Genomic DNA, 57510 nt, shown 5'->3' with positions numbered 1-57510 from the left:
GACGCGCTCCGCCCGTTGCTCGACCACTTCCAGCGTGCGGGCGCGACAGTCGTCGCGCTCAGCGAGTACGGCATCACGCCCGCGTCCCGCCCCGTCGACATCAACCGCGCCCTGCGCCGGGCCGGACTGCTGGAGGTGTACACGCAGGACGGCATGGAGTACCTCGACCCATGGACGTCGCGTGCCTTCGCGGTGGCCGACCACCAGATCGCCCACGTCTACGTCCGCGACCCCGCCGACACCGAGCCGGTGGCGAAGATCGTCGCGGAACTGGACGGCGTGGAGCGGGTGTTGGACGCCGAGGGCAAGGCGGCGCACGGTCTGGACCACGAGCGCTCCGGCGAACTCGTCGCCATCGCCGACCCCGACGCCTGGTTCACCTACTACTACTGGCTCGACGACGAGCGCGCCCCCGACTTCGCCCGCCAGGTCGAGATCCACCGCAAGCCCGGCTACGACCCCGCCGAGCTCCTCTACGACGAGACGGTCCCGGCGGTGAAGCTGCGCGCCGTCGGCCAGATCGCCCGCAAGAAGCTCGGGTTCCGCTACCGCCTCAGGACGGTCCCGCTGAACCCGTCCGGCGTCCGCGGCAGCCACGGCCGCCTGCCCACCGACCCCGACCACGGCCCCGTACTGCTGTGCTCGGAGCCGGACCGGGCGAGAGACGCCTACGCGGCCACGGAGGTCAAGTCCCTGCTGCTGGACCTCGCAGGCCCGCACACGGAAGGAACGGACCAATGACGACCCACCCGCCCCTCCCCACGACCCGCCCCCTGCTCGACCCGGCACCCGAATACGCCAAATGGCAGTCCGAGGAGCCGATCCGCCGGGTGACGATCTGGGGCGACAACAGCCCCTGGCTCCTCACCGGACACAAAGACGCCCGTACGGTCCTCGCGGACCCCCGCTTCAGCGCCGACGCCAACCACCCGAACTTCCCCCACACCCGCCCCGGCGCACCGCCGCAGGCCCCCGGCCTCTTCCACCAGATGGACCCGCCGGACCACACCCGGCTGCGCCGCATGCTGATCCCCGAATTCACCTTCCGGCGCGTCGAACAGATGGAGGGCGCGATCCAGCGGATCTGCGACGACCTGCTGGACGCGATGACGGACCGCGGCGCGACGGAGGCGGACCTGGTCGCGTCGTACGCACTGCCGCTCCCCACCCTGGCCATCTGCGAACTGCTCGGCGTCCCGTACGAGGACCACGGCTTCTTCCGCGAGAAGTCCAACGCCCTCACCAGCGTGGCCGGCGACCCGGCCGAGGCGATGGCCGCGCGCATGGCTCTCTACGGCTATCTGCGCGCCCTCATCGAACGGCGCGGGCAGGACCCCGCCGACGACCTGATCTCCCGCCTGGCCACCGACCGCGTGGCGACCGGCGAGGCCACGCTCGACGAGGCCACGGGCATGGTCTCGCTGCTCCTGCTGGCCGGTCACGAGACGACAGCGAACATGTTCCCGCTGGCCGTGATCGCCCTGCTGCACAACCCGGCCCAACTGGACGCACTGCGCGCCGACGACTCCCTGTGGCCGGGGGCGGTGGAGGAACTCCTGCGCCATCTGACGGTCATCCACTCCGGGATACGGCGGGTCGCCACGGAGGACGTCGAGCTGTCCGGGGTCCGTATCGGCGCGGGGGACGGTGTGGTGGTGGCGCTGCAGGCCGCCAACCGTGACCCGTCCGCGTACTCCATCCCCGACGCCCTCGACGTCCACCGCGACGCGTCCGGCCACCTCGCCTTCGGGCACGGCCTGCACCAGTGCCTCGGCCAGTCGCTGGCCCGCACCGAACTCCGCCTGGGCCTGGCCACCCTGTTCCGCAGGCTTCCGGCCCTGCGGATGACGGCCCCTGCGGAGTCGCTGGCTCTCTCCGCGAGCACGGTCCACGGGGTGCGTTCGCTGCCGGTCGCCTGGCGATGACCGGCCCGTGGCGGCCAGGGCTGCTATAGAGGCAGTCATGACCACCATCAGGCTCGTCCAGGGCGACATCACGCGCGAGAGCGCCGACGCGATCGTCAACGCCGCGAACTCCTCCCTCCTCGGCGGGGGAGGAGTCGATGGCGCGATCCACCGCCGCGGCGGCCCCGCGATCCTCGCCGAGTGCCGCAAGCTGCGTGCCTCCCGGTACGGCAAGGGACTGCCGGCGGGGCAGGCGGTCGCCACGACGGCGGGGGAGCTGGACGCGCGGTGGGTGATTCACACGGTGGGCCCGGTCTGGTCGGCCACCGAGGACCGCTCCGAGCTGCTGGCCTCCTGCCACCGGGAGGCACTCCGCGTGGCCGACGAGCTGGGTGCGCGGACGGTCGCGTTCCCGGCTATCTCGACGGGTGTGTACCGGTGGCCGATCGAGGACGCGGCTCGCATCGCGGTGGAGACGGTGCGGAGCGCGCCGACGGACGTCGAAGAGGTGCGGTTCGTGCTCTTCGACGAGCGGGCTTACGACGCGTTCGCCCGGCAACTGGGCTGACGGAGACCACGGTCGGGCTCACCGGGCTGTCCAGACGGGCGATCGAGGTGCCGTCGACGCAGAGTCGCTCAGTTCATGACGGTGCGCGCCGTAGATGTGCGTCCGTGCGCCCCCAGCGGCCGGGAACGGATGGCGGCGCCGACTCGTGGCAATGAGTGGCATACATCGGTCCATGACCGCGAAACCGCCACGGACAGGAGCTGCCTCGATGCCCAAGGTCCACGCCCTGCTGGTCGGTATCGACACCTACCGGCTGCCGCACCTGAACCTGCGCGGCTGCGTGAACGACGTCGAACTCGCCGAGCGGCTGTTGCGCGCCCGGATCGCGCCTGCGGACCTGGTCATCGAGAAGCGCTGCGACGAGCAGGCCACCCGGGCCGGCATCATCGAGGCGTTCCGCGGGCACCTCGGCAGTGTCGGCGCAGACGACATCGCGCTGTTCTGGTACTGCGGTCACGGCTCGACGGGGCCGCTGCCGGAAGAGATCTGGTACGCCGAAAGCGCCGGCATGTGCCAGACGATGGTGTGCCACGACAGCCGCGCCGGCGTCCCGGACCTGTACGACAAGGAGCTCGCCGTCCTGGCCCACGAGGTGGTCAGTACCGGCGCCACCCTCGTGACGATCATGGATGCGTGCCATTCCCGCAGCGCGATGCGTGACGGCCTGCCGGCCGACCTGACCCCGCGGTCAGCCCCCGGTTTGGAGACTCCGCCCGAACTCCGCGACCTGCTGCCCGAGTTGGTTGCCGACGCTACGGACCCATCCGGTCCGGTTCCCGGCGCACAGTTGCCCGGGCATGTGGCGTTCTCCGCGTGCGACGAGTGGCAACAGGCCAACGAGCGTCCGTTCCCCGACGGTTGGCACGGCGTGTTCACCGAGGCACTCGGCCACGCCCTGGCCCGACTCGGCCACGACGCCACCTACCGCCAAGTGCTCAGTTACGCCCGTTGCCGGGTCGAGGGCAGGCTCCTGCGGCAGATACCGAACCTGGAAGCGATCGGGGATCTCGCCGATCGGGAGGTCTTCGGCGGGGCCCTGCGGCCGCGCGCCGCCCGGGTCACCATGCAGTATCTGCGGGACCGGTGGGAGGTGGACGCCGGTGCCATGCACGGCGTCGTCACCGGCTCGCGGTTCGGGGTGCACCGCACCGCGCCGCTCCGCGAGGTTCACGTCGCCGACGTGTACGCCCAGCGCAGCGTCGTCGACCCGATCGACTGGGCACCCGACGAAGAACAGCAGTACGACATGGTCCTGACCGACGTGCCGCTCCCCCCTGTCGCGGTGTCGATCCAGGCGGACCCCGACGTCGTCCGTCGCCTGACCGGGACCGTCCGGACCACCGGTCCCGGCGGCGGCCCGTCACCGCACATCCGCATCGTCCCGACCACCGACGAGTCCGCGTCCCGGCTCGCCATACGGGTACGCCAAGCCGACGGCGGCCGCACGATTCAGGTCACCGGCCTCGACGACAAGCCACTGGCGTCCCCGGTCCCCGTCGACGACCGTGGCATCCAGCAGACCGTCCGCGACCTGGACCACATCGCCCGCTGGCTGCAGGTACGCAACCTGGAGAGCGCGTCCCCGGCGCTCGAGGAGGCGATCCGGCTCGAGCTGGTCCCGGCGCTGCCGGGTCGGCAGCGTCCGCCCCGCGACGGCGCGCCCGCACCGGTGAAAGACCTCGACTTCGCCTACACCTGGACCGGCGCGGCATGGGAACCGCCGACGGTCTTCGTCCGGCTGCGCAACACCACGGACCGGAAGCTGTTCTGTGTCCTGCTCGACCTGACCGACCGGCACCGCATGCATGCGGACCTGTTCCCCGGGGCGTATGTGGCGGGACGCTGGACGGCGGAGGCCGGCAACGGTGCGGCCGTCACTCTGGCCCTGCCCCCCGACCAGCCGGTCGAGCCGGGCGCCTCCGTCACGGACTGGCTGGTGCTGCTGGTCGCGGAGGAGCCGTTCAGCTCGGCCCCCTTCGCGTTGCCCCGGCTGCGGGAGATGCCCCGGTCGTCCACCCGAGGCGCGCGGCGCGGCGTCACCGGCGTCCTGGACCGGCTCGGCCTGCTCGCGGTGGAGCGCGATCTCGGGGCGGCGCCGCATGTCGCGTTGGACTGGGCGGTCAAGACCGTCGAGGTCACCACGCGGGTACCGGGCGGCCCTGACGATTCCGGCCGGAACCCCTGTACTCAGCCGGTGCGTGGGTAGCGTGGGGCGGGTGCCGAGCGGCGAGCGCATCGGGCGGTGGCGGTGGCCCGGTCGCCGATTCGCCGGCGCAGAGCGCCGTGGCGCTCGTGGTACTCATCGTCCAAGCGGCTGCCGGGGGTCGACCCGTTGGTGCACGCTCTCCTGGGCGTCGGCTCGGCGCTGCACCGACGCCGCAACCGGCCCGGGATCTTCTCCGCCCTCGGCCATGGCGCGCCCGCATCGCATGGGTGACACCCCGTGACCCGACCGCCGGCGTCACGGACATCGGCGCGGCAGCTCCTCAGCGACAGACGGGAGATCACGTGAACCACGAGCCTTTCGAGCGGTGTGCGTGGGCATTCGTGCGACGCGACTACCCCACCGCCGCCACGGTCGCGGGGCACGTCCTGCAAACCGGCGTCAGTCTGGGGATGGCGCAGATCTTCCTCATCAGCATGCGCCGGATGGGGATGTCGCCCGACGACGCGCTCGGGCGGACGCTGCACGAGACCGTAGGCGGCCCGTGGGAGTCCGCCCTCCTCGACGTCACGCTGGGCCGACGGGAGCCGGCGTCGGTCATCGCCGAAGCGGACGACGCCCTTCGGCGCTGCCAGGCGCTGTGCTACGTCGGCACGCACCTGATCACCACCGGCGACCTGGACGCCGGGCGCCGGCACCTGCGCGAGTGCATAGACCTGGGCGTCGAGTGCATGGAGACCCAGGTCGCGTTGATGGACACCGAGCTGCTCGACCGGTGGAGCCAGGCGGCGCCGGAGGTGGACGAGGAGGTCAAGCGCCTCCGGGGCGCCTACCACGCGCTCCGGTCCGACGGGCACCACGAGCAGTCGATCCACATCGCAGACCTCGTGCTGGCCCTCGTCGTCGGCCGGTACGGCGAGTTCCATCCCGAGACGGGCCACAGCCTGAACGACCTGGCCATGGCCTGTGCCGCGACCGGCGACTGGCAGCGGGCCGAGCCGCTCCTGGCCCACGCTCTTCAGCTGGCGCTGCTGTTCGACGGGGCGTCAAGCGAGTTCTACGCGGTCGTTCTCGACAACCTCGCCCAGGCGAAACACGCTCAGGGTCAGCTCGACGTAGCCGAGGAGGCGCACCGCCAGGCGCTGGAATCCTTCGCCCGGGTGGTCGGAACCGACCACCCGTCGTACGCGACGTCCCTCGGCAATCTGGCCCTGGTGTGCGCCAAGCTCGGCAAGCACACCGAGGCCGAGCGGCTCTATCGCGAGGCCGTCGATCTCAGGCGCCGCCTCTTCGGCACCGACGACTTGCGGTACATCGGCATGGCCGACGGCCTCACTCTGGTCCACCTCGACATGGGAAAGCTCAGTGCGGCCGAAGCTCAGGTGACGGAGATCGTCGACATCGCCGGCCGTATGAAGGGCATCGAATCACCGGAGTACGCGTCGCGGCTCAAGCAACTCGGCGACCTGTACCACCAGATGGGCCGGTACTCCGACAGCGCCGACCGGTACGGCCGGGCCTTCAGGATCGATCACGCGAACCTGGGCCTCGACCACCCCACCACCGTCGAAACGGGGGCCAGGATGGCGCTCTCCCAGAAGCTCGCAGGCCAATTCAAGGAAGCGGTGCTCGGTTACCAGTACGTCATGGCCCACCAGTCGGGCGCTGACCTCGCGGTTACCACGCACAACCTCGCCGTGCTCCATCTCGACGCCGGGGACGGGTACGCCGCCCGCCGCTACGCGGAGGAGGCGATCGAACTGCACCGCTCGGCCGGCCTCGAGGACTCCGTCGACCACGCGATGCTGCTCGTCGGCAAAGCCGCGGTCGACTCGGCCGAGGGCCGGCATGACGACGCGGAGAGCACCCTCCGCCGGGCGATGGACCTCATCGAACGGCACGCCGGTCGCGAGAACGAGTACTACGCGAACGCCTGCAGCGGGCTGGCGAAGTGTCGCATCGCTCAGCAACGCTACGACGAGGCTGACGAACTTCTGCAGACCAGCCTCCGGCTGACGGAGGAGGCGGTGGGCGACGATGCTCCGGCCGTCGCGGTCACCGTCGGCCTGCGCGGAACGGTTCAGCTCGCGAAGGGCCGGTGGGCCGACGCCGAGCAACTGTTCCGACGCGCGGTCGAGCTGCTGGGCCGGGACACCGACGCGGAACGGAAGCCGCTCTACATCGAGCTGTTGCGGGAACTCGGTCGGGCTCTCGTCGGGATGGGACGTGAACGCGAGGCGATCGACGTAGTTCTGACGGCCGAGCGGTACCAGGACGGTCTCATCCAGGAGAAGTCCACGGTGGCGGGAATCTCCTCCCTCTCCGTCGATCAGCCGGTCGCGCTGCTGAACATCCTCGGCCGGCCCCGGTTCCAGACACCCGGGCTGGTGTCGCAGCTGCTGGAGGTCGTCTGGCGGCGCAAGGGAATCGTGGCCGAGGCCGACTTCGTCCGCAGGCGCGAGGAGATCCACAGCCGAGAGCACGACGGCGGTGACGTGCAGAGCAAGTTCGCCGAGGTCCAGCAGGCCATCGAAACCGGCGAGATCCCACCCATGGCCGATCTTGAGGTTATGTTCCAGGACATTCTCGACACCTATGCGCGGAACCTCCGGTACGGGATGTATCCGGACGTCGAGGCGGCCCATCGAGACCTGCACGCCCACATCATGGAGGGGTGGCCCGAGCAGGGCGACCTGAGCCGGGAGGAGTGGCTGGAACGGCTTTCCGAGTACGCCGGGAAGGCGGGGTCCCTGATGGGAAACCGCGACCGCCTCGAGTCCGAGCTCCGGATCCTCTTCGGCCGTGAGGGATGGCTGGGCGAGGTTCTGCCGCGGGTCACCCTGGAGGCCGTCCGGTCGCGGCTTCCCGAGGGGTCGGCGCTCGTCGAGTTCCTGTGCGTTCCGACGCTCGACGAGTCGGCCGTCCCGGCCGAGGGCGGGTCGCGGTGGGGACCCGACCGGTACTACGCGTTCGTCGTCACGTCCGATCGCGACGACGACGTCCGCCTGATCGACCTGGGTACGGCCGAGAGCGTCGACGCGAACATCGCCCTGCTGCGCCGCGACATCACCCGCGGCGGCCGGGCGCGCGACATCGACCCTGCCGCTCCGGAAGACGTCGCGCGGGCGTCCGGCCAGGCCGCCGTCGAACTGCGCAGGGCCCTTCTGGACCCGCTGCGGATCGACGACCGGACGCGCTTGTTCCTCGCTCCCGACGCCCAGCTGTACACGCTGCCCTTCGAGATCCTGCCCCTCGACGACGGCCGCCTCGTCATCGATGCCCATGAGATCGCCTACCTGACGACCGGCCGCGAGCTGATCCCCGCCCACCGAACCGCCCTCGAGTCGGCCAACCCCCCGGTCGTCATCGCCGACCCCGACTACGACCTCGCCCTCGACACGACCACCGAACCGGCTCCCCCGGAAGGTGAACCGGACGCGCGACGTGCCGCCGGCCTCCACTTCTCCCGGCTGCCGGGAACGCGCGACGAGGGGCGGCACATCGCCGACCTGCTCGGTGTCAAGGCATGGCTCGGCGCCGACGCCGTCGAGGGGCCGCTCAAGCAGCAACGGTCGCCTGTCATCCTCCACATCGCCTCACACGGCTACTTCCTCGACGACGACCGGCCGACGGACAGCCACAGCCGGCAGGCCGACCGACGCGCGTTCAGCGCCTTCCCCGCTCCCTTGCTCAACTCCGGGCTCGCCCTCGCCGGTGCCAACACCTGGCTGCGCCGCGGACATCTGCCAGATCCGGCGGAAGACGGGCTCCTGACCGCTGCCGACCTCGCCACCATGGACCTTTCCGGCACCGAACTCGTCGTGCTCTCGGCCTGCGACACAGGGCGCGGCCTGGTCGCCGTCGGGCAGGGCGTGTACGGGCTCCGGCGGTCGGTGGGAATCGCCGGCGCGCGGACCCTGGTGATGAGCCTGTGGCAGGTCCCTGACCGGGAGACGCAGGAGCTGATGGAAGATTTCTACGGTCGTCTCAAGCGTGGCGAACCGTGCGGTTCCGCGTTCCGCGCGGCCCAGTTGTCGATGCGCGCCCGCAGGCCCGATCCTTACTACTGGGGCGCGTTCATCTGCCAGGGCGACCCCGGGCCGATGTCCGCGGGCTTCCTCAACGACGTCGATCGGTAGGGCGTCGCGGTGCGGCTGTCCCACCTGGTGGTCGCGGCGGTCGTCCTTGCCTCTCCTGGCTTTCTTCTTCCTGGTTCGCAGCGCAGCGCTCGGACCGGTTACGTCAGTGGCATGGCGCTCTGACAGTCCTGACGGAGGCTCATGACGCACTTCCGGTCTCCTCAGATCCCCGGCATCCCGCCGTGACTTCCTGAGATCCGTCGGTGCGGCGGGTGGCGCCGGAGTGCTGTACTCGGCGTTCGGCGCACTTTGCCTTGCCCCGGAGGCGAAGGACCGCCCCGGGGGCCGCAACTGGACGGTCCGCGGCGGCACGACGCTGACCGACCTCGACGGGCGTACGCAGACGGCGTCGTTCACCAAGGGCCAGTACATGAACGCTGGGAGCTTCAGGAACTCATCGCGGCTCGGTCGGACTCGCTGCGCAGCACGCAGAACTCGTTGCCTTCGGGGTCGGCGAGGACTGCCCAGCCGGAGCCGTCCGGATTCCGGTGATCGGCGACAAAGGTGGCACCCAGGCCCAGCGGCGTTCCACCTCCTGCTCACGCGAGGTCTCCGGGCGCAGGCACAGATGGATCCGGTTCTTGATCTCCTTGGGCTCGGGCACCTGGTTGAAGTGCAGTACCGGGCCCTCCGCCAGCAGCACCTGGGTCTCAGGCTCGCCCGGTCTGTCCTCCGGATGCAGTGGACGGCCGGTCACACGGCTCCAGAACCGGGCCAGTTCATAGGCATCCGCACAGTCGATCGCCACGTTCTGCACTATCGAAACCATGCGCGCGAGCCTGCCCGACTTCGACTTCGGATGCCACCGGGTTCATGGCCGAGGCTGCTGCGTCCCCTGCGGCTTCGGCCCGTCCGCAGTGACGGTCTCGCCCCGGAGCACCCGGGGCACGGCCGGATCGTCCTCGTCCTTCATCGCCCTGGCCTCGGCCTTGAGGATGCGTGTCGACTTGCCCGCCGAACGGGCCAGATCGGGGAGCTTCTTCGCGCAGAGGACGGCTATGACGACAAGGAGGATGATCGCGAGTTCGCTCAGTCCGAACACGAGGGTCACGTCCCTTCGGGGTGTGCAGGGTGATGAGCCGGCTGCCGGCGCAGGTAGAGCAGCATGTCACGGTCGGGCAAGCGCATGCTGCCCAGCCCATGCCAGGCATCGGCCGGTGGGGTTGTACGAGGGTGGAGGCCTGTGGCTAGGGTGCTGGCAATGTTCCGCGCTGACGCCACACCGGTAACTGTCGCCACCGCCGTAACGGAACGACGGCGGCAGCCGCTGCCGTCCGGAGGGGCGGGAGCCAGACGCGTCGAGCCGCGGGACCCCTACCTCGACAACGCCAAGTACCTGGCGATCCTGCTGGTGGCGACGGGACACGCATGGGAGCCGTTGCGCGAGGGCAGCCGGGCCGTCACCACCCTGTACACGCTCGTCTACGCCTTCCACATGCCGTTGTTCATCACGCTCTCCGGCTACTTCTCGCGCGGCTACGACGGGCGCCCGGAGCGGGTCAGGCGCCTGGTGACGGGGCTCGTTGTCCCGTATGTCGTCTTCGAGGTGGCGTACACCTGTTTCACTCGATGGACCTCGCAGGATCCGGACCGGCCGATCAGCCTGCTGGAACCGCTGTACCTGACGTGGTACCTGGCGGCGCTGTTCGTCTGGCGGCTGACCTCCCCGGTCTGGAAACTCCTGCGGTGGCCGATGCCGGTCGCACTCGGCCTCGCCATACTGGCGACCGTCTCGCCGTCCATCGGCGACGACCTCGACCTTCAGCGGGTGCTGCAGTTCCTGCCGTACTTCGTGCTGGGCCTCTGCCTGAAGCCGGAGCACTTAGAGCTGGTGCGCCGCCGCGAGGTGCGCCTGCTCGCCGTGCCGGTCCTCGGCTGCGCGCTCGCCGTGGCCTACTGGGCGGTCCCGCGGATGAACTACGCCTGGTTCTTCCACAGCGACAGCGCGCGGGAACTCGGCGCCCCGGCCTGGTGCGGGCCCGTGATGACCCTGGCCACCTTCGGCTGTTCCATCGTGCTCGTGGCCTGCTTCCTCGCCTGGGTGCCGGGGCGCCGGACATGGTTCACCGTGCTGGGTGCGGGAACGCTGGGCGGCTATCTGCTGCACGGCTTCGTCGCCCAGGTCGCCGAATTCCGGGGCTGGTACGACGGCGGCTGGGTCCGGCAGCCGGTCGGCGAGGTGACCGTGACGCTGGTGGCGGCGGCGGTCATGACCGCGCTGTGCGCCCCGGCCGTACAGCGGGTCTTCCGCCGCGTGACGGCGCCACGGTCGGCGTACGCCTTCCTGGGGCGGCGGCCGATCCGTCGCACCGCGTGTCGTTCACTCGACGGATGAGACCCGCCTGAACGCCTGACCCGCCGACGTGCCTACCGTGGACCCATGACCGCACCGCTGGACGTACTGGTGGTCGGCGCGGGGCCGACCGGGCTCGCGCTCGCCGCGCAACTGCGCGCCTTCGGGACGGGGTTCCGTATCGTCGACCGCTCCCTGGACCGTGTGCGCGAGTCCCGGGCGCTCGGCATCCAGCCCCGCACCCTGGAGGCGCTGGCCGGCTTCGGCGTGACCGATCTGCTGGTGGCCCGCGGGAACCCCGCGATGCGGCTGCGTCTGCACCTGACCCGGCGCACGGTGTCGATACCGCTCTTCGACATCGGGCTGCCTGACACCCCGTACCCCTTCCTGCTGTTCCTCGCGCAGTCCGAGACGGAGAACGTCCTCGGCGAGCACCTGGCCGCGCGGGACGTGACGATCGAGCGCGGCACCGAGCTGATCGGGCTGGAGCAGCGGGGCCCGCACGTCGTCTGCCGGCTGCGCGGCCGTGACGGCACGGAGGAGACCGTGGCGGCGCGCTACGTCGTCGGCTGCGACGGCGCCCACAGCACCGTGCGCGCCCAGGCGGGCATCGACTTCGAGGGCTACGCATATCCACAGACGTACCTCCTCGCCGACCTCCACGTCGACGGGCTGGAGCCGGGCGCCGTGCACTCCTACATGAGCGGGGGCGGGATGCTGTTCTTCTTCCCGCTCGGATCGCCGGCGCCCTGGCGGATGCTCGCCATACGGCCGTCCGACGCCCCGGACGGCAAGGTGACGCTGCCCCTTCTGCAGGGGATCGCCGACCGGTACGGCGAGCACGGCCTGGTCCTGCGGGATCCGGTCTGGATGACCGACTTCCGGCTCCACAACCGCGGTGCCGCCCGCTACCGGTCCGGATCGTGCTTCCTCGCCGGCGACGCCGCCCACATCCACAGCCCGGCCGGGGCCCAGGGCATGAACACCGGCATCCAGGACGCCCTCAACCTGGGCTGGAAGCTCGCCCTCGTGTGCCGGGGCGCGGCACCGCCGGAGCTGCTGGAGACGTACGGGATGGAACGTGCCCCGGTCGGCCGCGACGTACGGCGCTTCACCGACCGCGCCTTCGTCATCGGTACCAGTCCGCACCCCGTCCTCCGCTTCGCGCGCTCCCAACTCGTCCCGCGCCTCACCCCGTTGGCGATGCGGGCGACGGCGCTGCGCGCGTGGGTCTTCCGCACCGCCTCCGAACTCGGCATCCACTACCGCCGCAGCCCCGCCTCGACGACCGGCCCGCGCCCGCCCCGCCGCGGCCCGCGAGCCGGCGACCGGCTGCCCGACCGGCCCGCAGGCCTCCACGCCCGGATCGCCGCCCCCGGCTGCTGGCACCTCCTCCTGACCGGACCGCCGCACCTCTGGCCGGACCAGCGGCTCGCCCCGGTCCTGGCCGGCAGGGAGGACCTGATCACCGTGCACCGCCTCGGCGATCGCAGCCCCTGGCCGGGCGTCGCCCAGGGACTCGTACGGCCCGACGGCCACCTCGGCTACGTCGCGCGCGGCGCCGAGCCGGCGGGGCTGCGGGCCTACGTCGAACGCTGGCTGCCGATCGAGCCGCATCGACCGGCGGGGTGAACCGCTCGGGGCGTTGATCCGTACCACTCGTCGTGCAGTCACACCGAGGAAGCAGCGGCCGCGTCGCGACGGCCGGAAGTCTGGTTCTCCTGCTCCTGTCGTCCACCGCGTGCGCCGGGGGTGCGGACAAGGAGTCCGCGGCGAAGAGCAGCCCCCCGAACGTCGCCGCCACCGTGGCGGGCGTCGTGGCGCCGGCGAAGGTCGAGGTCATCGCCGGTCTGACGGGCTGCAAGGTCAAGATCCGGACCGAGGCGGACGAACTGCGCGAGGGCGTCTGCCACACGGAGATGGGCGACTACCTCATCACGACGTTCCCCGCCGAGAAGTACAAGCTGACCTGGCTGGACGCGGCTTCGGTCTACGGCGGCGAGTATCTGGTCGGCCCCCGCTGGGTGGTCAGCGCGAAACCGCAGCTGCTGGAGCAGCTCCGCCCACGGCTGGGCGGAACCGTCCAGCAGCTGCGGGGAACGTCGTAGCGCCCGGCACCGCCGAGCGACGGCCCGTCAGCCGCCGAGCACGACCTCCGTGGCCAGCGCCGCCGTCACCGGATGTTCCGGAGCCGTGAACAGCCGTGCCGTGGGCCCGGACTCGACGACCCGCCCCTCGGCCATGACCACGAGCGTGTCCGTGCGGTCGGCGACGAGCCGCAGGTCATGGCTGACCAGGACCAGCGACAGGCCCCGCCGTTCCCGCAGGTCCGCCAGCAGGTCCATGACGGCCACGGCCGTCTCGGCGTCGAGTGCCGAGGTCACCTCGTCGCAGAACAGCACATCGGGGTCGGCCGCGAGGGCCCGGGCGATGGCGGCGCGCTGGCGCTGCCCGCCGGACAGCTCGTGCGGGTAGCGGTCCGCGAAGGCGGCGGGCAGGCCGACGCTGTCCAGAAGCTCCAGGACGCGGTCGGGCGCCTGCGCCCGCTCGCACCGCCCGTGCAGGAGCAGCGGGCGCCGCAGCGCCGCACCGATCGTGCGGTTGGGATTGAGCGTGCCCAGCGGGTCCTGCGGCACGAGCTGCAGCCGGCGCCGCTGTTCCCGGGAGCGGCCGTGCGCGGTGGGACCGAGCCGGGTCCCGTCGAGGCCGACCGTGCCCGCGGTGGGGCGGTGGAGGCCGACCAGGGTGCGCAACAGGGTCGTCTTGCCGGAGCCGGAGGCACCGACGATCCCCAGGCCGCCGCCGGCGGCGACGGTGAGATCCACGTCGTGCAGGACGGGCGTACGGCGGCCCCGGTGGACGTACGCCGCGTGCAGTCCCGAGACGGCGAGCGTGACCGGTCCGGGGGAAGGGGCGCGGGACGAGGGCTCGCGCACCACGGGCGTACGACGCTCGCGGCTCAGGTCGACGACGTCGTCCGCGAGGCGCTCCACCAGGTCCGGGTCGTGGCAGGAGAGCGCGACGGCGAGCCGGTGGCTGTCGGCGAGGTGCCGCAGCAGATCGGCGATCTCGTCGCGCAGCGCCGGATCGAGCCCGGCGGTCGGCTCGTCGAGCAGGAGGACGGCCGGACGGCGGGCCAGCGCCCGGGCGAGCCCCACCCGTCGCTGCTGGCCGCCCGACAGCCCGCCGATCCGGCGCTCCGCCAGCCCGTCGTCCACGGGCAGCCGTACCTCGGTGAGCAGCGCCCTGATCGCCTCGGCGCCGCGGTCGACGGCCACTTCGGCGAGCAGCCGCCGTACCTTCATCCGCGGGTTGAGGCCGGAACCGGGGTCCTGGCCGACGTATGCGAGACGGTGCCGGCGCAGGGCGCGCAGTTCGGCCGGGGGCAGGGAGAGCGGATCCTGCCCGAGGACCGTGACGGTGCCGTTCGTGCGGCCGGCCCCCGACGGCAGGGCGCCCGCCACGGCCCGCAGGAGCGTCGTCTTGCCGCAGCCGGACGGTCCGGTCACCGCCGTGACGCGGCCGGGGCGTATCGCGAGGTCGGCGCCGTCCAGCAGGAGGCGGCCGTCCGGGGCGGCGATGGTCAGGCCCGAGACCAGGACGGCGTGATCGTCGTCCGCGGTCCGGCCCTCGGGATACCGGTCGGGCATGTGGTTCACAGCGCGGGCACCGCCTTCCGGCCGGTTGCGGGGACGAGGGCGGCGGCCGCCAGGTTGACGCTCATGGCGAGCAGGCCGATGCCGATGCTGGGCGCGAGCACGGCCCAGGGGTTGAGCAGGATGCCCGCGGAGTTCTCGCGGATCATCAACGCCCAGTCGGCAGCGGGCGGTTGCGGTCCGACCTGGAGGAACCCGGCGGTCGCGACCAGGTACACGGCGGCGACGAACCGCAGCCCGAACAGCGCCAGCAGCGTCGCCCGCAGGTTCGGCAGCACCTCCCGTACGACGAGGTACCACAGCCGTTCGCCACCGACGGCCGCCGCCTCCACATATCCGGAAGCGGCCACCGGCGCGGCCGCGCCCGCGACCAGCCGCACCGCGTACGGCACCCCGAGGACGACCGCCGCGGTGACGACGGCGAGCCGTCCGCCGTCGGGCCAGGACAGGGTGACGAGCAGGATGCCGAGGACGGCCGGCAGCAGCATGAGGACGTCGGCGGCCCGTTCGACGAACCGTCCGACGGCCGGGCGCAGCGCGCCGACCGCCCCGAGCAGGGCCGCGACGCCGGTGACGAGGACGGCCACGAGCAGGGAGGTGACGACGAGTTCGCGCCCGCCCGCGAGGACGCGGCTGAGCACGTCACGGCCCAACTGGTCGCCGCCCAGCGGGGCGTCGCCCCCGGGCTCGGCGTACGGGGCGGTGACCGGGGCGTCGATGGCGTGCGGGACGAGCCAGGGGCCGGCCAGGGCGAGCGCGGTGAGCAGCAGGGCGGGCAGCACGCGCAGGACGGTCCCGCGCCGGGTGCTCAGAGCGGCGGCGACGGTCATGAGCGGCCTCCCGAGGCCCAGGCGCGTACGAGGTCGGCGAGGAGCAGGACTCCGGTGATGACGGCCCCGGTCACGGCGACGACCCCGGCGATGAGCGGGCTGTCCCGGTCGGTGACCGCTCCGGCGAGCACCGAGCCGATGCCGGGGTAGTTGAAGATGGTCTCCACCACGACCGCGCCGCCCAGCAGCATGCCCGTCGAGGTGGCGAGCCCCGCCGCGATGGTCGGCAGGGCGCCGGGCAGCAGATGATGGGTGAAGATCCGGTGCCGGGGGAGCCCGTCGAGCACGGCGGTCTCGATGTGCGGCGCCTTGGCCTCGTCGGCGAGCGCGGCCCGGACGATCCGCACGTTCCAGCCGATCTGCGGGATCGCCAGCGCGAGCACGGGCAGGACGAGCATCTCCCAGGAGGCGGGCGAGCCGTCGGCGTCGGTGAGGGTGACGGCGGGCAGCCAGTCCGTCCACAGGGCGAAGACCAGCACCAGCGCCACCGCGACGACGAACTCGGGCAGCGCGAGCACCCCGGTCGCACTCGCGGAGACCGCCCGGTCGGTCCTGCCGCCGGGCCGGACCGCGGCCCAGCAGCCGAGCGCGACGGAGGCGACCAGGGTCACCAGCAGCGCGAGACCGCCGAGCAGCAGGGTGTTGGGGAAGGGACGGTCCAGCAGGCCGGCCACGGACTCGCCGCGCGCGGACGTGCCGAGATCGCCGGTGGGCAGGCCGGTCATCCACTCCCAGAAGCGTGTCTGCACCGGCCGGTCCAGGCCCAGCAGATGCCGCCGCTCGGCCAGGTCGGCCGCGCTCTCCCCGCGCTCGGACGTCGCGGTGGCCGCGTCGCCGGGCAGCAGCTCCACGGCGGCGAAGACGAACGCGAGGAGGACGGCGAGCAACAACGCCCGGCGCGCGACCACACCGGCCACGCGCAACAGGAGGCGTACGACCGCCGGGGCCGGCCGGGGCTCGCTGCCCCCGGCCGGCCCCCGCCGCACCGCCTCGGTCAGCGAGCCAGCCATGCCGTCTCGAGCTGGACGCGTCCATAGCCCGGCAGGGTCGGCAGGTCGCGCACGGCCGCGCCGGCGAGATCGATGCCGTCGGCCATGCCCCACAGCAGATAGCCGGACTCGTCGTACTCGATCTGCTGGAGCTCGTGCAGCACCTTCGCGCGCTCCGCCGCGTCCTTGGTCGCCATCGCCTTCTTGTACGCGGCGTCGAACTCCGGGTTCTTCCAGCCGGCCTCGTTCTGGCCGGAGTCGGACACCATGGTCTTGCTGGCGAAGAACGCCACGGAGTCGTTGGTGCCCCAGTAGGTGGTGTAGAGGTCGCCCTTGAGCCAGGTCTTCTCCCAGAAGGTGGCCGACTCCTGCTTGACCACCTCGACCTTCACCCCGGCCTCGCGGACCTGCGAGGTGAACAGGGTGGCCGCCTCGGCGAGACCCGGGATGTCCTCCGTGGTCAGCAGCTTGTACGTCTTCGACAGGTCGAAACCGGCCTCCTTCAGCAGCGACTTGGCCTTCGCCAGATCGCGCGTGCGCTGCGGGATGTCCTTGGCGTAGGCGGGGTCGCCGGTGCCGAGGATGTCGTTGGCGACCGTGCCGTACCCGGACAGCACCTGCTTGACCATGGCCTCACGGTCCACGGCCAGCCGCAAGGCCTCGCGCACCTTCGGGTCCGCGAACGGTCCGTCGGTGGTGCGCATGACGATGGGCATCGCCATGTCGTTGGGCCGCCGCACGATCTGGACGTCCCCGCGCTTCTCGGCGGTACGGGCCGCCACCGCGCCGACGTTGGAGGCGACGTCGATCTGCCCGGCGAGCAGCGCGTTGGCCATCGCCTGCGGGCTCTCGAAGATCTTGACCTCGATGGCGTCGAGGTACACGTCACCGCCGTACCAGTCCTCGTTGCGCACCAGGCGGGCGTTGCCGGAACGGAACCAGTCCAGCTTGAACGGGCCCGTGCCGGGCGCCTTGCCGAGGTCCTTCTCCGCCGTGTCCTTCTTCAGTACGAACGTCGTCAGGCGCAGCAGCAGCGGCAGTTCGGCGTTGGCGTAGTCGGACACCAGGACCACGGCGCCGTCGCCCTCGGCCTTGATGTTCTCCGGCTTGATGCCCGGCAGCCGGGACGCGCCCGCGGGGGTGCTGCGCAGCCGCTTCAGCGACCAGACGACGTCCTCGGCGGTGACCGGGGTGCCGTCGTGGAACTTCGCCCCCTCGGCAAGGGTGAACGTCCAGGTCTTCAGATCGTCGGACGCCTTCCAGGAAGCCGCCAGCCGGGGCAGGGTGTTGGGCTTGGTCCCCGGCACCGTGAGGGTGTCGTGGACGAGGGAGATGATGAGGTAGTCGCTCTCGTTGGCCTGAGTGCCGTGCGGATCACGGGTGATGGCCGAGGCGCGGCCCAGCGCGCCCACCCGCAGAGTGCCGCCGCGGCGGGGCTTCTCGCTCTCCTTCGCCGGGGACTTCGACGAGGCCTCGTCGCTGTCACCGCAAGCGGCGAGCAGCGCGGCCGCGCCTATGCCACCGCCGACCCACAGCACTTGACGCCTGTTCAGGTACACATCGACCTCGTTCCACTGGAGTGGGGCATTCTGCTTAGGTGTGCCTACCCTAAGGAGATCCCTCTGTGCAAGCTGTGGCCCGCCCTTTGTTGATCGCGCTTGGGGCGTCAAGTGGCGTACGGAAGCACGGGAGTGACATGCGTGATGGTTTACGGGCCGACCGGAGCACGAGGCGTAGTAAGCATTGCCTTACCTAACTTTGCTTGTTAGGTTGGATCACCACCGCACAGCAGAATCACAGCTTTGAGTCTCTAGAGCCCGTCGTTTGCTTGGCGCATATGCCCCCACCCGCATCCCCGCACTCGAAATGGACGACTCAGCCATGCCCTTGGGAGCCGCTCCCGTCCGACAGCTCGATGCCCCCGCCGTGACCGAGCTGACCGAGATCGCCCGCAAGATCGTCGCCGACTTCGGCGGATCGGTCTCGCGGCCCGAACTGCTCAGCCGTGTCGCCGAAGCCGCGGCCGATCTTGACAAATCGTTTCAGCGAAAGCATTGCCGCCCGGTCGACACCGACGACGGCCTCTTCGTCCTGCGCGGCCTGACCGTCGACGACACCGACATCGGCCCCACACCCGCCAGTTGGGCCACCGCCGGCGACAGCGCGGCGGTGTGGGACGTACTCCTCCTGCTGCTCGCCACCACCATGGGCCGCCCCATCGCCTGGGACGGCCAGCAGGACGGCAGGTTCGTGCACAACATCGTTCCCTCGCCCGGCCACGAGCAGGAGCAGACCGGCGCCAGCAGCACGGTGCTGCTCAGCCCGCACACCGAGGACGCCTTCCACCCCGAACGCGCCCACCTGCTGATGCTCGGCTGCCTGCGCAACCATGACTCGGTCGCGACCACCGCCGCGAGCATCCGCAAGGTCCGCCTCAGCGAGGACGACCTGGCCCTGCTGTCCAGGCCCGAACTGCCGATCCTCCCCGACGACGCCTACGCCGAGGCCCAGGCCTTCGCAGGCCCGCCGCCGCACGTCCCCGCCCTGTGGCAGTCCGAGGACGGCCCGACCCTGCGCTACGACCCCGCCTACACGCCCCTCGACCAGGCGTCCCCCGAATACCGCGCCGCCTACGACCGGTTGACGGCCGAGCTGGAGCGGGTCTCGGTCGCCGTCAGCCTGGAACCCGGCGATGTCCTCGTCGTCGACAACGACCTCGTGGTCCACGGCCGTGTGCCCTTCAAGGCGCGCTACGACGGCACCGACCGCTGGCTCAAGCGCGCCTCGGTCCGCGTCCCCGGCCGCCGCACCCGCCCGCCGGCCGAGGCGGACGAGCACGGCTACGGACAGGCCGCGCTCGTGGCCCACGTCTGAGTCCCGTCACGACGTCAACACGACCGCCCACGAAGGGAATCGCCATGACCGACACACCCTCCGACGACAAAGCCCTGCGCATCCTGAGCACCAGCGACCTCGCGGGCATCGACATCTCCCTGGCCGACGTCGTGGAGGTCGTCGAGCAGGCGTACCGCACCCTCGCCGACGGAAAGTCCGCCAACCCGCGCAAGCTCACCGTCAAGCCCGAGGACGGCCACTCGGTCTCCTACGCCATGCTCGGCCGCGACGGCGTCCGCGAGGTCGTCGCCGTCAAGACGTCGTACAAGCACGGCCTCGACAAGTCCCGTGACCAGCAGCACTACTACACGACCCTCACCATCTACGACGACACCACCGGCCTGCCCGTCGCGATGATGGACTGCGGCCGCATCGGCTCCCTGCGCACCCCCGCCGTCTCCGCACTCCTCGCCCGCGAGTGCGCGGCCCCCGGCAGCCGCAGCGCCCTCGTGATCGGCACCGGAACCCAGGGCCGGCTGGCCCTGCCCTTCCTGCTGACCACCCTGCCGGACCTGGACCGCCTCATGGTCTACGGCACCCACCCCGACGGCCTCGCCGCCGTCCGCGAGCGGCTCCACCACTACTTCCCGGACCGCGAGTTGGAGGTCGTCGACGACGTACGGGCCGCCGCGGCCGACGCCGACGTGGTGGTCGCCACCGCAGGACAGCACACCCCGGCCGCCGTGGAGTCCGACGACCTCAAACCCGGCGCCCTGTCGATCCTGGTCGGCCACGGCATCGCGCCCTCCACGCTCCAGCGGGCGGACCGTGTCATCGCCACCAGCGAGGCCCAGATGAAGGTCACCGGCACGGACATGGCCGACGCGGACGGCAACTTCCCCGCTGTCGACGCCGAGTTCCCGGAGGTCGTGGCGGGGCGTGCGCAGGGCCGGCGGACGCCGGACGAGCGGATCTTCGCGTACAACAGCGGGCTCGTCGTCACCGACATCGCGCTGGGACACCGGTTCGCGCAGCTCGCCATCGAGCAGGGTCTGGGAACGCGGGTGTCGCTGTGGCAGTGAGCGAGACGGGGGCAGCCCCACCGCTGCCGGCCCACCCGGATCCGCAGCTCGACGCGATTCTGGTCGGCTCGCTTCCGCACGAGCTGTCGTACGCGATCGGCGGCCCCTTCCATCTGCTGCTGCCCGACCGCTTCGACGCCAACGCCGCCGCGTTCCAGGCGGTGCTCGGCGAGTTCGGCGTCGAGGGGCGCGTGTACTACGCGAAGAAGGCCAACAAGGCCGCCGCGTGGATCGAGCGGTGCGCCCTGTCCGGTACGGGCGTCGACGTGGCCAGTGCCGGCGAGCTGCGGGACGCGCTGGGGTGCGGGGTCCGGGGCGAGGACATCGTGGTGACCGGTCCGGCGAAGGCCGACGGACTGCTGCGTGTCGCCGTGCTCCAAGGGTGTCTGATCGCGGTGGACGCCCTCGACGAGCTGGAACGCGTCATCGACGTCGGGCGCCCCGCGCGCGTACTGCTGCGACGGCTCCCGCCCGCCCAGCCGCACAGCCGATTCGGCCTGGACGACGGGGAGTTGGCGACGGCCCTCGTGCGGTGCCGGGAGGCCGGACTGGAGATGGAGGGCTTCTCCTTCCACCTCTCGGGGTACGACCCCCTGATGCGTGCCGAACTGGCCGCCGAACTGGTCGACTTGTGCCTCAAGGCGAGGGCCATGGGCCTGCGCCCCGACCGGATCAGCATCGGCGGCGGGTTCGCCGTCGACTACACGGACGCCGAGCACTGGGAACGCTTCCTGCGCGACCAGCGGCCCGAGCACTATCACGCCGGCAAGTCCTTCACCCCGGCCGACTTCTACCCGTACCACTCCCCGGTGGCGGGCCCCGACGCCCTGCGCGCGGTCCTCACCGCGGACGGTCTGGCCGCGCGCCTGCGTGAGGCGGGCGTGCAGCTGCTCCTCGAACCCGGCCGGGCGCTGCTGGACCGGGCCGGTTGCACGGTGTTCCGCGTGCAGGGCGTCAAGGACCGGCCCGGGTACGGGATCGTCACCGTGGACGGGAGCAGTCTGAGCCTGTCCGAGCAGTGGTTCAACAGCGAGTACCTGCCGGATCCGGCGCTGCTGCCCGCCCAGGCTTCCCCGGGTGAGCCGTACGCCGCCTGCGTCGGCGGAGCCACCTGCCTGGAGTCCGACATGGTCACGTGGCGCAAGGTGCGGTTCCCCACCCGCCCGGCCCCCGGTGACCTGCTGGTCTACCCCAACACCGCCGGCTACCAGATGGACTCCAACGAGTCCCCGTTCCACGAGCTTGCGCTCCCGCCGAAGATCGTCCTCGACACCGCCGACGGCATGACCCGCTGGCGGCTCGACCGCCCTCCACTCGCCTGACTCTCTCCCCCTCGAACTCCCCTCGAAACTGGAGCCATCCGATGGACAAGGCGCTCTCGCGTCCCGCTGTGGTCAGCCGGGTCTCCGACCTCATCGGCCACACCCCGCTCTTCGAGCTGTGCCGCACCGACACCGGCAGCCGGCTGCTGCTCAAACTGGAGCAGTTCAACCCCACCGGCACGGCGAAGATCCGCATGGCCCGGCAGATGGTCCTCGACGCCGAGGACCGCGGCCTGCTGCGCCCGGGCGGCCGTATCGTCGAGTCGACCTCGGGCAACACCGGCCTGGGCCTCGCCGTCATTGCCGCCGAGCGCGGCTACACCTTCACCGCGGTCGTCGACCATCACGCCGCCGCCGACAAGCTGCGCGGCATGAAGGCGCTCGGCGCCGAACTCGTCTACGTCGCCGAGGAGGGGGACGAGGAGCTGGCCACCGCCGCCCGTGAGGAGTTCGCCGAGAAGCTGGCGGCGCAGAGCGACAACGCCTTCTTCACCGAGCAGCACAACAACCCGGCCAACGGGGACGGGTACCGGCCCGTGGCGCACGAACTCGACGCCGCGCTGGACGGTCGTATCGACATATTGATAGGCGCCGTGGGGACCGGCGGCGGGCTCTTCGGGACCGGTGGGGAACTGCGCAAGGCCGTGCCGGGTGTGCGGATCGTCGGAGTCGAGCCGAAGGGGTCGATCGCCTTCGGGCCGCCCGCCCACGACTACTACCAGTCCGGCACGGGCACACCCGAGGGCGCGACCATCGGCGCCATGGTCGACTACGACCTGCTGGACGAGGGCGCCAAGGTCGGCGACATCGAGGCGTTCGCCACCGCGCGCGTGCTGGCCCGCCGGCTCGGACTCCTCATCGGCGGCTCCGCGGGCGGGGTGGTGTACGAGGCCCTGACCCGGATGAGTTCGCTCGAGCCGGGCACGACTATGGTCGCTCTGATCAACGACGGTGGTGAGAAGTACATGGACACCGTCTTCAACGACGACTGGATGACCGCCCGCAACCTCATCGATCCCGACGCCGAACGCGAGGTCGACGAGCTGCTGACCAAACTCCGCGAGAACTGACACCGATGCCGACACCGCTCACCACACTCCTGCGCGACAGCCGCGCCCTGGCCGCCCTGGCCGTACCGCTCGCCCTGACCCAGCTCGCCCAGGTCGCGCTCACCACCACCGACACGGTGATGATGGGCCTGATGGGCGCCGAGGCCCTCGCGGGCGGCGGCCTGGCGCTGGTCATCTTCAACCAGCTGCGCACCATGGGCGTCGGCATGGTCACCGCCGTCGGCAACCAGGTCTCCGCCGCCTCCGCGCACGCCGAGGACGAGCAGCTGACCGAAGAGGCCGCGGAAGAGGTACGGGACGTCGTCCGTGCCGCGCTCGCGCTGGCCACCCTGTCCGGCATCGTCGGCGCGGTCGTCATCCTGCTGATCGGGCAGGCCGTCGCCTTCCTCGGCCAGGACCCGGACGTCGTCGACACGGCCTGGCCGGTGCTGCTCGCCCTCGCGCCCGGCCTGGTCCCCTGCCTGTGGTTCCAGGCGATCCGCCAGTTCACGGTGGGCATGCGCCGACCGCAGGCCCTGCTCCAGATCACCATCGCCTCGGTCGCCGTCAACGCGGCCCTCAACTGGGGTCTGATCCACGGCTCTTGGATCCTGCCGGAGCTGGGCCTGCCGGGCATCGGCCTCGCGACCACCCTCGTCTACGCCCTGACCTGCGTGGCCCTGTACGTCTCGGCCCGCCGCGACCCCCAGCTCGGCCCGCTCCTCGACATCCGTATGTGGAAGACCCGCCGGGCCACCCTGCGCCGCCTGACCGGCCTGGGCCTGCCGATCGCGGCCACCTACGGATCCGAGGCCGGCTTCTTCTCCGTCGTCGCCCTGCTGATCGGCACCTTCGGCAGCGCCGCGCTCGCCGCGCACACCGCGGTCAACCAGCTCATCTACATCGTCTTCCAGATCGCCGTCGGCCTCTCCCACGCCGCGTCCATCAACGTCAGCCGGGAACTCGCCCTCGACCGCGTCGCCGCCGCGCAGCGCATCAAGAACACGGCGCTGGCCTGCGCGGCGGCGGTGATGGCGGTGGTCGGCGTCGTGTATCTGACCGTCCCCGAGCTGGTCCTGCGTCCGTTCCTGGACCCGTCGTCGGCCGCCGAGCACACGGCGACGGACATCGCGACCAACCTCCTCCTGGTCGCCGCCGTCCTGCAGTTCTTCGACTGCGCGCAGAACATCGGCGTCGGGCTGCTGCGCGGACTGGACGACACCAGGAGCGGCTTCCGCATCACGCTCGTCGGCTACTGGCTGATCGGCCTCCCCGCGGCCTGGCTCTTCGGCCGGCTCGCGGGCTGGGACACGGTCGGCGTCTGGCTCGGCCTGCTCACCGGCCTCGCCGCCACGGCCGTACTGCTGCTGCGGCGGTACAACAGGGCGCTGTCGCTGCGGGGCGGCGCCGAGCAGCCGGTGGTGGCCTGAGGCGGGCGGACCAGGGTGGCGGCGTGCGCCGACGATCAGGCGTCACGCGCCGACGATCATTCGGCCGCGTCGCTGATGCCCAGCCGCAGATGCTCCACGTGGTACACGGCCTGGTCGAGCAGCTCGGCGACATGGTGGTCGTGCAGCGCGTACACGACCGAACGGCCGCGCCGCTCACCGACCACCAGGCCGAGATTGCGCAGCAGCCGCAGCTGATGCGAGCAGGCGGACTGCTCCATGCCCACCTCGGCCGCCAACTCCGTGGCCGGCAGCGGCCCTTCGCGCAGCCGCGCCAGGATCAGCAGGCGGGAGGGGGTGGAGAGGGCCTGGAGGGTGGTGGCCACTTTGGCGACATTGGCCGCGTCCAGACGTACGCGCTCCGGGGTGTCCTGCGCGGTGGTGACGGCTCCATGACCCATGACCGGTATCTTACCCGTCACCCCGTCGAACCTATGAACGATTCTTCATGTGCCGGTGTCGACGAGACGGCCCAGCCATGTGCCGGGCGATCCGGCACCTCCCAGCGCAGCCGAGGTTGATGTCGGATTCTCGCCAGCCTCGTCGCCCACCGTGGCCGATGCTGGACGCATGCAGAAGGGGATGCACACCGAAACGGAGCGCTGCGTGCGCGCCGTCCAGTCCAAGGACGCCCGCTTCGACGGATGGTTCTTCACGGCGGTCGTGACGACCGGGATCTACTGCCGGCCCAGTTGTCCGGTGGTCCCGCCCAAGCCGGAGAACATGCGGTTCTTCCCGAGCGCGGCCGCCTGCCAGCAGGCCGGGTTCCGGGCCTGCAAGCGCTGCCGCCCCGACACCAGCCCCGGTTCCCCGGAGTGGAACCAGCGCGCCGACCTCGTGGCCCGCGCGATGCGCCTGATCGCCGACGGAGTCGTGGACCGCGAGGGCGTGCCCGGCCTCGCCGCCCGGCTCGGCTACAGCACCCGGCAGATCGAACGCCAGCTCCTCGCCGAACTCGGCGCGGGCCCGCTCGCCCTGGCCCGCGCCCAGCGCGCCCAGGCCGCCCGCCTCCTCATCGAGACGACACCCCTGCCCATGGCGGACATCGCCTTCGCGGCCGGCTTCGCCTCCATCCGCAGCTTCAACGACACCGTGCGCGAGGTCTTCGCCCTCGCCCCGACCGACCTGCGCGCCCGCGCACCCCACAGCACCCCGGGCAACACCGCCGGCGCCCTGACCCTGCGCCTGCCGTTCCGCGCCCCGCTCAACCCCGACAACCTCTTCGGCCACCTCGCGGCCACCGCCGTCCCGGGGGTCGAGGAGTGGCGGGACGGCGCGTACCGGCGCACGCTCAGGCTGCCGTACGGCCACGGCATCGTGTCCCTGTCACCCCAGCCCGACCACATCGCCTGCCGCCTCACCCTCAGCGACCTGCGCGATCTGACCGTCGCGATCAGCCGGTGCCGCAGGATGCTCGACCTCGACGCCGATCCGGTCGCGATCGACGACCAGTTGCGCACGGACCCACTGCTCGCGCCGCTGATCGACAAGGCGCCCGGGCGGCGGGTCCCGCGTACGGTCGACGAGGCGGAGTTCGCCGTACGGGCCGTCCTCGGCCAGCAGGTCTCCACGGCCGCCGCCCGCACCCACGCGGCCCGCCTGGTCACCGCCCACGGCGAGCCGGTCGACGACCCCGAGGGCGGCCTCGCCCACCTTTTCCCGGCCGCCGAGGCGCTGGCCTCGGTGGACCCGGAGTCACTGGCCATGCCCCGCACCCGCCGGACGACGTTCACGACACTGGTGCGCGGGCTCGCCGACGGCCAGGTGCGCCTGGGCCCGGACAGCGACTGGCCGGAGACCCGGGCCAAGCTGCTGGAGTTGCCGGGCTTCGGCCCCTGGACGGTCGACGTCATCGCGATGCGCGCCCTCGGCGACCCCGACGCCTTCCTCCCCACCGACCTCGGAATCCGCCGCGCCGCCCAGGAGCTGGGCCTGCCGTCCACTCCGGCGGCCCTCACGGCCCGGGCGGCGGCCTGGCGCCCCTGGAGGGCGTACGCCGTCCAGTACCTGTGGGCGACGGACAGCCACCCGATCAACTTCCTCCCCGTGTAAGGAAAGCCAGTGAAACAGCACACCGTGATCGACAGCCCGTACGGCCCGCTCACCCTCGTCGCCGAGGACGGCCTCCTGTGCGGCCTCTACATGACCGACCAACGCCACCGCCCACCCGAGGAAACCTTCGGCATCCGTGACGAGTCCCCTTTCGCGGAGGCCGAGGAACAGCTGGAGGCCTATTTCGCGGGCGGGTTGACGGAGTTCACCGTCGAACTGCGGCTGAACGGCACCGAGTTCCAGCGCAGGGTCTGGGACCAGCTGCGCCGGATCCCCTACGGCGAGACCCGCTCGTACGGCGACCTCGCCGACGCCCTCGGCAACCCCGGCGCCTCCCGCGCGGTCGGCCTCGCCAACGGCAAGAACCCGATCGGCATCATCGTCCCTTGCCACCGCGTCGTCGGCGCGAACGGCAGCCTCACCGGATACGGCGGCGGCCTGGACCGCAAGCAGCGACTCCTGGACTTCGAGAGCGCGGCGGCGTTGTTCCAGACCGCCTCCGAGGATGGGACAGAAGGCGTTCGGCCGTACGAATGGTTGGTTCGGTGAGCGGTTTTTCAGAAGAAATGCCGGGGAACTGTGGCGGCGACCTGTTGTCCTAAACGAGGCGGAAGTCATGCGTGCACATAGAGCCCTGGCCATCGCTGTCACCACCCCTGTCCTGCTCGCCGCAATCGGAACGACCGGTGCGTCCGCGGCCACTCCGCAAGAGCCGACCGTCGACGGCCCAAGCGCCCAGGCCGCGCCCACCACCGGGGGCATGCGCGGCGAGGCCGGGGAATTCGGCGAAGACGAAATCAGGCCGGAAGAAGGCCTCATCTACAGATTCGCAAGCCAACTCGTGGGCCGCTTCGCTCCCATGAAAGCCGACAAGACGGACGCCGGGGCGAAAGAGAAGTTCTGAGAGCACAGTCCGAGAGCGCAGTCAGAGAGCACAAGAGGTCCCGGCGAGCCCGCATACTCGCCGGGACCTTCTCTAGTCGCCCAGCCCCCGCAGCAGTTTCGGCAGCGCGGTGCCGATCGGTTCGCGGATCACCTCATCGGCGCGGTCGTCGTACGGCGTCGGCTCGGCGTTGACGATGATCAACCGGGCGCCGTGGTCGGCGGCGACACCCGCGAGCCCCGCGGCGGGCTGCACCTGCAGACTCGTGCCGACCGCGATGAACACCTGGCACGCCTTGGTGATCGCGACGGCCTCACCGAGGACCACCGGATCGAGCCGTTCGCCGAACATCACCGTCGCCGACTTCAGGACCCCACCGCAGTCCAGACACGGCGGATCCTCCTCACCGGCCTCGACCCGCGCGAGGGCGTCCTCCATCGGCCCGCGCGCATGGCACTTCGTGCAGACCACACTCCGCGCGCTGCCGTGCAGTTCGAGCACCTTGCGGGCGGGCATCCCGGCGAGCTGGTGCAGCCCGTCCACGTTCTGCGTGATCACCCGCACCGGCACCCCGGACCGCTCCAGCTCGGCCACCGCGAGGTGCGCCGCGTTCGGTTCGGCCTTCAGGGTCCGATTCTTCCGCCGCATCTGCCACGAGCGCCGCCGGATCTCCGGATCGCCCATGTAGTACTCGTACGTCACGAGCTTCTCGGCCTCCGGATCCCGCCGCCACAGTCCGTTCGGCCCGCGGTAGTCGGGGATACCGGAGTCGGTGGAGATACCGGCGCCGCTCAGGAGGGCGACGAGGGGCTTGGTCATAGGGCCGAGGGTAGGACGGGTGCCTGGACTGCGGCGAACGGATATCCGAGGGGCCGGAGCGGTGCTAGGACTTGTCCGGTCGATCACGGTCTCGAAACTGCCCCGGGACCTGAGTTGCCCGGTCCAGAGGTTGGCTGCTGACCAGGTGCTGGCAGCTCTTACGATCAGTCCGTGACTGATACTCCGGCGCATTGGACCGTGCGCCATTTCTCGCAGGCCAACCCGGCTGGCCCTGGCTGTGACAGCGTTCCGGCCCTCTTGCGACGGCTGGCCGACGCCATCGAGGCGTTGGGGCCGGCGGAGATCCAGCACGTGGTGATCGAATCAGAGACGACCGAGCACGGACCTTGGCGGTCGGGCACCGTCTACTTTCACCTGCCGGAAGACGAATGAGGACCGTCGTCCGCGACTACATCGAACGCGGCCACCGCACCGAGGCGCGGGTCGCCGAACGCGACGAGGCCACGCGGTGACCGTTCTCCAGCTCCACCGTCCCCGCCCCGTCCGCCGGCACCGCCGGCGCGGCACCGTGCGAGAGCCGGTGTAGCGAGCCTGGAACCAGCCGTTCAGGGTGCTGACCAAAACAGACGACGCCACGCGGGACGATGAGAGCACCGCACGGTGAAGAGTCCAGGAGTGCAGTACACCGTGGCATATGACGGGACCCAGCACGGGCCGCATCGGGCGGGAGGTCGACGCGGCCGAGGTCGCCGCCCTTCGGGCAGGGCGCTCCGACGAGCCGTGGTACGGCTCCGCCGCCGAGGCCGCGGAACTGCCGGCCACAGGGGTGTCAGGCGCCGAGGCCGAAGAAGCGCAGCGGCGAGTGGCCCCCTTTCTCTACGGCAGGTGGACGGATGAGACGCGCGCTCACCATGAGGCCGACCGCGTCCGTCCTCCTTCCTGGTTGTACGAGGCGTTCTACCGAGGGAACCCCGCCGAGCACGAGGCAGCGCAGCGGCTGCGGTTCCTGCGGTCGCTGTCAGTTCCGGTGCTGGCGCTGGCGGGCGCCGAGGACTGCGTCGCCGGTACCCGGCCGGCCGTGCTGACCTCGTCGCTCTACCGGGACGGCCGACTTGAAACCATTCCGAGAGCCGGCCACCATCCGTGGCTCGACGAGCCGGAGTACTTCCGGGACCTGATCGAGAGCTTTCTCAGGGACTGACTCCGTGCCCGGTGACGTCCGCCTCCGCCAGCCGCACCGTCCGCTCCGCCAGCTCGCTGATCCGTGCCCCGTCGAAACCGAACACCGCACTGCGCACGGTGTCGTCCAGCGGCCCGGTCCACTGGTCCGGGATCGCCGCCGCACCGGTCAGTACTCCCGCCACCGAACCGGCCGTCGCCCCGTTGGAGTCGGTGTCCAGGCCGCCGCGGACGGTCAGCGTGATGGTGCGGGTGAAGTCGCCGTCGCCGTACAGGAGCCCGGCGGTGAGCACGGCGGCGTTCGGGATGGTGTGGATCCAGCCGAGCCCCACGGTCTCCTCGGTGAGGGTGGTGAGGGTGTCCTCCCAGGCCATCCGGGTGTCATGGAGCGAGACGACCCGGCGTACGGTGCGGGCGAGGCGGCTGCTGGCCGGGATGACGGTGAGCGCCTCGTCGACGGCGTGGCGGACCGTGGGCGCCGTGAACGCCGCCGCGATCAGCGCCGCCGCCCACATCGCGCCGTACACGCCGTTGCCGGTGTGCGACAGCACCGCGTCCCGGCGGGCAAGGGAGGCGGCGCGGCGCGGGGCGCCCGGGGAGGTCCAGCCGTAGATGTCGGCGCGGATGAGGGCGCCGATCCACTCCTGGTACGGGTTGTCGTACGTGGCGGTGAGCGGCGGCTTCAGACCGTTCGCGAGGTTGCGGTACGCCGCCCGCTCCGCCGTGAAGGTCTGCAGATACGGCAGCCGCAGCAGCCACAGGTCCCCCACCTGCTCGGTGCTGAAGCCGAAGCCGTGGGTCTCCAGCAGGTCGAGGCCGAGGATGGCGTAGTCGACGTCGTCGTCACGGCAGCTGCCGTGGATCCGGCCGCGCACGCAACTCCGCCACTCGGGGCGCAGCTCGAAGCCGTCGTCCTCGGCGATCGGCTCGGGGAGATAGTCGGTGAGGGGCAGGGCTGCGGCCTGCCGCAGATAGCGGTCGATACGGTCCCGCGTCCACAGGTCGCCCTGCTCGACCGGCTTGCCGAGCATGTTGCCCGCGATCCGGCCGAGCCAGCCCCCGAGGATGCGGTCGGCGAGCTCTGGCTCAGTGCCCACAGGGGTCATAGGACCGGTTTACCCAATTCCGGGGGCGTCCGCGCGGGGTTCGGCCTTCTGCGCAGGGGGCGCGCAGGACGTCCGTGGGGTGCTCGTGCGGCGTTCTCAGGGTCCGGTCAGCGCATGACGTCAGAGGTGTCCTCCGGTTAAGGTCACAGCGGCGCGACTGGCCTTGACATGCGCGAGGCCCGGAGAGCAAGGGGAAAACAGGTGACACAGCGCGTGCTCATCGCCGCGGACAAGTTCAAGGGCTCGCTCACGGCCGTGCAGGTCGCCGAGCGGGTGACGGCCGGTCTGCGCCGGGTCGTGCCCGGCCTCGAGGTCGAGGCCATGCCCGTGGCCGACGGTGGCGACGGGACGGTGGACGCGGCGGTCGCGGCCGGCTTCGAGCGGCGCGAGGTACAGGTCGCCGGGCCCCTCGGGCACGAGGTGACGGCGGCGTTCGCGCTGCGCGGCGACACGGCGGTCGTGGAGATGGCGGAGGCGAGCGGCCTGCAACGGCTGCCCGCGGGCGTCTTCGCGCCGCTCACGGCGTCCACCTACGGCTCCGGGGAGCTGCTGCGGGCCGCGCTGGACGCCGGTGCCCGCACGATCGTCTTCGGCGTCGGCGGCAGCGCCACGACCGACGGCGGCGCCGGGATGCTGACCGCGCTGGGCGCGCGCTTCCTGGACGCGGACGGGGAGCCGGTGGCCCCGGGCGGCGGCAGTCTGAGCGACCTGGCCGACGCCGATCTGTCCGGCCTGGACCCGCGCCTCGACTCCGTCGAGCTGGTGCTCGCCAGCGACGTCGACAACCCGCTCACCGGCCCGAAGGGCGCCCCGGCGGTGTACGGCCCGCAGAAGGGCGCCTCGCCGGACGACGTGGAGACGCTGGACGTGGCGCTCGCGCACTACGCGAAGGTGCTGGAGGAGTCGGTCGGCCCCCGGGCCGCCGAGCACGCCGCCGCGCCCGGCGCCGGAGCCGCGGGCGGCATCGGATACGGCGCCCTCCTCCTCGGCGCGCGCTTCCGACCCGGCATCGAGGTCATGCTGGACGTCCTGGGCTTCGCACCCGCGCTGGAGCGGGCGACGCTGGTCATCACCGGCGAGGGCTCCCTGGATGAGCAGACCCTGCACGGCAAGGCACCGGCGGGTGTCGCGGCCGCCGCCCGCGCGGCGGACAAGGAGGTCGTCGCGGTCTGCGGCCGCCTCGCGCTGGCGCCGGAGGCGCTGGGCCGGGCCGGGATCCGGCGGGCGTACCCGCTGACGGAACTCGAGCCGGACGTCGCGAAGTGCATCGCGGACGCGGGGCCGATCCTGGAGCGGGTGGCGGAACGGATCGCTGAGGACTTCCTGGGCTGAGGCCGGGTTCTTCCCGCCTCGCCGCCCGAGAACGACAACGCGACCCGAGACCGACAACGCAACCCGAGACCGACAACACGTAAGGGGCCCCGAGCCGATCAGCTCGGGGCCCCTTCACCGTCGTAGAACCGCTACGGCAACTGCGCCGCCCGCGCCTCGCGCCGGTTGTCGCGGAAGTTGTTCACCCGGCGGGCCGTGGCGAACAGCGGGATCACCGCGCCCATCACCAGCTGCAGCGCGCAGCCCGTCTGGAGGAGCAGCTGGCCGCTGGGGGCGCCGAAGGCCCAGGCGGCCAGGAGACCCATCGCCAGGACGATCCAGGAGAGCATCGCCACCGCGAGGCGGCCCCGCGGCTTCGGGTACTCCACCCGGCTCACCATGAGCCACGCCGTCCCCAGGATCGCCAGCAGCGTCGCCACGAAGGGCAGCTCGAGGAGCACGATCGCGACGACCGTCAGTGCGCCGAACGGCGACGGCATCCCCTGGAACATGCCGTTCGGCGGTGTCACGCAGGAGAATCTCGCGAGGCGCAACACCACCGCGAGCAGCACCACGATCGCGCCGACCGCCGCCACCCGCTGGTGCGCGTCGTCGGCGACCATGCCGTAGACCAGGACGAAGTACGCCGGCGCCAGGCCGAAGCTGATCAGGTCCGAGAGGTTGTCCAGCTCCGCGCCCATGGGGGAGGAGCGCAGCTTGCGGGCCACCAGGCCGTCGAACAGGTCGAAGACCGCCGCGCACAGCATCAGGATGACCGCAGTAGCCGCGCTGTGGCGGGCCATGCCCGACTCCTGGCTTCCGGTGAGGGCCGGGATCAGGATGCCGGTGGTGGTGAAGTACACCGCCATGAAGCCGCACGTGGCGTTGCCGAGGGTGAGGGTGTCCGCTATCGACAGGCGGAGAGAAAGAGGCATCTCCTCCTCTTCGTCGACCTCGTCGGCCTCGGGCACCCAGCCCGGCTGGGTCTCAGGATCAATCACGGTCAATGCGAGTCACCCCTGCCACGGTCTTCTGCCCGACCTCGACCGCGACCTCCACGCCCTCGGGCAGGTAGATGTCGACACGGGAGCCGAAGCGGATCAGACCGATACGGTCACCCTGCTCGACCTTCGTGCCCTGCGGGATGTAGGGGACGATGCGGCGGGCCACCGCGCCGGCGATCTGGATCATCTCGATGTCGCCGAGCTCGGTGTCGAAGTGCCAGACGACGCGCTCGTTGTTCTCGCTCTCCTTGTTGAACGCCGGAACGAAGCCGCCCGGGATGTGCTCCACGGACGTGACCGTGCCGGAGAGCGGCGCACGGTTGACGTGGACGTTCAGCGGGCTCATGAAGATCGCGACGCGGGTGCGGCCGTCCTTCCACGGCATGATGCTCTGCACCACACCGTCGGCGGGCGAGATGACCCGGCCCTGGGCGATCTCGCGCTCGGGGTCGCGGAAGAACCACAGCATGCCCGCCGCGAGAGCGGTGGCGGGCACGGCGACGGCCTTGGCGACGCCGGAGCGGCGAGCGCGCAGCAGGCTGACGGCTGCGGTGGCGACGGTCGGGAGAAGCCACGGCGATGCTCCGCGCGCGAGGCGTACGCCGCCGACCTGGCTGTCGCGTGGTGCAGAGGTTTGGCTGTGGGGCATGGATGACCTTCGTAGCGGATGATGCCGCGCGGTATCAGGGGACGGCGGCTTTCCCGGGATCGTACCGGTCGCGGGCCACAACTGGGCAAGCCAGGAAGCCGAGTCGGCTACTGAAGAGTGTTGACGGGGTGTGATCTTCTTCTCCAAGAAAACACCCCGTACCCGGACAATCAGCCCTGGAATCGATACTCTTCGAGCAGCCTGCGACCGATGATCATTTTTTGGATCTCGGCAGTACCTTCACCGATCAGCAGCATCGGGGCCTCACGGTAGAGGCGCTCGATCTCGTACTCCTTGGAGAAGCCGTAGCCGCCGTGGATCCGGAAGGCGTCCTCGACGACCTCCTTGCAGTACTCGGAGGCGAGGTACTTCGCCATCCCTGCTTCGAGGTCGTTTCGTTCCCCGGAGTCCTTTTTGCGTGCCGCGTTCACCATCATGGCATGCGCGGCCTCGACCTTGGTAGCCATCTCGGCCAGCTTGAACTGGATGGCCTGGTGCTGGGCGATCGGCTTGCCGAAGGTGTGCCGCTGCTGGGCGTACTGGACGCCGAGTTCGAACGCACGCTGAGCGACGCCACAGCCACGCGCCGCCACGTTGACACGGCCGACCTCGACGCCGTCCATCATCTGGTAAAAACCTCGGCCGGTGACGCCGCCGAGCACGCGATTGGCCGGAATTCGCAGGCCGTCCATGATGAGCTCGGTCGTGTCGACGCCCTTGTAGCCCATCTTGTCGATCTTGCCGGGGATGGTGAGGCCGGGGCGGACCTCTCCGAAGCCGGGCTCCTTCTCGACGAGGAAGGTCGTCATCGACTTGTGGGGCGCGGTGCCCTCGGGGTGTCCTTCGTCACTTCGGACCAGGACGGCCACCAGAGAGGACGTTCCGCCGTTCGTCAGCCACATCTTCTGGCCGTTCAGGACGTACTCCTCGCCGTCCTTCACCGCCTTCGACGTGATGGCCGACACATCGGAGCCGAGGCCCGGCTCCGACATCGAGAAGGCGCCGCGGATGTCGCCGGCCGCCATGCGCGGCAGGAAGTGGTCCTTCTGCTCCTGCGTGCCGTGCTGCTTGAGCATGTACGCCACGATGAAGTGCGTGTTGATGATGCCGGACACCGACATCCAGCCGCGGGCGATCTCCTCGACGCACAGGGCGTAGGTCAGGAGCGACTCGCCCAGACCGCCGTACTCCTCGGGGATCATCAGGCCGAACAGGCCCAGTTCCTTGAGGCCGTCGACGATCTGCTGCGGGTACTCGTCGCGGTGCTCCAGCTCGGTCGCGACCGGGATGATCTCCTTGTCCACGAAGTCGCGGACGGTGGAGAGGATCTCCTGCTGGATGTCGGTCAGACCGGCGGTCTGGGCGAGTCGCGCCATGGCTACTTCTCCTGCTGCTTCAGCTCCGGGCGGCCGGGCTGCTCGCCGCCGCGCTCCTTGATGTACGTCTCGGTGGGCACCATCACCTTGCGGCGGAACACGCAGACCAGCGTGCCGTCCTGCTTGTAGCCCTTGGTCTCGACGTAGACGATGCCACGGTCGTTCTTCGACTTCGACGGCCACTTGTCGAGGACGGTCGTCTCGCCGTAGATCGTGTCGCCGTGGAAGGTCGGCGCCACGTGCTTGAGCGACTCGATCTCCAGGTTGGCGATCGCCTTGCCGGAGATGTCCGGCACGCTCATGCCGAGCAGCAGCGAGTAGATGTAGTTGCCGACGACGACGTTCTTGCCGAAGTCCGTCGTCTTCTCCGCATAGTTGGTGTCCATGTGGAGCGGGTGGTGGTTCATGGTGAGGAGACAGAACAGGTGGTCGTCGTACTCCGTGACCGTCTTGCCCGGCCAGTGCTTGTACGTCGCCCCGACCTCGAACTCCTCGTAGGTGCGTCCGAACTGCATCGCGCTCAGGCCTCCGGGATCTCGAACTTGCTGGTGCGCTGCATGCCGGCGGCACGACCCTTGCCGGAGATGACCAGAGCCATCTTGCGGGAGGCCTCGTCGATCATCTCGTCGCCGAGCATCGCGGAGCCCTTCTTGCCGCCCGCCTCGGACGTGTAGTAGTCGTACGCGTCCAGGATCAGCTCGGCGTGGTCGTAGTCCTCCTGCGAGGGCGAGAAGATCTCGTTGGACGCCTCGACCTGGCCGGGGTGCAGCACCCACTTGCCGTCGAAGCCGAGCGCGGCGGCGCGCTGGGCGACCTCGCGGTAGCCGTCGATGTTGCGGATCTGCAGGTAGGGGCCGTCGATCGCCTGGAGGTTGTTGGCGCGGGCGGCCATCAGGATCTTCATCAGGATGTAGTGGTAGGCGTCCGCCGGGTAGCCGGGCGGCTGCTCGCCCACGACCAGCGACTTCATGTTGATCGACGCCATGAAGTCGGCCGGGCCGAAGATGATCGTCTCGACGCGCTGGGACGCCGTCGCGATCTCGTTGACGTTGTTGAGGCCCTGGGCGTTCTCGATCTGCGCCTCGATGCCGATCTTGCCGACCTCGAAGCCCATCGTCTTCTCGATCTGGGTGAGGAGGAGGTCGAGCGCGACGATCTGCTCGGCCGTCTGCACCTTCGGCAGCATGATGCAGTCGAGATTTTGGCCGGCGCCCTCGACGACCGTGACGACGTCGCGGTACGTCCACTCGGTCGTCCAGTCGTTGACGCGCACGACCCTCGTCTTGCCGGTCCAGTCGCCCTCGTTGAGGAACTTGACGATGGTGTGCCGCGCCTCGGGCTTGGCGAGCGGGGCGCAGGCGTCCTCCAGGTCGAGGAAGACCTGGTCGGCGGGCAGACCCTGGGCCTTCTCCAGGAAGCGGGGGTTCGAGCCCGGCACGGCCAGGCAGGAGCGCCGCGGGCGGAGACGGTTGACGGTCATGCGGGGACCTCCAGGGGGTCGAGCTTGTTCGCTTTCCGGATCTCGTCGACGATGCGGCCGATGATTCCGGTGATGTCGAAGTCCTTCGGGGTGAAGACGGCGGCCACTCCGGCGGCCCTGAGCTGCTCGGCGTCACCATTCGGGATGATGCCACCGGCGATCACCGGTATATCTGTGGCACCGGCCACACGGAGCCGCTCCAGGACGTCCGGCACCAGCTGGGCGTGCGAACCGGACAGGATCGACAGGCCGACCGCGTGCACGTCCTCCGCGAGGGCCGCGTCCACGATCTGTTCCGGCGTCAGCCTGATGCCCTGGTAGACCACCTCGAACCCGGCATCCCGCGCGCGGACGGCGATCTGCTCGGCGCCGTTGGAGTGGCCGTCCAGGCCGGGCTTGCCGACCAGGAAGCGGAGCTTGCCGACGTTGAGGTCCTTGGCCGTGAGGTCGACCTTGCGGCGGACCTCGGACAGTGCCGAGCCCTCCTCGACCGGGACGGCCACCGGCGCCGACGACACACCGGTCGGCGCCCGGAACTCGCCGAACACCTCGCGCAGGGCCCCGGCCCACTCGCCGGTCGTGACCCCGGCGCGGGCGCACTCCAGGGTGGCCTCCATGAGGTTGTCGGTGCCCTTCGCGGCCTCCTTCAGCCGCTCCAGCGCCTTGCACGGGCGCGGGTGGTTGAAGGGCGGCTGGTAGCGGGTGTCGCGCCAGTGCTGGAGGCCCGCGATCACCCGGGCCTCGACGGCCGGGTCCACCGTCTGGATCGCGGTGTCCAGGTCGGCGGTCAGCGGGTTGGGCTCGGTGCCCTCGAAGGCGTTGACACCGATGATCTTCTCCTGGCCGGACTCGATCCGGCCCCGGCGCTCGGCGTGCGAGGCGACCAACTGCGACTTGAGGTAGCCGGACTCGACGGCGGCCATCGCGCCGCCCATCTCCTGGATGCGGTCGATCTCCGCGAGCGAAGCCTCGACCAGCTCGTCCACCTTGGCCTCGATCACCTTCGAGCCCTCGAAGATGTCCTCGTACTCCAGCAGATCGCTCTCGTACGCCAGCACCTGCTGGATGCGCAGCGACCACTGCTGGTCCCAGGGCCGGGGCAGACCCAGCGCCTCGTTCCAGGCGGGCAGCTGCACGGCACGCGCGCGTGCGTCCTTGGAGAGGGTCACGGCCAGCATCTCGAGCACGATGCGCTGGACGTTGTTCTCCGGCTGCGCCTCGGTCAGACCGAGGGAGTTGACCTGGACGCCGTACCGGAAGCGGCGCTGCTTGGGGTTCTCGATGCCGTATCGCTCGCGCGTGATCTGGTCCCAGATCCGCCCGAACGCCCGCATCTTGCACATCTCCTCGATGAAGCGGACGCCCGCGTTCACGAAGAAGGAGATACGGGCCACGACGTCCCCGAACTTCTGGGCGGGGACCTGCCCTGAATCGCGCACGGCATCGAGAACCGCTATCGCGGTGGACATCGCGTACGCGATCTCCTGGACCGGCGTGGCGCCCGCCTCCTGCAGGTGGTAGCTGCAGATGTTGATCGGGTTCCACTTCGGGATGTGGGAGACCGTGTACGCGATCATGTCCGTCGTCAGCCGGAGTGAGGGTCCCGGCGGGAAGACATGGGTCCCCCGCGACAGGTACTCCTTGACGATGTCGTTCTGGGTCGTGCCCTGGAGCTTGGTGATGTCCGCGCCCTGCTCCTCCGCGACGACCTGGTAGAGCGCCAGCAGCCACATGGCGGTGGCGTTGATCGTCATCGAGGTGTTCATCTGCTCCAGGGGGATGTCCTGGAACAGCCGGCGCATGTCACCGAGGTGCGCGACCGGCACACCGACCCGGCCGACCTCGCCGCGGGCGAGGATGTGGTCGGAGTCGTAGCCGGTCTGCGTCGGCAGGTCGAACGCCACCGACAGGCCGGTCTGGCCCTTGGCGAGGTTGCGCCGGTACAGCTCGTTGGACGCCTCGGCCGTGGAGTGACCGGCATAGGTCCGCATGAGCCACGGCCGGTCCTTCTCCCGCTTGCCTTCGGCGGGCTGACGCTCAGTCATTGATGACCTCGACTGCTCTCAGATGTTCCGGAAGCGGTTGATGGCGTCGATGTGCTTGGCGCGCATCTCCTCGTCGCGCACGCCCAGGCCCTCCTCGGGGGCCAGGCACAGCACGCCGACCTTGCCCTGGTGGAGGTTGCGGTGCACGTCGAACGCGGCCTGGCCGGTCTCCTCCAGGGAGTAGACCTTCGACAGGGTGGGGTGGATCTTGCCCTTCGCGATGAGCCGGTTGGCCTCCCAGGCCTCGCGGTAGTTGGCGAAGTGCGAGCCGATGATCCGCTTCAGGGACATCCACAGGTAGCGGTTGTCGTACTCGTGCATGTAGCCCGAGGTCGAGGCGCAGGTGGTGATGGTGCCGCCCTTGCGGGTGACGAACACGGAGGCGCCGAAGGTCTCGCGGCCGGGGTGCTCGAAGACGATGTCGATGTCCTCGCCGCCGGTCAGCTCGCGGATGCGCTTGCCGAAGCGCTTCCACTCCTTCGGGTCCTGGGTGTTCTCGTCCTTCCAGAACTTGTAGCCCTCGGCGTTGCGGTCGATGATCGCCTCGGCGCCCATCGCCCGGCAGATGTCCGCCTTCTGCGGCGAGGAGACGACACAGATCGGGTTGGCACCACCGGCCAGCGCGAACTGCGTGGCGTAACTGCCGAGTCCGCCGCTCGCGCCCCAGATCAGGACGTTGTCGCCCTGCTTCATGCCGGCGCCGTTGCGGGAGACCAGCTGCCGGTACGCGGTGGAGTTCACCAGACCCGGTGCGGCGGCCTCCTCCCAGCTCAGGTGACCGGGCTTCGGCATCAGCTGGTTGGACTTGACGAGCGCGATCTCGGCGAGGCCGCCGAAGTTGGTCTCGAAGCCCCAGATGCGCTGCTCGGGGTCGAGCATGGTGTCGTTGTGGCCGTCGCTGGACTCCAGCTCGACGGACAGACAGTGCGCGACGACCTCGTCACCGGGCTTCCAGGAGTTGACTCCCGGGCCGGTGCGCAGGACGACGCCCGCGAGGTCGGAGCCGATGATGTGGTACGGCAGGTCGTGGCGCTTGGCCAGCTCGCTGGTGCGGCCGTAGCGCTCCAGGAACCCGAAGGTGGACAGCGGCTCGAAGATCGAGGTCCACACCGAGTTGTAGTTGACCGAGGAGGCCATGACGGCCACCAGGGCCTCGCCCGGGCCGAGCTCGGGCAGCGGAACCTCGTCGAGGTGGATCGACTTGCGCGGGTCCTTGTCGCGGGTCTGAAGGCCCGCGAACATCTCCGTCTCGTCCTTGTGCACGGTGATCGCGCGGTACGACTCGGGGAGCGGCAGGGCGGCGAAGTCGTCCGGCGTCGAGTCGGGCGACTGGATCGCGTCCAGGATGTCCTTCACGGTCACGGTGTTGCCTCCGGCGATGCGCACCCTGAGGGAGGGGTGCTGAGGGTTACGTCGGTGCTGCTGAGGGTTTTTGGTGATTGCCGTCGGTTCGGCTGTTGTGCTGTTCGGCAGCGCTTTGTGGCGCGGGAGGTTGCCTGTGACGCAGGCGCCGGGCGCGCAGGCCCCGGGGAGGGCTTGCGGGGACAGCCGGCGTACGAAAGGTCTCTGCACGCCGGCCGCCCGGACTCCTTCAACGTATGGCACCGCGTGTCACCTGACAAGGCACTGGGTGCCAGAACTTGCCCTCAGATGAAATCTTTACGTAACAAATGAGCGATGATCGATCAAAGCTACCGGCGAGTAGGTGCTAATCGGGTGCTATCGGTCACCTGGAGGGCATCTGCCAGACACGCCAGGTACATGGCCATCACCATCCGCGGCTTCCGCACGCGCAAGGGCGTTGTCCATGACCTGGAGGGAGCTTTGGTGAGCCCGTAGAACATGCTGGGCCCGGCCGGCGCCGGGGTCAGGGGTTGTCCGGCGGATCAGGCCGGCGCCACGGGGTCACCGGGGTTGGGCGGGGGAGCCGTATCGATCAGCCCGCACGGCGGTGGGGCGAGGCGGCGCGGCCTCGGGCCACCCGGACCGCTACGCCCCCAGACCGAGCAGCGCGATCTGCAGCGGCAGTGCGGGCTCTTCCGGCAGAGCCGGGGGTTCCTCGCCGCGGCCCGTGTGGGTGGGCGCGACGGTGCGCAGGCCCTGGATGCCGTCGGCGGCCCACTTGGCGTCCGTCGAGGGAAGGGACAGGGTCATGCGCCGCCCGTCGGCCAGCGTGGCTTCGAGCTTGGTCGGGTCGTTCGCCTGCATGGCAACTCACTTCCGTCGCGCACCATGAAGATCCTGTCGACCTGGAGGACGGACAGGCATACGAAATGGTTCCCGTGCGGGAGCCACCGGGGAGATGCTCGGCGACTCCCTAGACCCGCTCCTTCAGCGCCTGTTCGATCGTCCGCATCACTTCGTCGAGCGGAGCGTCGGTCCTGGCCACCGCCACCAGTACCTCCCCCTCCGAGGCCACGGAGGCCTGCGTCGTACGTGGCGCGGTGTCCCGGCCGGCCCCGATGCCCGTCCCGAACGTCCTGCGTACGATCGCGAAGGCGTGGTCGAGCTGCGCCTCCACGTCACCCTGGCCGCCCGCGCGCAGCCAGCGCCGCAGGACGTGGTTGTGCGCGGTGACCACCGCGGACGCGGCGACCTCGGCCAGCAGCGGGTCGTCGTTGGCGTCGTCGTCGTGGGCGTGCTCGTCGAAGTGGCCGAGGAGATAGCGGGTGAAGAGGCGCTCGTAGCGGGCCACCGACGCGATCTCCGCCTCACGCAGGGTGGGCACCTCGCGCGTGAGCTTGTAGCGGGCGACGGAGATCTCCGGCCGGGCGGCGTACATCTTCATGACTTCCTTGATGCCACGGCACACGGTGTCGAGCGGGTGCTCGTGCGCGGGGGCCGCGTTGAGCACCGCCTCCGCACGGATCAGCGTGTCGTCGTGGTCCGGGAAGATGGCCTCTTCCTTGGAGCGGAAGTGGCGGAAGAACGTGCGGCGGGCGACCCCGGCCGCGGCCGCGATCTCGTCGACGGTGGTCGCCTCGTACCCCTTGGTCGCGAACAGCTCCATCGCCGCGGCCGCCAGTTCACGGCGCATCTTGAGCCGCTGGGCCGCCGCGCGACTGCCTGCGGCACTTTCCGGCGTGTCGGGCGTAGCTGGTGTACGTGAGGACTTGGCGGGCTGGGACATGACCCGAACGTACTGCATGTGCGCAGCTTGATGCGCATGTACGGGGTTTCCCCCGCCCTCGCCGGGCGGGGGCCCTCCGGCCGGGTCGAGCAGTCCGCCCCAGTCCCGGTCGCCTCTGAACCAGTCGCCGATGCCGTCAGCGGCGGGCATATTCACGGAAGCCGCGGCCCGTCTTGCGGCCGAGGCAGCCCGCGGCCACCAGGTGCTCCAGGAGCGGCGCGGGAGCGAGGCCGGGGTCGCGGAACTCGCGGTGCAGGACCTTCTCGATCGCGAGGGAGACGTCGAGTCCGACGACGTCCAGCAGCTCGAACGGGCCCATCGGGTAGCCGCCGCCCAGCTTCATCGCCGCGTCGATGTCGTCGAGCGACGCGTAGTGCTCCTGCACCATCTTGATCGCATTGTTCAGGTACGGGAACAGCAGCGCGTTGACGATGAATCCGGCCCGGTCACCGCAGTCCACGGCGTGCTTCCTGATCTTGCCGCAGACCTCGCGGACCGTCGCGTGGACGTCGTCGGCGGTCAGCACCGTACGGACGACCTCGACCAGCTTCATCGCCGGCGCCGGGTTGAAGAAGTGCATGCCGATCACGTCCTGCGGACGCGAGGTGGCCCGGGCGCAGGCGACGACGGGCAGTGACGAGGTGGTGGTGGCCAGCACCGCGCCCGGCTTGCAGACCTTGTCCAGCGTCGCGAACAGCTGCCGCTTGATCTCCAGGTCCTCGGCGACGGCCTCGACGGCCAGGTCGACGTCGGCGAAGGCGTCGTAGGAACCCGCCGCGGTGATCAGGTCCAGGGTCCGCGCGGCCGCCTCGGCGGTCATCCGCCCCTTGTCGACGGAGCGGGAGAGCGACTTGCCGATACGGGCCTTGGCGGCCTGCGCCTTCTCCTCGCTGCGGGCGGCCAGCACGACCTCGTATCCCGCCTTCGCGAAGACCTCGGCGATCCCGGAGGCCATGGTGCCGGAGCCCGCGACACCGACGGAGCGGACCGTACGGCCGGCGGTGAGGGCGGTGCCCTCCAGCGGCGTCAGCGCGTCCCGCACGACGGTGGCGCTGCCCGGCGCCTCGTAGGTGTAGAAGCCACGGCCCGACTTACGGCCCGTCAGGCCCGCCTCGCTGAGCTGCTTGAGGATCGGGGCGGGGGCGTGCAGCCGGTCGCGGGACTCGGCGTACATGGCCTCCAGGACCGTGCGCGCGGTGTCGACGCCGATCAGGTCGAGCAGCGCCAGCGGCCCCATCGGGAGCCCGCAGCCCAGCCGCATCGCGGCGTCGATGTCCTCGCGGGAGGCGTACTTGGCCTCGTACATCGCGGCGGCCTGGTTGAGGTACCCGAACAGCAGCCCGTCGGCGACGAATCCGGGCCGGTCGCCGACCGCGACGGGCTCCTTGCCGAGGTCCAGGGCGAGGTTGGTGACCGCGGAGACGGCCTGCGGCGCGGTCAGCACGCAGGAGACGACCTCGACCAGCCGCATCGCCGGCGCCGGGTTGAAGAAGTGCAGACCCAGCACCCGCTCGGGGCGGGCGGAGTCGGCGGCCAGGCGCGTGACCGAGAGGGCGTTGGTGCCGGTCGCCAGGATCGTCTCGGGGCGCACGATCCCGTCCAGCTCGCGGAAGATCTGCTGCTTGATCTCGTACGACTCCGGAGCCACCTCGATGACCAGGTCCGCGTCGGCCGCGGCCCGCAGATCGGTGGAGGTACGGACGCGCGCGAGGGCCTCGGCGCGGTCCTCCTCGGTCAGCCGGCCGCGCTCCACGGCGCGGGCGGTCGAGGCCTCCAGGGCGGCGACGGACCGGGCGGCCGCGGCCTCGCTGATGTCGATACCGACCACCTCGCGCCCGGCCTTGGCCAGGACTTCGGCGATACCGGTGCCCATGGTGCCGAGGCCGACGACGGCAACGGTCTTGAGCGGGGACAGAGGGGTGTCGGACAGGGGAGTGGCCATCGCGGGACTCCAGGAATGAGGGTGACGACGGGAAATGCGCCCGGGTGCGCCGTGGGGGCCCGACCTGAGTCGGAGCCGAACCATGAGCGCACCGGGTGCGGAAGAAGTGCGGGTGTTGCCGGGCTGCGAGCGCACACGCCCGGTGCCGTCGCTGCGGACGTGCACACGTCCGAGGAGCGGTGATGACCGACCGGCCCTGTCCCGTGGCCGAGTCGTACTGCGGTACTCGATGTACCGAACCGACTGCTTCTCCCGGCGGCTGCGTCACCAGGCCGCCGTGAGGTGTTCGCGAGTGGGTGACTCGCTCGTATGAGCTTAACCAGCGGGTAACGAGCGCGCTAGTCCCCGAGTTTGTGATGTAGGTCCCGATTGCCGACGGACCCCTCTACGCTCGCCTTCATGGACGAAGAGTTGCGATCACTCACGGAGCGCTTACGGCAGGAGTCCGGAGCGTCGGCCGCGTACGACCGCCTCGTCGCGACCGAGGACCCCGATGAACTGGCGGACCTGCTCACCGCCCCCGGGCAGCCGCTGTGGGCCAGGGAGCTGGCCGCGTTCCGGCTGGGCCTGGCCGGGGACCGCCGGGCCTTCGAGTCCCTCGTCCTGCTGCTGAACCACCGCGACCCACAGCGCTGTGCCTCCGCCGCCCACGCCCTCGCCCGCCTCGGCGACCCGCGCACGGCCCGCGCGGCCGCCGCCCTCGCCACCAACGAACTCCGCGTCGCCTACGCCCTGCACCCGGTCCGGCTCCTCATCGAGCTGCGCGCCCCCGAGGCCGTGCCCGCCCTGATCACCACCCTGGAGCGCAGGCTCCGCCCGCACGACCCCTACCGCCGCGTGGCCCTCGCCTGCGTGGAGGGCCTCGGCACGCTCGGCGACACCCGGGCCAGACGCGTCCTGAACGAGGCGCTGGCCCACCCGGCCCTCGCGGAGGCGGCGGTACGGGCGCTGGCGCGGATTCCTAGGCCTCGTTGAGTGTGCGCACGTACCGCACCTCGGGAACCGGGACGCCGTCCACCTCGAACGGCTCCTCGGCGCCGTCGGCCTCGAAGCCCGCCCGTTCGTAGAAGCGGCGGGCACGAGCGTTGCCCTCGAGGACCCACAGGTACATGCGCTCGTGGCCGCAGGCCGTGCGGTTCCACAGGGCCTCCAGCAGCAGGGCGTGCCCGATGCCGGTGCCGTACCGCCGGGGGTCCACGTAGAGGGCGTACAACTCGGCGTCGTCGGTACGGACTTCACCGTCCCGGTACGGCCCGTGACAAGCCCAGCCCGCGACCTCGCCGTCCCACTCCGCGACCAGGTTCACGACGCTGCCGTCTCCTTGCGCGAAGCGGGCGCGATGCCGCTCGGCGTCTCGCGCCACGCTCATCGCGTCGAGGTACGACCGCGGAATCAGACCCTGGTAGGCGCTCTGCCAGCCGCGCACACGGATCTCGGCCACGCGTTCGCAGTCGGCGAGGGCCATGGGGCGGATGAGAAGGCGATCGTCGTCCATGGTGGCACCCTAGGCACCGCCCGCCCGCACAGCCTCCGAATTATGTGCCGACCACCGCGAACGCCTCCACCTCCATCAGGAACTCCGGCCGCACCAGCCCCGCGACCTGCACCGCCGACGCGGCCGGCAGCCGGTCGTCGGGTATGTGCTCGGCGCGGGCCGCGCGGACGGCCGGCATGTGCGCCATGTCCGTGACGAAGTAGGTGAGTTTGACGACGTTGTCGAAGGTCGCCCCGGCCGCGGCAAGGCAGCGTCGCAGGTTCTCGAAGACCTGGCGGGCCTGGGCCGCCGGATCGCCCTCGCCGACGAGCCTGCCGTCCTCGTCCAGGGCGAGCTGGCCGGAGACGGCGACGAAACAGCCCGTGCCGAGCACGACATGCGTGTACTGGGCGGAGGGGGCGACCCCGTCGGGGGCGGGGATCCTGGTCAGCTCACTCATGCGTCCATGGTGGACCATGGGTCTGACAACGCCCCCGACGGACCGTCAACCGCTCAGGGCCGGAAGCCGAGCAGCTCGTGCAGCTCAGCGCCCCGTGACGTCATCGACGTGACCTTGGAGTTCAGCGGCTTCGGATCGGGCAGAGCCTTGCACACCGCGTCCACCTCGCCCGCGCCGCGCGGCACCGTGCCGTCGGTCAGGTAGGCCGCGAGGTGCTTGTCCAGGCAGCTGTTCCCGCCCAGCGTGATGGCATGGTTGCCGCCGCCCCGCTCGACCACCAGGCTGGAGCGGGCCAGCTTCCGGTGCACCGTGACGCCTCCCTCGTACGGGGTGGCCGCGTCGTCGGTCGCCTGGAACAGCAGCATCGGCGGCACCTCGCCGTTGTCGATGGTCACCGACGGGAGCGAGGCCGTCGGCCAGAAGGCGCACGGCGCGTTGTACCAGGCGTTGCTCCAGGTCATGAAGGGCGCCTTCGCGTACGTGGCCCAGTTGTCCGCCCGCCACCGCCGCCAGTCGCGCGACCAGGCGGCGTCCCGGCACTGCACCGAGGTGTAGATGCTGTAGCCGTTGTCGTCGGACGCGTCGGTGGCGGCGAACTTCTCGTACGCCTCGACCAGCGGGTCGGCGTCCTTGTCGTTCACGTACGCCGCGAACGCCTCGGCGAGGTAGGGCCAGTAGCCGTTGTAGTAGCCGCCGGGGATGAACGTGTCCTCCAGCTCGGAGGCGCCCACCTTGCCGCCGGCCGGCTTCTTGGCCAGGGCCGCCCGCATCGCGTACCACTTGGCCTCGATCTTCGCGGGATCGGTGCCGAGCTTGTATGTGCCGTCGTACCTCGCGACCCACGCCATGAAGGCGCGGTGGCGGTCGTTGAAGGCGTGGTCCTGCGCGAGGTTGACCTCGTACCAGACGCCGGTCGGGTCGACGACCGAGTCCAGGACCGCGCGCCGCACCCGCTGCGGGAAGAGCTTGGCGTAGACCGCGCCGAGGTAGGTGCCGTACGAGTAGCCGAAGTAGTTGATCTGCTTCGCGCCGAGTGCCGCACGGATCCGGTCCATGTCGCGCACGGCGCTGATCGTGTTGATGTGCGGCAGCACGTCCGCGTACTTCTCGCCGCAGGCCAGCGCGAAGGACTTGGCTCGCTGGAGGTTGGCCCGCTCGATCCGCGGTGTCCTCGGCACCGAGTCCGGGCGCACCGCGTCGAAGTGGCCGGGCCTGCAGTCGAGGGTGGGGCTGCTCTTGCCGACGCCGCGCGGGTCGAAGCCGATGACGTCGTACTGTGCCGCCACCGCCTTGGGCAGTCCCGCGGCGACGAAACCGGCGAGGGTGAGACCACTGCCGCCGGGCCCGCCGGGGTTGACCAGCAGGGGGCCCTGGTACTTCTTCGCGGTGTGCGGGACGCGCGACAAGGCGAGCGTGATCTGCCGACCGTGCGGGCGGGCGTGGTCGAGCGGCACCTCGAGGGACGCGCACTGGAGCGTCGGGTAGTTCTTGGTGCCGCACTTCTTCCAGCTGAGCGGCGCGGTGTGAGCGGCTGCGGCGGTGTGCGGCGCGCGTGCCTCGGCGGGGACGGCCGTCACGGTCCCGGCCACGAGGGCGGCGGCCCCGCACAGCACGGCTGCGCGTTTGCGCATGGGGTCCTCCCAGGACGGCGGGTCGTGGACCGCGAGTGTCACGGTCCTGGCCGCATCGTCCCGGCGCGGGCACCCGGAAGAACCCGTTCTGTAAAGACTTGACCCGATTGGGTCGAGAGATGCGCTCGAATGCTCTCAAATAAGCGTAAGTTGGGTCGGTTCGGTCGTCGCGTGCTCGGTCGGCTCGGGCTCGCGGGTCCGCCGGGGCATGCCCGCGCGCGTGGGGCCGATGCCGTACTCCTGCGCCAGGTCGTGCACCTGACGGGTGATACGGCGCTGGTACCACTTCGGCGCGTAGGCGCCGTCCGCGTACAGCCGCTCGTAGCGGCGCACGAGATGCGGGTGACGGCGGCCGAGCCAGGCCATGAACCACTCGCGGGCACCGGGTCGCAGATGCAGCACCAGCGGAGTGACGGAGGTCGCTCCGGAGGCGGCGATCGCCCGCACGGTGGCCCGCAGTTGGGCCGGATGGTCGCTCAGGAACGGAATCACCGGCGCCATCAGCACCCCGCACCCGAGCCCGTGCTCGGTCAGGGTCCGTACGACGTCCAGGCGCCGCTCGGGCGCGGGCGTGCCCGGCTCCACGGTGCGCCACAGCTCGGGATCGACGAAGCCGACCGAGACCGAGACGCCGACGTCCGTCACCTCGGACGACTGCTTCAGCAGGTCGAGGTCGCGCAGGATCAGCGTGCCCTTGGTCAGGATCGAGTAGGGGTTGGCATGGTCGCGCAGGGCGGCGAGGATGCCCGGCATCAGGCGGTAGCGGCCCTCGGCGCGCTGGTAGCAGTCGACGTTCGTGCCCATCGCTATGTGATCGCCCAGCCAGCGGCGTGAGGACAGCTGGCGGCGCAGCAGCTCCGGCGCGTTCACCTTGACCACGATCTGGGAGTCGAAGCCGAGGCCCGTGTCCAGGTCCAGATAGCTGTGGGTCTTGCGGGCGAAGCAGTACACGCACGCGTGCGTGCAGCCCCGATAGGGGTTGACCGTCCACTCGAAGGGCATGCGCGAGGCGCCCGGCACCCGGTTGATGATCGAGCGGGCCCGGATCTCGTGGAACGTGATGCCGGCGAACTCGGGCGTGTCGAAGGTGCGGGTGACCACGGCGTCCGCGCCGAACAGCGCGGCGTCGGCCCGGCTGTGGTCGGATTCCAGGGTGAGGTTCTCCCAGCGCATGGTGCCTCCTCGGTAGCACTGCCCCAAGAATAGAACAGATGTTCCCTTGATCGTGCGACCTACGTCCCAGTTCCGATTTCGATCACTGTGCGATCGCTTCGGGGAGCTGACCGGGACCCCGATTTGGGCGGTCCGGGAGCGGGGTGGTTGGCTTGCTCCAACCCCCGAGAAATCAGGTCCTGGAGGAAGTCAATGGCGCAGGTCGAGGCCACTACGGAGCGGGTCGTCGCGGCGGACGCGGAGAAGGTGTTCGACGCCCTCGCCGACTACAGCGGCACCCGGCGGAAGGTGCTGCCCGAGCACTTCAGCGAGTACGAGGTGCGCGAGGGCGGCGACGGCGAGGGCACCCTCGTCCACTGGAAGCTCCAGGCCACCAGCAAGCGGGTCCGTGACTGCCTCCTGGAGGTCAGCGAGCCCACCGACGGCGAGCTCGTCGAGAAGGACCGCAACTCCTCCATGGTCACCACCTGGCGGGTCACCCCGGCCGGCGAGGGCAAGTCCCGGGTCGTCGTCACCTCCACCTGGCAGGGCGCCGGCGGCATCGGCGGCTTCTTCGAGAAGACCTTCGCGCCCAAGGGCCTCGGCCGGATCTACGACGCGCTGCTCGAGAAGCTCGCCGCCGAGGTCGAGAGTTAAGTCCCCGGTGCGCGGGGGCCCTTGGCCTCCTCACCGGATCGAGTGGATCCCCGTCGTGTCCGGGATGGCGCCGTAACTTGCCGTGCTTGCTCGTAGTTGTCGCCTATTGCGGGAAATGTGAGCAGGTACGGTGAGGGGAGCGGTACGTGGGCGGCACGACTCTGGTGCAGGACGAGACCGTCACCGCACCTCCTCCACCGGTTCCGCCCCAAGGCGCCGAGGCCCCACTGAGCCCGCGCCGGGTGCGGCTGGTCTTCTTCGGGCTGATGCTCGCGCTGCTGCTGGCCGCGCTGGAGCAGATGATCGTCGCCACGGCGCTGCCGAAGATCGTCGGTGAACTGCACGGCCTGGACAGGATGTCCTGGGCGATCACCGCCTACCTGCTCACGGCCACCATCGGCCTGCCGATCTACGGCAAGCTCGGCGATCTCCTCGGCCGCAAGGGCGTCTTCCAGTTCGCGATCGTCGTCTTCGTCGCCGGCTCCGCGCTCGCCGGACGGGCCGAGACCATGGACCAGCTGATCGCCTACCGCGCCGTCCAGGGCGTCGGCGCGGGCGGACTCATGATCGGTGTCCAGGCGATCATCGCGGACATCGTGCCGGCCCGCGAGCGTGGCCGGTACATGGGCCTGATCGGCGCCGCGTTCGGCCTCGCCTCGGTCGCCGGGCCCCTGCTGGGCGGCTACTTCACGGACCACCTCTCCTGGCGGTGGTGCTTCTACATCAACATCCCCTTCGGTCTCGTCACCCTGGCCGTCGTCGCCGTCGTACTGAAGCTGCCGAAGCCGCGGGTCCGGCGCCGGCTCGACCTCCTCGGCTCCTTGCTGCTCGCCGCCGCCTCCACCTGCCTGGTCCTGCTGACCAGTTGGGGCGGCACCGAGTACGCCTGGAACTCCCGCGTCATCCTCGGCCTCGGCGCGGGAGCCCTCCTCTCCACCGTGCTGTTCCTCGTCGTCGAGCACTTCGCCGTCGAACCCCTCATCCCACTGCGGCTGTTCAGGGACTCCGTCTTCAACGTCACGAGCCTGGTCGGCCTCGTCATCGGCGTCGCCCTGTTCGGCGCCGCCAGCTATCTGCCGACCTTCCTGCAGATGGTCGACGGCGCCACGGCCACCGAGTCCGGCCTGCTCATGCTGCCGATGATGGGCGGCATCGTCGGCGCCTCGATCATCTCCGGCCAGCTCATCAGCCGCACCGGCCGCTACAAGCTCCACCCCGTGCTCGGCAGCGCCCTCTCGGTCGCCGGCATGTGGCTGCTGTCCCGCCTCGAAGCGGACACGCCCCGGCTGCACTACAGCATCTGGATGGCCGTGCTCGGCGCCGGCATCGGCATGGTGATGCCCGTCCTGATCCTCGCCGTGCAGAACTCCGTGCGCCCCGCCGACCTCGGCACCGCCACCAGCGCCAACAACTACTTCCGGCAGATCGGCGGCAGCGTCGGCGCCGCGATCTTCGGCACCCTCTTCGCCGACCGGCTCGCCGACGCCCTGGCCGAACACCTGCCCACGCGCGCGGGTGCCGGGCTGCCGGACCCCGAGTCCATCACCCCGCAGCTCGTCCACGCCATGCCGCCGGACCTGCGCGACGGCTACATCCGGGCCTACGCCGAGGCCATGCCGCGCATCTTCCTCTACCTGGTGCCGGTACTCGTCCTCGGCCTGCTGATCGCCTTCTTCCTCAAGGAGAAACCCCTGGTGTCCCATGACGTCCCGGCCCTGGAGACGGAACCGGCACCGGTGAACGCCCCGATCCCCCAGAGCCGTTCACCCCACACCGCCGGCGTTCCCGTGCGCGGCACGGTGCAGCACCCCGACGGCACCGTCGTACCCCGCGCGGCGATCACCCTCATCGACATCGCCGGGCAGCAGATCGGACGCGGCGCGAGCGGCGAGAACGGGCGGTACGCGCTCGCGACGCCGGGCCCCGGGGCGTACGTGCTGATCGCCGCCGCGGGCGGACACCAGCCGCAGGCCGTCTCCGTGACCGTCGGCGAGCGCCCCGTCGACGTGGACATCGTCCTCGGCGGCGCCGGACGCCTCGCCGGGCGGGTGCTCACCCCGGACGGCACGCCCGTGGACGCCACCGTGACACTCACCGACGTCCATGGCGAGGTCGTCGCCACCACCCGCAGCGACCGTGAAGGCGGCTACGTCATCACCGAGTTGGTCGCCGGCGAGTACACCCTCGCCGCGAGTTCGCCCGCCTTCCGCCCGGCCGCCGTCCCCGCCACCGTGAAGGCGGCTCGCGAGACCCGCCAGGACATCGAACTCGCCGGCGGCGCCCTCCTGCGCGGCACCGTACGGGCGAGCGGCGGGCGGCCCGTCGAGGACGCGCGCGTGACACTGCTCGACGCGGCCGGCAACGTCATGGCCACCCTCACCACCGGCCCTGACGGCGCCTTCCGGTTCGTCGACCTCGCCACCGGCGAGTACACCGTCATCGCCACGGGTTACCCGCCGGTCGCCACCGTGCTCCAGGTCGCCGGCGGAGGCCGTACGGAACGCGATCTTCAGCTCGGGCACGAGGACTGAGCCAGGGACCGGTGCGCACGGCTGTCCTGCGAGGACGCCACGCGCACGGCCCCCCCGCATGCCCTCGTGCTCGCGGCTCACCAATTCCCGTATTGCCGCACATCGCCTCCGCCCGGAGCCGTACGGTGGAGTAGGCGGCAGATCTTGCGGAGCCGTGGGGAGAGAGGGCCTGGGCCATGGACCGTGGCACCGAGAGGGACGGCGCGGTGACGGAGCACGCCGCGGCCGGCCGCATCCCGCTGGCCGTGGTCGTGGTGGACCGCGAGGGCCTCGTGTCCCACTGGAGCTCCGGCGCACGCCGTCTGTTCGGGGCCGACAAGGAAGAGGCGATCGGGCGCCCGGCCGTCGATCTGCTGCCCGTCTCCGGAGCGCTGCCCGAGGACGAGGACGTCTCGCCGTACGGGGCGTACTCGACGTACGACGGGCTCGGCCACGACCTCGAATCGTCCCTCGACGGGCGGCTGTTCTACCCGGCCGCGGGCCGTGCCCGCCTCACCGTGCCCGAGCGAAGCGAGAGGGAGGCGCCCCCGTCCGAAGGGTGGGGGAGCGACCGCGTCGACGTCCTGTGGTGGGCGTACCCGCTGGTGGGCCCCGGGCCGGAGCGGCTCCTCGTGCTCGGCGCCGACGTGGGCCGGCTCCAGCAGGACGACGGCGACGACGACCCCGGCTTCGACCGCGTCGCACCCGGCTTCGCCCTGCACACCGACTTCCCCGGAGCCGAGGAACTCGCCCGCCGCCTGCCCGAGATCCTGCCCAGCATGAGCGTCCAGGAGGGCGCCCGCATCGTCGGCCAGATTCTCGAACTGGGCTATCCCGTCCTGGAGTTCAGCCAGAACGACCGGGTGCCCGTCACCCCCGACTGGGGCGTGCCCCGCCGCGTCGAGCGCAAGGCCCGCCGGGAGCGAGCCGCCCAGGCCGCCGCCAAGGGGCTGCCGTTAGCCGAGGAGTACACCGACGACGGCGAGGACCTCGAGTACGCCGCCGTACGCGAACGCCTGGAGTTCCTCAACGAGGTCAGCGGCCGCATCGGCACCTCCCTGGACCTGTCGCGGACGATCATCGAGGTCAGCAAGGCCGTGGTCCCGCGCTTCACCGATGTCGCCGGCACCTATCTGCGCGAACAGGTCGTCGCCGGTGAGGGATTCCCCGACGGCGTGCCCGACACGACCACGATGTGGCACCGGGTCGCCGTCGAACACACCGACGAACCCGGCCGCTGGGACGACGTCGTGCCGGTCGGCGAGGCCATGCCCTTCCCGGCGCACACACCCTTCTTCCAGTGCATGACCAGCGGCGAGCCCGTCCTCGTGTCACGCATCAGCGAGCAGATGGGCCACGCCATCGCCTCGCAGTTCGAGAAGCGTGACATCCGGCCACTGATCACGGGCCGCTCGATGCTGGTCGTACCGCTCAAGGCCCGCAATGTCGTGCTCGGCTTCATGATCCTGCTGCGGCACCCGGAGCGCGTCGAGTTCAACGACATGGACCGCGTCACCGGCGCCGAACTCGCCGCCCGCGCGGGCCTCGTCCTCGACAACGCACGCATGTACACCTACCAGGAGAGCGTCGCCGAGACCCTCCAGGACAGCATGCTGCCGCACATCCCGCCGCGCATGGCGGGCTGCGACATCGCCACCCGCTATCTGCCGGGCACCTTGCTGGGGCGCGTCGGCGGTGACTGGTTCGACTCCGTGAAACTGCCCGGCGCCCGCACCGCCCTCGTCGTCGGCGACGTCATGGGCCACGGCCTCAACTCGGCCGCTATGATGGGCCAGTTGCGTACGGCCGTGCAGACCATGGCCGCCCTCGACCTGCCGCCCGCCCAACTGCTGCGCAACCTGGACGACCTCGCCCAGCGCCTCGGCGACACCTACCTCGCGACCTGCCTGTACGCCGTCTACGACCCGATCGTGAGCGAACTCCACATCGCCAACGCCGGTCACATCCCGCCCGTCCTGGTCCGCGCCGACGACGGGCGCAGCGAGCTGCTCGACCTGCCCACGGGGGCGCCGATCGGTGTCGGCGGGGTGCCGTTCGAGGCGGTACGCGTGCGCGTGGAGCCCGGCGACCGGATCGTGATGTGCACCGACGGACTGGTCGAGGTGCGTGGCGAGGACATCGGTGTCGGCCTCGCGACCCTCTGCGAGTCCGCCGCCCACCCGGCCGCGTCCATGGACGACGCCTGCGACACGATCATCCGCGCCCTCGCTGCGACATTTTCAGAAGCGGGCCGTGGCGGCCGCAAGGACGACGTCGCCCTGCTGATGGCCCGCCTCAACGGCATCGAACCGGAGGACGTCGCCGAGTGGCGGATCGGCCTCGACCCGATGGAGGTCGGCCGGGCCCGCGCCGTCGTCCGCGAGCAGCTGCACGAGTGGGGCCTGCCACGCGTCGCCCACACCGCCGAGCTGCTGGTCAGCGAGCTCGTCACCAACGCCGTACGGCACTCCCACGGCCGCCCGGTCGAACTGCGCCTGGTGCGCGGCGACACGCTGTTGTGCGAGGTGGACGACGACGATCACGACCTGCCGACGCTGCTCAACGCCGGCCCCTTCGACGAGTCCGGGCGCGGGCTGCGCGTGGTGAGCACGCTCGCGCGCGAGTGGGGCACCAGCCGTACGAGCGCCGGAAAGACCGTCTGGTTCGAACTCACGCTCCCGCGACGCTGATTCCTTGTGCCCAGCGGGGCGTTCGACGGCGTACGGGTCTCGAATGCCGAGTGAAGGTATGCGCCGGGCGCTTGTGGCCGAAACCAGGCCGCGATAGACCGTACTCGCCCGTCACTTCACGACGGGTCGTCGTCGCACCCTGGGGAGTCGGTCATGAGCGTGACGAGTCGGTACCGGGAGGCCTGGGAGGGCTTCTGGCGGGAAGCCCCCGAGGAACCGGGGGCGGTGTTCTGGGACGCGGAGCCGGCTCTGACCGCCGGACGCCATCTGGCCCTGTTCGAGGCTCACCTGGCCGATCCCGGCCTGCCGATGGTGGACCTGGGCTGCGGCAACGGCACTCAGACCCGGTTCCTCGCCGACCGCTTCACACACGTCCTGGGCGCCGACCTGTCCGCCGCGGCCCTCGACCACGCCCGGCGCGCCGACCCCGCGGGGCAGGCGGCGTACCGGCTGTTCGACGCGGTGGAGAAGGCCGAGGCCGAGACGCTGCATGCCGAACTCGGGGACGCCAACGTCTATATGCGGGGCGTGCTGCACCAGGCCGAGCCCGACGACCGGCAGCTGATGGTGAACGGGATCGCCACGCTGGTCGGCGAGCGTGGCCGGGCCTTCCTGGTCGAACTCTCCGAGTCCGCCAAGCCCGTCCTCATGGGGCTCGCCCAGGGCCCGGCGGGGCCGCCGCCCAAGCTCGCGCCCATCTTCCGGCACGGCATCGCCCCCGGCGAGGTGGCCGACGCCGCGGTGCCCGAGTATCTGCGCGCGGCCGGGCTCACCGTCCTCGCCAGTGGCGAACTGCCGCTGGTCACCACGGAGCACGGGCCGAACGGCGCCCGGATCGAGCTGCCGTCGAAGTGGGCGGTGGTCGGCCGGACCGCCTGACGGCCGTTCGCCCTCCGGCGTGTCCGTGCGCGCCGGAGGGCGAACTCACCGTGGAGGTGGATCAGTTGACGGTACGGCCCTTGCGGTACACCACCCAGCCGGTGGCCAGCAGCGCGGCCGCGAGCGCGGCGACGGAGAGCACGGTGACGCCGGTGGAGGCGAGGCTGCCGCCCGCCGTCGAGGTGCCTGTGCCGCCGGAACCGCCCGTGGTGGAACCGGTGTCCGAGCCGCCGGTGCTCCCGCCCGTCGTGCCCGTGCCGCCGTTGCCGCCGGTGCCGCCCGTGCCGCCGGTGTCGTCGTCCGTGTCCACCGGGTCCTGTCCGACGAAGCTGACCGGGACCTTGACGTCCTGGGAGCGGTCGCCGGAGAGGGTGTGGTCATTGCGGGTGGCCAGGACGCACGTGGCCTTGAAGCAGTCGGTGTACTCGTCCTTGGCGGCGACGGTCAGCTCGACCTCGAAGGTGCCGCCGTCGCCGTACGGGATCGCCAGGTCCGCACCGTAGTCCGGCGGGTTCGAGGAGATCCACGCCGAGGAGTGCGAGCCGCCGGTCATGTCGACGCCGCCGATGCACGGCGTGGGCAGTTCGCCGTCGCCGTTGTCGACGCAGAGGGCGACGTAGATGCCCTTCTTGGTGTCGTAGCCGGTGCCGGTGACCTTCAGGGTCTGGTCCTCGGTGGCGAGGTCGTTGACCGGGGTGACGGTGAGCTTCTGGCCGTTCGGGCCGGTGACGGTCTTGGAGCCGGACGGCTCCGTGCTGCCGTCGCCGTCACCGCCGTCGTCTCCGCCGCCGTTGTCGCCGCCGTCACCGGGCTCGGTGACCGTGAGCGTGATGGGTGAAGTGCGGGTCGTACCGGCCGCGTTGGTGAACTCGGCGCGGTAGCGGTAGCCGTCCTGGGCCGCCTTGGCGGTGAAGGTATACGCGTTCTGCGTCGCACCCTCGATCGCGGACCAGATCTGGCCCTCGTCGGGGCTGACCTGCCAGCGCACGGTGGGCTCGGGAGCGCCCTCGGCGGCCGCGACGAAGGTGACCTTGCCGCCCGGTGCGACGGACTGGTCGGTGGGGGACTGGACGATCTTCGGGGAGACACGTCGGTCGAGCTTGACGACCTTGCTCTCGGCCTGGCTGGTGACGTAGACGGACGAGGCGCCGGGGGTGACGGCGACGCCCGCGTAGGCACCGGCGCGGTTGCCGGGCAGGGCGACGGGCTCGGCCGCCTGCCGGGCGGTGGCGCTGTCGTAGATCTCCAGGGCGCCGACGTTGTCCGCGCCGTCGTCGGCGGTGCCCCAGTCCTCACGCAGGACGAAGGCCTCGCCGGTGGCCTTGTCGAAGGCCATGGCCGTGGCCCGGTCCTTGCCGGTCAGCTTGGCCAGCTGCTTGCCGTCCTTGTCGAAGACGAGCACGTCGTACGAGCTGCCCACCCAGACATTGCCGGTCGCCGGGTCCGTCTCGACGAAGTAGACGGAGGCCTCCGGGAGTTCGACGGTGGCGGTGACCGTGCCGCCGGCCAGCCACACGCCCTTCGCGGCCGTGTCGCCGTCCTTCGCGGTGCCTATGCCGCGCAGCGGGTAGTGGAAGACGACGCCGTCGCCGGCCAGCGGACCGGCGATCCAGCGGACCACGCGGGCCGCGAGGGCGCCGGTCGCGCCGGGGGCCTGCTGGATGTGGCCGAGGAGCGTGCCGTCCTTCGGGTCGATGGCGTACAGGCCCTGCTCGGCGATGTCCGCGGTGTCGGGGATGTTGTCCGAACCGACGTACAGCTTCCCGGAGTCGGGGTGCAGCAGCAGGTCCAGCGGGCGGCCCGCCGTGGTGAACTCGGCGGCCCGGACGTAGCTGACGGTGCCGGGCGGTACATCCACGCCGTCGCCGCCGCCCCCGTCCCCGGGGTCCTGGCCCTCGAAAGTGACGGGGATACGGACGTCCTGCGAGCGGTCGCCGGGGTTGCGGTGGTCGACGCGGGTGACGACCGAGCAGGTGACCTTGGTGCAGTCCAGGCCGCCGTCCTTGGCCTTGATGCCGATCTCCACGTCGAAGGTGCCGCCCACGCCCCAGGTGACGGCCAGGTCGCCCGCGTACTCGTCGCCCTCGGGGACGATCCACTGCGAGGAGCTGCCGGAACCGTTCTGGTCGGCGCCGCCGAGGCACGGGGTGGGGACACGGTTGTCGCCGTTGTCCTTGCACAGGGCGACGTAGATGGCCTTGGTCGCGTCGTAGCCGGAGCCGGTGACGCGGAGGGTCTCGCCGTCTGGGTCGAGGTTCGCGGAAGCCGTGACGGTGAGCTTCTGGCCGTCCTTGCCGAGGGCCGTCTTCGGTGTGTCGGAGGCCTGTGCGGTGGAGCCGAGCGTGACGGCCGCGGCCACGAGCGCGGCGGCGCCGAGGAGTGCGGCGGGGCGTCTGAACCGGCGTCCGGCCCCGGCTGTCGGTCTGGGTTCGTCGGTCATGGAGGGTCCTCACTGGTCGGGTGCGCCCGGCACCCCGGGGATACCGAGGGCCGGGCCCCGGCTGGGTGGGCCCGGCCTGACGGGCGCCTACTGGAAGGTGATCGGGACGTGGACGTCGTACTTGCGGTCCTCGCTGTCGAAGTGGTCCGCCCGCGTCACCACGGCGCACTCGACGTCCTGGCCGCAGACGCTGCCGTCATCGAGGGTGGCCTTGACGTAGATCCGCACGCTGAACGTGCCGCCCGTGCCGAACTTGGAGCTGTTGGCGAACAGGCCGCCGAAGGTGTTGTTGACCCAGTGCGAGGCACCGGTGGAGCCGTCCTCGTCCTGGCCGCCCAGGCACGGGGTCGGCTTGGTGGCGCCCTGCTCGCCGTCGACCACGCACAGGCTGACGTAGACGC

At 70.9% G+C, this 57510-nt stretch carries 48 protein-coding genes and 1 pseudogene (2 of these 49 running past the window's edge); 24 read left to right on the top strand and 25 right to left on the bottom strand.

Annotated features, from left to right (window positions below; genetic code table 11):
* The 5 genes from IF78_RS0101015 to IF78_RS0100995 form a co-directional block, all read left to right on the top strand.
* Positions 1-741 carry the 3' portion of an alkaline phosphatase family protein gene (locus IF78_RS0101015; protein WP_031475654.1) on the top strand. Its footprint begins 648 nt before the window's first position, so only the last 741 of its 1389 coding nucleotides appear in the window; its start codon lies beyond the left edge, outside the window; its stop codon occupies positions 739-741.
* Positions 738-1925, top strand: a complete 1188-nt coding sequence (locus IF78_RS0101010; protein ID WP_031475656.1) for a cytochrome P450 — start codon at positions 738-740, stop codon at positions 1923-1925. Before IF78_RS0101015 ends, IF78_RS0101010 begins: the two co-directional genes overlap by 4 nt.
* A gap of 37 nt (positions 1926-1962) precedes the next feature.
* Positions 1963-2472, top strand: coding sequence for an O-acetyl-ADP-ribose deacetylase (locus IF78_RS0101005; protein WP_031475658.1), 510 nt, complete (start codon positions 1963-1965; stop codon positions 2470-2472).
* Positions 2473-2680: 208 nt separating this feature from the next.
* The gene (locus tag IF78_RS0101000; protein ID WP_031475660.1) at positions 2681-4678 is read left to right on the top strand and encodes a caspase family protein; all 1998 of its coding nucleotides are present in this window, start codon (positions 2681-2683) and stop codon (positions 4676-4678) included.
* Between the two features lie 302 nt (positions 4679-4980).
* Positions 4981-8775, top strand: a complete 3795-nt coding sequence (locus IF78_RS0100995; protein WP_031475662.1) for a CHAT domain-containing protein — start codon at positions 4981-4983, stop codon at positions 8773-8775.
* A 386-nt stretch (positions 8776-9161) separates the two neighbouring features.
* Here IF78_RS0100995 and IF78_RS43205 read toward each other — a convergent pair.
* Both IF78_RS43205 and IF78_RS43200 read right to left on the bottom strand, forming a co-directional pair.
* Positions 9162-9544: pseudogene (locus tag IF78_RS43205) on the bottom strand (VOC family protein).
* 42 nt (positions 9545-9586) lie between these two features.
* The gene (locus IF78_RS43200) at positions 9587-9817 is read right to left on the bottom strand and encodes a twin-arginine translocase TatA/TatE family subunit (RefSeq protein WP_031475664.1); all 231 of its coding nucleotides are present in this window, start codon (positions 9815-9817) and stop codon (positions 9587-9589) included.
* A gap of 159 nt (positions 9818-9976) precedes the next feature.
* Between IF78_RS43200 and IF78_RS0100980 the strand changes: the two genes are divergently transcribed.
* From IF78_RS0100980 to IF78_RS0100970, 3 genes are read left to right on the top strand one after another with little or no spacing between them, the layout of a single operon-like run.
* Positions 9977-11110 (top strand): acyltransferase family protein, encoded by a 1134-nt coding sequence (locus IF78_RS0100980; protein WP_078662260.1) that lies wholly within the window; start codon positions 9977-9979, stop codon positions 11108-11110.
* A 45-nt stretch (positions 11111-11155) separates the two neighbouring features.
* Positions 11156-12700 carry an FAD-dependent monooxygenase gene (locus tag IF78_RS0100975; RefSeq protein ID WP_031497945.1) on the top strand — a complete coding sequence of 515 codons (1545 nt, stop codon included), beginning with the start codon at positions 11156-11158 and terminating at the stop codon, positions 12698-12700.
* A gap of 32 nt (positions 12701-12732) precedes the next feature.
* Positions 12733-13176, top strand: coding sequence for a hypothetical protein (locus IF78_RS0100970; RefSeq protein ID WP_037639366.1), 444 nt, complete (start codon positions 12733-12735; stop codon positions 13174-13176).
* A 27-nt stretch (positions 13177-13203) separates the two neighbouring features.
* On the opposite strand, the gene IF78_RS0100965 is transcribed toward IF78_RS0100970, so the two are convergent.
* Genes IF78_RS0100965 through IF78_RS0100950 form a run of 4 tightly spaced genes read right to left on the bottom strand, consistent with a single transcriptional unit; the run spans position 13204 to position 18102 of the window.
* Positions 13204-14727, bottom strand: coding sequence for an ABC transporter ATP-binding protein (locus IF78_RS0100965; RefSeq protein ID WP_031475672.1), 1524 nt, complete (start codon positions 14725-14727; stop codon positions 13204-13206).
* Positions 14724-15554 carry an ABC transporter permease gene (locus IF78_RS0100960; RefSeq protein ID WP_031475674.1) on the bottom strand — a complete coding sequence of 277 codons (831 nt, stop codon included), beginning with the start codon at positions 15552-15554 and terminating at the stop codon, positions 14724-14726. Before IF78_RS0100960 ends, IF78_RS0100965 begins: the two co-directional genes overlap by 4 nt.
* Positions 15551-16564, bottom strand: coding sequence for an ABC transporter permease (locus tag IF78_RS0100955; protein ID WP_031475676.1), 1014 nt, complete (start codon positions 16562-16564; stop codon positions 15551-15553). The genes IF78_RS0100960 and IF78_RS0100955 overlap by 4 nt, the downstream gene beginning before the upstream one ends.
* Positions 16549-18102: an ABC transporter substrate-binding protein gene (locus IF78_RS0100950; protein ID WP_031475678.1), complete on the bottom strand. Its 1554-nt coding sequence runs from the start codon at positions 18100-18102 to the stop codon at positions 16549-16551. Before IF78_RS0100950 ends, IF78_RS0100955 begins: the two co-directional genes overlap by 16 nt.
* Positions 18103-18424: 322 nt before the next feature.
* Here IF78_RS0100950 and IF78_RS0100945 point away from each other — a divergent pair, with 322 nt between their 5' ends.
* From IF78_RS0100945 to IF78_RS0100925, 5 genes are read left to right on the top strand one after another with little or no spacing between them, the layout of a single operon-like run.
* Positions 18425-19417, top strand: coding sequence for a TauD/TfdA family dioxygenase (locus tag IF78_RS0100945; protein ID WP_031475680.1), 993 nt, complete (start codon positions 18425-18427; stop codon positions 19415-19417).
* Positions 19418-19461: 44 nt separating this feature from the next.
* The gene (locus IF78_RS0100940) at positions 19462-20460 is read left to right on the top strand and encodes an ornithine cyclodeaminase (RefSeq protein ID WP_031475682.1); all 999 of its coding nucleotides are present in this window, start codon (positions 19462-19464) and stop codon (positions 20458-20460) included.
* The gene (locus IF78_RS0100935; RefSeq protein ID WP_031475684.1) at positions 20451-21782 is read left to right on the top strand and encodes a type III PLP-dependent enzyme domain-containing protein; all 1332 of its coding nucleotides are present in this window, start codon (positions 20451-20453) and stop codon (positions 21780-21782) included. Before IF78_RS0100940 ends, IF78_RS0100935 begins: the two co-directional genes overlap by 10 nt.
* A 41-nt stretch (positions 21783-21823) precedes the next feature.
* Positions 21824-22852, top strand: coding sequence for a cysteine synthase family protein (locus IF78_RS0100930; protein ID WP_031475686.1), 1029 nt, complete (start codon positions 21824-21826; stop codon positions 22850-22852).
* Between the two features lie 5 nt (positions 22853-22857).
* Complete coding sequence (locus IF78_RS0100925) at positions 22858-24261, top strand: MATE family efflux transporter (RefSeq protein WP_031475688.1); 1404 nt, start codon at positions 22858-22860, stop codon at positions 24259-24261.
* A gap of 56 nt (positions 24262-24317) precedes the next feature.
* Here the strand turns inward: IF78_RS0100925 and IF78_RS0100920 are convergent, their stop codons facing one another.
* Positions 24318-24680, bottom strand: a complete 363-nt coding sequence (locus IF78_RS0100920) for an ArsR/SmtB family transcription factor (RefSeq protein WP_031475690.1) — start codon at positions 24678-24680, stop codon at positions 24318-24320.
* Positions 24681-24849: 169 nt separating this feature from the next.
* On the opposite strand from IF78_RS0100920, the gene IF78_RS0100915 reads away from it, so the two are divergent.
* The 3 genes from IF78_RS0100915 to IF78_RS0100905 are packed head-to-tail and all read left to right on the top strand — an operon-like array spanning position 24850 to position 27235.
* On the top strand, positions 24850-26331 hold the full coding sequence (locus IF78_RS0100915) for an AlkA N-terminal domain-containing protein (RefSeq protein WP_031475692.1): 1482 nt from the start codon (positions 24850-24852) through the stop codon (positions 26329-26331).
* Positions 26332-26340: 9 nt separating this feature from the next.
* Positions 26341-26880: a methylated-DNA--[protein]-cysteine S-methyltransferase gene (locus IF78_RS0100910; protein WP_051827436.1), complete on the top strand. Its 540-nt coding sequence runs from the start codon at positions 26341-26343 to the stop codon at positions 26878-26880.
* Positions 26837-27235, top strand: coding sequence for a hypothetical protein (locus IF78_RS0100905; protein ID WP_167348300.1), 399 nt, complete (start codon positions 26837-26839; stop codon positions 27233-27235). Before IF78_RS0100910 ends, IF78_RS0100905 begins: the two co-directional genes overlap by 44 nt.
* A gap of 72 nt (positions 27236-27307) precedes the next feature.
* Here IF78_RS0100905 and IF78_RS0100900 read toward each other — a convergent pair whose 3' ends face one another.
* The gene (locus tag IF78_RS0100900) at positions 27308-28033 is read right to left on the bottom strand and encodes an SIR2 family NAD-dependent protein deacylase (RefSeq protein WP_031475698.1); all 726 of its coding nucleotides are present in this window, start codon (positions 28031-28033) and stop codon (positions 27308-27310) included.
* Between the two features lie 171 nt (positions 28034-28204).
* On the opposite strand from IF78_RS0100900, the gene IF78_RS0100895 reads away from it, so the two are divergent.
* Entirely contained in the window at positions 28205-28426 is a 222-nt protein-coding gene (locus IF78_RS0100895; RefSeq protein ID WP_031497943.1) for a hypothetical protein, read from the top strand.
* 262 nt (positions 28427-28688) lie between these two features.
* Entirely contained in the window at positions 28689-29195 is a 507-nt protein-coding gene (locus IF78_RS0100885; protein WP_051827435.1) for an alpha/beta fold hydrolase, read from the top strand.
* On the opposite strand, the gene IF78_RS0100880 is transcribed toward IF78_RS0100885, so the two are convergent.
* Complete coding sequence (locus IF78_RS0100880) at positions 29185-30279, bottom strand: ADP-ribosylglycohydrolase family protein (RefSeq protein WP_031475702.1); 1095 nt, start codon at positions 30277-30279, stop codon at positions 29185-29187. The genes IF78_RS0100885 and IF78_RS0100880 overlap by 11 nt on opposite strands.
* 168 nt (positions 30280-30447) lie before the next feature.
* Between IF78_RS0100880 and IF78_RS0100875 the strand changes: the two genes are divergently transcribed.
* Entirely contained in the window at positions 30448-31611 is a 1164-nt protein-coding gene (locus IF78_RS0100875) for a glycerate kinase (RefSeq protein ID WP_051827434.1), read from the top strand.
* Between the two features lie 131 nt (positions 31612-31742).
* Here IF78_RS0100875 and pssA read toward each other — a convergent pair whose 3' ends face one another.
* The 10 genes from pssA to IF78_RS0100825 form a co-directional block, all read right to left on the bottom strand.
* A complete protein-coding gene (gene pssA / locus IF78_RS0100870) occupies positions 31743-32597 on the bottom strand; it encodes a CDP-diacylglycerol--serine O-phosphatidyltransferase (RefSeq protein WP_234439685.1) in 855 nt (284 codons plus the stop codon).
* Positions 32584-33243, bottom strand: a complete 660-nt coding sequence (locus IF78_RS0100865) for a phosphatidylserine decarboxylase (protein WP_003996602.1) — start codon at positions 33241-33243, stop codon at positions 32584-32586. The genes pssA and IF78_RS0100865 overlap by 14 nt, the downstream gene beginning before the upstream one ends.
* Positions 33244-33413: 170 nt before the next feature.
* Positions 33414-34619, bottom strand: a complete 1206-nt coding sequence (locus IF78_RS0100860; RefSeq protein WP_031475707.1) for an acyl-CoA dehydrogenase family protein — start codon at positions 34617-34619, stop codon at positions 33414-33416.
* Positions 34620-34621: 2 nt separating this feature from the next.
* On the bottom strand, positions 34622-35134 hold the full coding sequence (locus IF78_RS0100855) for a MaoC family dehydratase (protein ID WP_019757884.1): 513 nt from the start codon (positions 35132-35134) through the stop codon (positions 34622-34624).
* A 5-nt stretch (positions 35135-35139) separates the two neighbouring features.
* Complete coding sequence (locus IF78_RS0100850) at positions 35140-36099, bottom strand: HpcH/HpaI aldolase/citrate lyase family protein (RefSeq protein ID WP_031475710.1); 960 nt, start codon at positions 36097-36099, stop codon at positions 35140-35142.
* On the bottom strand, positions 36096-38144 hold the full coding sequence (locus tag IF78_RS0100845; protein ID WP_031475712.1) for a protein meaA: 2049 nt from the start codon (positions 38142-38144) through the stop codon (positions 36096-36098). The genes IF78_RS0100850 and IF78_RS0100845 overlap by 4 nt, the downstream gene beginning before the upstream one ends.
* A gap of 18 nt (positions 38145-38162) precedes the next feature.
* Positions 38163-39506: a crotonyl-CoA carboxylase/reductase gene (ccrA, locus tag IF78_RS0100840; protein WP_037639420.1), complete on the bottom strand. Its 1344-nt coding sequence runs from the start codon at positions 39504-39506 to the stop codon at positions 38163-38165.
* 627 nt (positions 39507-40133) lie between these two features.
* On the bottom strand, positions 40134-40352 hold the full coding sequence (locus IF78_RS0100835) for a hypothetical protein (RefSeq protein WP_031475716.1): 219 nt from the start codon (positions 40350-40352) through the stop codon (positions 40134-40136).
* A gap of 109 nt (positions 40353-40461) precedes the next feature.
* Positions 40462-41274, bottom strand: a complete 813-nt coding sequence (locus IF78_RS0100830) for a TetR family transcriptional regulator (RefSeq protein WP_199921341.1) — start codon at positions 41272-41274, stop codon at positions 40462-40464.
* A 136-nt stretch (positions 41275-41410) separates the two neighbouring features.
* On the bottom strand, positions 41411-43216 hold the full coding sequence (locus IF78_RS0100825) for a 3-hydroxyacyl-CoA dehydrogenase family protein (RefSeq protein ID WP_031475720.1): 1806 nt from the start codon (positions 43214-43216) through the stop codon (positions 41411-41413).
* A 399-nt stretch (positions 43217-43615) separates the two neighbouring features.
* On the opposite strand from IF78_RS0100825, the gene IF78_RS0100820 reads away from it, so the two are divergent.
* A complete protein-coding gene (locus IF78_RS0100820; RefSeq protein WP_031475722.1) occupies positions 43616-44191 on the top strand; it encodes an adenylosuccinate lyase in 576 nt (191 codons plus the stop codon).
* On the opposite strand, the gene IF78_RS0100815 is transcribed toward IF78_RS0100820, so the two are convergent.
* From IF78_RS0100815 to IF78_RS0100800, 4 genes are all read right to left on the bottom strand, one after another.
* The gene (locus IF78_RS0100815) at positions 44178-44711 is read right to left on the bottom strand and encodes a GNAT family N-acetyltransferase (RefSeq protein WP_031475724.1); all 534 of its coding nucleotides are present in this window, start codon (positions 44709-44711) and stop codon (positions 44178-44180) included. The two genes, IF78_RS0100820 and IF78_RS0100815, sit on opposite strands and share 14 nt — an antisense overlap.
* A gap of 40 nt (positions 44712-44751) precedes the next feature.
* The gene (locus tag IF78_RS0100810; protein ID WP_031475726.1) at positions 44752-45150 is read right to left on the bottom strand and encodes a RidA family protein; all 399 of its coding nucleotides are present in this window, start codon (positions 45148-45150) and stop codon (positions 44752-44754) included.
* A 53-nt stretch (positions 45151-45203) separates the two neighbouring features.
* Positions 45204-46781 (bottom strand): alpha/beta hydrolase, encoded by a 1578-nt coding sequence (locus IF78_RS0100805; RefSeq protein WP_031475728.1) that lies wholly within the window; start codon positions 46779-46781, stop codon positions 45204-45206.
* A 135-nt stretch (positions 46782-46916) separates the two neighbouring features.
* Positions 46917-47954: an Rv2578c family radical SAM protein gene (locus tag IF78_RS0100800; protein ID WP_031475730.1), complete on the bottom strand. Its 1038-nt coding sequence runs from the start codon at positions 47952-47954 to the stop codon at positions 46917-46919.
* A 192-nt stretch (positions 47955-48146) separates the two neighbouring features.
* Here IF78_RS0100800 and IF78_RS0100795 point away from each other — a divergent pair, with 192 nt between their 5' ends.
* The 4 genes from IF78_RS0100795 (at position 48147) to IF78_RS0100780 (ending at position 54669) form a co-directional block, all read left to right on the top strand.
* The gene (locus IF78_RS0100795) at positions 48147-48590 is read left to right on the top strand and encodes an SRPBCC family protein (RefSeq protein WP_031475732.1); all 444 of its coding nucleotides are present in this window, start codon (positions 48147-48149) and stop codon (positions 48588-48590) included.
* A gap of 146 nt (positions 48591-48736) precedes the next feature.
* Positions 48737-51121: an MFS transporter gene (locus tag IF78_RS0100790; RefSeq protein ID WP_031475734.1), complete on the top strand. Its 2385-nt coding sequence runs from the start codon at positions 48737-48739 to the stop codon at positions 51119-51121.
* A gap of 176 nt (positions 51122-51297) precedes the next feature.
* Positions 51298-53790 (top strand): SpoIIE family protein phosphatase, encoded by a 2493-nt coding sequence (locus tag IF78_RS0100785; RefSeq protein WP_031475736.1) that lies wholly within the window; start codon positions 51298-51300, stop codon positions 53788-53790.
* Between the two features lie 153 nt (positions 53791-53943).
* Complete coding sequence (locus tag IF78_RS0100780; RefSeq protein WP_031475738.1) at positions 53944-54669, top strand: class I SAM-dependent methyltransferase; 726 nt, start codon at positions 53944-53946, stop codon at positions 54667-54669.
* Between the two features lie 61 nt (positions 54670-54730).
* Here the strand turns inward: IF78_RS0100780 and IF78_RS0100775 are convergent, their stop codons facing one another.
* Together IF78_RS0100775 and IF78_RS0100770 are read right to left on the bottom strand one after the other, a co-directional pair.
* A complete protein-coding gene (locus IF78_RS0100775) occupies positions 54731-57109 on the bottom strand; it encodes an immunoglobulin domain-containing protein (RefSeq protein WP_031475740.1) in 2379 nt (792 codons plus the stop codon).
* An 87-nt stretch (positions 57110-57196) separates the two neighbouring features.
* On the bottom strand, positions 57197-57510 hold the 3' portion of the coding sequence (locus tag IF78_RS0100770; protein ID WP_031475742.1) for a hypothetical protein. The gene runs 226 nt beyond the window's last position; the window shows 314 of its 540 coding nt (coding positions 227-540); its start codon lies off the right edge, out of view — the gene reads right to left on this strand; it ends in the stop codon at positions 57197-57199.

The organism is Streptomyces bicolor (genome assembly GCF_000719285.1).
Classification (GTDB): Bacteria; Actinomycetota; Actinomycetes; order Streptomycetales; family Streptomycetaceae; genus Streptomyces; species Streptomyces bicolor.
This window is presented reverse-complemented; position numbering and strand designations above follow the sequence as displayed.

Coding starts and splice junctions, on each gene's coding strand:
- IF78_RS0100785 (WP_031475736.1), top strand. CDS start 51,298: ATGGACCGTGGCACCGAGAGGGACGGCGCGGTGACGGAGCACGCCGCG.
- IF78_RS0100945 (WP_031475680.1), top strand. CDS start 18,425: ATGCCCTTGGGAGCCGCTCCCGTCCGACAGCTCGATGCCCCCGCCGTG.
- IF78_RS0100855 (WP_019757884.1), bottom strand. CDS start 35,134: ATGCAGTTCGGACGCACCTACGAGGAGTTCGAGGTCGGGGCGACGTAC.
- IF78_RS0100975 (WP_031497945.1), top strand. CDS start 11,156: ATGACCGCACCGCTGGACGTACTGGTGGTCGGCGCGGGGCCGACCGGG.
- IF78_RS0100875 (WP_051827434.1), top strand. CDS start 30,448: ATGCGCGAGGCCCGGAGAGCAAGGGGAAAACAGGTGACACAGCGCGTG.
- IF78_RS0100795 (WP_031475732.1), top strand. CDS start 48,147: ATGGCGCAGGTCGAGGCCACTACGGAGCGGGTCGTCGCGGCGGACGCG.
- IF78_RS0100775 (WP_031475740.1), bottom strand. CDS start 57,109: ATGACCGACGAACCCAGACCGACAGCCGGGGCCGGACGCCGGTTCAGA.
- IF78_RS0100865 (WP_003996602.1), bottom strand. CDS start 33,243: ATGCCCCACAGCCAAACCTCTGCACCACGCGACAGCCAGGTCGGCGGC.
- IF78_RS0100780 (WP_031475738.1), top strand. CDS start 53,944: ATGAGCGTGACGAGTCGGTACCGGGAGGCCTGGGAGGGCTTCTGGCGG.
- IF78_RS0100810 (WP_031475726.1), bottom strand. CDS start 45,150: ATGAGTGAGCTGACCAGGATCCCCGCCCCCGACGGGGTCGCCCCCTCC.
- IF78_RS0100885 (WP_051827435.1), top strand. CDS start 28,689: ATGACGGGACCCAGCACGGGCCGCATCGGGCGGGAGGTCGACGCGGCC.
- IF78_RS0100940 (WP_031475682.1), top strand. CDS start 19,462: ATGACCGACACACCCTCCGACGACAAAGCCCTGCGCATCCTGAGCACC.
- IF78_RS0100880 (WP_031475702.1), bottom strand. CDS start 30,279: ATGACCCCTGTGGGCACTGAGCCAGAGCTCGCCGACCGCATCCTCGGG.
- IF78_RS0100845 (WP_031475712.1), bottom strand. CDS start 38,144: ATGACTGAGCGTCAGCCCGCCGAAGGCAAGCGGGAGAAGGACCGGCCG.
- IF78_RS0100825 (WP_031475720.1), bottom strand. CDS start 43,216: ATGGCCACTCCCCTGTCCGACACCCCTCTGTCCCCGCTCAAGACCGTT.
- IF78_RS0100980 (WP_078662260.1), top strand. CDS start 9,977: ATGTTCCGCGCTGACGCCACACCGGTAACTGTCGCCACCGCCGTAACG.
- IF78_RS0100920 (WP_031475690.1), bottom strand. CDS start 24,680: ATGGGTCATGGAGCCGTCACCACCGCGCAGGACACCCCGGAGCGCGTA.
- IF78_RS0100905 (WP_167348300.1), top strand. CDS start 26,837: ATGGGACAGAAGGCGTTCGGCCGTACGAATGGTTGGTTCGGTGAGCGG.
- IF78_RS0100805 (WP_031475728.1), bottom strand. CDS start 46,781: ATGCGCAAACGCGCAGCCGTGCTGTGCGGGGCCGCCGCCCTCGTGGCC.
- IF78_RS0100800 (WP_031475730.1), bottom strand. CDS start 47,954: ATGCGCTGGGAGAACCTCACCCTGGAATCCGACCACAGCCGGGCCGAC.
- IF78_RS0100815 (WP_031475724.1), bottom strand. CDS start 44,711: ATGGACGACGATCGCCTTCTCATCCGCCCCATGGCCCTCGCCGACTGC.
- IF78_RS0100850 (WP_031475710.1), bottom strand. CDS start 36,099: ATGACCGTCAACCGTCTCCGCCCGCGGCGCTCCTGCCTGGCCGTGCCG.
- IF78_RS0100835 (WP_031475716.1), bottom strand. CDS start 40,352: ATGCAGGCGAACGACCCGACCAAGCTCGAAGCCACGCTGGCCGACGGG.
- IF78_RS0100925 (WP_031475688.1), top strand. CDS start 22,858: ATGCCGACACCGCTCACCACACTCCTGCGCGACAGCCGCGCCCTGGCC.
- IF78_RS0100955 (WP_031475676.1), bottom strand. CDS start 16,564: ATGGCTGGCTCGCTGACCGAGGCGGTGCGGCGGGGGCCGGCCGGGGGC.
- IF78_RS0100915 (WP_031475692.1), top strand. CDS start 24,850: ATGCAGAAGGGGATGCACACCGAAACGGAGCGCTGCGTGCGCGCCGTC.
- IF78_RS0100930 (WP_031475686.1), top strand. CDS start 21,824: ATGGACAAGGCGCTCTCGCGTCCCGCTGTGGTCAGCCGGGTCTCCGAC.
- IF78_RS0100960 (WP_031475674.1), bottom strand. CDS start 15,554: ATGACCGTCGCCGCCGCTCTGAGCACCCGGCGCGGGACCGTCCTGCGC.
- IF78_RS0101000 (WP_031475660.1), top strand. CDS start 2,681: ATGCCCAAGGTCCACGCCCTGCTGGTCGGTATCGACACCTACCGGCTG.
- IF78_RS0101010 (WP_031475656.1), top strand. CDS start 738: ATGACGACCCACCCGCCCCTCCCCACGACCCGCCCCCTGCTCGACCCG.
- IF78_RS0100900 (WP_031475698.1), bottom strand. CDS start 28,033: ATGACCAAGCCCCTCGTCGCCCTCCTGAGCGGCGCCGGTATCTCCACC.
- IF78_RS0100860 (WP_031475707.1), bottom strand. CDS start 34,619: ATGGCGCGACTCGCCCAGACCGCCGGTCTGACCGACATCCAGCAGGAG.
- IF78_RS0100820 (WP_031475722.1), top strand. CDS start 43,616: ATGGACGAAGAGTTGCGATCACTCACGGAGCGCTTACGGCAGGAGTCC.
- IF78_RS0101005 (WP_031475658.1), top strand. CDS start 1,963: ATGACCACCATCAGGCTCGTCCAGGGCGACATCACGCGCGAGAGCGCC.
- IF78_RS0100830 (WP_199921341.1), bottom strand. CDS start 41,274: ATGTCCCAGCCCGCCAAGTCCTCACGTACACCAGCTACGCCCGACACG.